Origin of the sequence: Fumia xinanensis, from assembly GCF_014384905.1 — a bacterium.
Classification (GTDB): domain Bacteria; phylum Bacillota; class Clostridia; order Oscillospirales; family Ruminococcaceae; genus Fumia; species Fumia xinanensis.
Window position 1 is genome coordinate 114,298 of sequence record NZ_JACRSV010000002.1, and the last position, 56,477, is coordinate 170,774.

A 56,477-nucleotide genomic window follows, 5' to 3' on the forward strand; every position below is an offset into this window, starting at 1 on the left:
TAAAATATTTCCTATGGAAATTTGACTTCTCAAAATCGGCGCAACCATAACCTCTTTCATATAACCGCTTGAAATGTCGGCTAAAATATCCGAAGAATTATTTACACTCGTTTGAAAAACGCTCATAATAATCACTCCTGAAATCAAATAATTCATTGGCGCGTTGACGCTGCTCATAGAAGACTTCATCAAAAATGAAAACATCACGAGCATAAACATTGACATAAACAGGCTGCCGAAAACGCGGCCTTTGCTCCTCACATAATTCAATAAATTTCTTTGTACTATTGCTGTAATCGGGTTCATTATTCTCTAATCTCCTTTCCTGTAATCGCAAGGAACACATCATTCAGCGTTCCCTTTTTCACCTCAAAATCAATGATTTTCTCTTTGCACTCCGATAAAATTTCCAATACTTCGGACGGCTGTTTTGTTTGAAAAATTATCGTGTTTTCGTTTGTATGATACGGTACGCTTCTGTTTATCAATTCGTTTTGAAGCATTTCCGATTCAGAGCAAACCGCCGTTACTTCAATACTTGTGTATTGTTTTTTCAGATTTTCGGGCGTATCGTGCGCGATGATTTTACCGTGATCCATGACAACGATTTTTGAGCAGACTTCCGCTTCGTCCATATAGTGCGTTGTCAAAAAAATTGTAATGTTTTTCTGCTTTTGCAGTTTTCGAATATACGCCCAAACATTTGCACGCGTTTGCGGGTCAAGCCCCGTTGTCGGCTCGTCTAAAAACAGCACTTTCGGATAATGTACAAGACCGCGCGCAATTTCAACGCGGCGTTTCATTCCGCCCGACAGACTACCTACAACCGCTCTTTTCCAATCCTCCAGCTCCACCAAATCAAGTGCGAAATCGATACGGTTTGCCACCTCGTTTTTCGGTACCTTGTAAAACGCACAGTGGTATTTTAAGTTTTCCTCCACCGTCATTTTCGCATCAAGCGTTGAGTCCTGAAACACAATACCGATATCCTTTCTGACTAACGCTTTTTCTTTCGCAACATCGTGTCCGTTGATTTTAATGTCGCCCTCTGTTTTGTCTAAAATTGTGCATAATGTACTGATGGTAGTTGTTTTTCCCGCACCGTTCGGCCCGAGAAACGCAAAAATGCTTCCCTCGTCCACAGTAAACGAAATATCATCTACAGCGGTAAAACCACCGTACCTTTTCGTAAAATGTTTGACCTCAATAATTTTGTTCATATCTATTCTCCTTTCAAAAAAATAAGTCCTATGCGTTTTTTTCGCATAGGACTTATCTCCATAAAATATGGCGCCTTAAATTTTTGTTGTCGGTGTTATCTCCAAATATCTCCTGTTTCTATCAATTTTTTCTGTATCCGCACATACGCTTCTGCGTCCTCCTCGCCTAATGATTCCAGCATTTTTGCGACAGCTTTAATCATTGCGCCCCTGCGCTTTTCAACCACGTAAGCGCCCGCTTCCGTCAGTTCAACAATTACCTGACGGCTGTCGTTTGGGTCGGGCATTCGGGTAATCAGATTTTGTTTTTCGAGTGATTTCAGCATTGCCGCAATTCTTGCCGTTGTAAGCATAAGGGCTTTGCTCATATCCTTTGGATATACCTTGTTCCCGTTAGCGGCGATATAATTCAGCGCAAGAATTTCACCTCTTGCCATTTGGGACATAGCCCTTTCCATTTTGACTTGCGGCATACTTGCACGCATATTGACAAGCTGCTTGGCCAATTCATTATATTCCATAGCACATCTCTTTTCTAATAATAATACTAACTATATTAGTATTATATCTGAAAATTTTTTATTTGTCAAGCGTTTTTTCAATTATGTTGTGATTTTTTATCTTGGCAAAAATTATATCTTTTTCGTAATAGTAACAGAAAGAAATTTTATAACCTAAGCGCAGATGTCCCCTCGCCCCTTAGGCGGCGAGGTCCATTTCAGAATTTCAGTGGGAAGTTTAATCTCCCATTGAAATTCTGAGGAGCTATCGCTCCATGCGCAAGTTGCAATCTGTCGCAAGCTCTGCTCCTTGCGAGCAAAGCAGGAGCGTTGCTCCGATTTAAAAAACAGTTGTAATTTTCATCTTTCATTTGTTACTTAGATGAAAGAAAAAATTACGCAACAAAAACACAAATTTCATCTGGATAATGTATAGAGGAACATCAAAATTTTTATCAAAAAAGGGTTTGGGAATACCCAACAATCAAAATCAATTTTGTGCGAGTGTAGCCACACTCGCTTTGCTTGCTCCTCTATAAATTTAGTTTTTACGGGAAAGGACGGGATAAGATTGGATAAGAAAAATAAGGGAAACAGGTATGTTTCAATCTACAAAATCGGCGGCACAATTTACGAGGTTGAAACTGCATTTTCAGGTACGGAAACGCTGAACAATAAAATAATTCGTTTAATGCTATCTGAGAAAATAAAATCAAAAGGGGCTGACAATTCGGAAAAAGCGCGTTACAATAATAATACACACTCTGTTTTGTCGGGCAGCAAAAAGGAGGAATGTTAAATGAATAAGCCCGACACAATAACTGCTCTCTATTGCAGACTTTCGCAGGAGGACGCGCTGGACGGCGACAGTAACAGTATAATAAATCAAAAATCTATTTTAGGTAAATATGCAAATGATAATCAATATCCAAATCCGTAGTTTTATATTGACGACGGTTGGAGTGGGACGAATTTTGAAAGGCCTTCGTTTAAGGAAATGATAAAGGATATTGAGGGCGGAAATGTCAAAACGGTTATCGTAAAGGATATGTCAAGACTTGGGCGTGATTATCTGAAAGTAGGTTACTTTTCGGAAATCTTTTTTCCAGATAATGACGTCCGTTTAATCGCAATCAATGACGGTGTTGACAGCTTCAAGGGCGATAATGATTTTACCCCGTTTCGGAATTTGTTTAACGATTTTTACGCAAAGGACACGAGCAAGAAAATCCGTGCTGTGTTTAAGTCAAAGGGTATGTCAGGCGAACATCTTGGCGAACCGCCGTATGGATATATGAAAAATTCTGAAAATAAAAAGCAATGGATAATCGACGAGCCGGCGGCGGAGGTTGTGAGAAAAATCTATGATTTATGTATTGATGGAAAAGGGCAAACGCAGATAGCAAAAATTCTAAGAAAAGAAAAAGCGCTGACGGTAAAAGCATACTACGCACAAGCCAAAGGACTTCCGTTGCCTGATGAACCGTATCATTGGAATGAAAATTCAGTTGTCGGTATTTTAGAAAGAATGGACTACATAGGCTGTACCGTAAATTTCAAGACTTATACAAAGTCATATAAACTGAAAAAGCGTCTTGAAAATGCAAAAGAGAATTGGGCAATTTTTTATGATGCACAAGAGTCGATTATTCCAAAAGAACAGTGGGAACGAGTGCAGGAATTACGGAAAAACAAACGCCGGAATACGAAAACCAATAAGCAAGGTTTGTTTTCGGGACTGATATTCTGCGCCGATTGCGGAAGTAAACTTCATTTGGCAACCTGCAAGAGATTTGACAGCACACAAGACCATTACCGTTGTTCGCAGTACAGAGGTAATACAGGGAGTTGTACCGTTCACTTTATCCGTGAGGAAACATTAAAGAAAATTGTGTTAAATCAGATTTTCCAAATTACAGCTATGATGTATGATAACGCAGACGAATTTTTCAATCTTGTGGCAAAACAGCAGTTGGACGAGCAGGAAAAAGAGATACAGAAGAAGAAAAAACAAATGGCAAAAATCCAAAAACGCATAATAGAGCTTGATAAGATTTTTAAGCGCATTTATGAGGACGATATATCGGGAGCCACTTCACATGAACGGTTTTTGAAACTGTCTGCCGAATACGAAACCGAACAGAAAGACCTACAAAAACAGGCTGATGATTTTCAAAAGGAAACAGCGGATTTTGACAGACAGCAAACAGACTTTAACCAATTTAGAGAAATAGTCCGAAAGTATGTAGGCATAACGGAATTAACACCAATGATTGTAAATGAGTTCATTAAAAAGATTATCGTTCACGCTCCGGATAAATCAAGCGGACACAGGGTACAAAAGATACAGATTATTTTTAATTTTATCGGTGAATTTGTCCCACAAGACGAATTTATCCCAGATAAAAAGGAAATTCCGCAGGAATATCTATAATCCTGCGGATTTACTTCCTTATTAACCTCTGCCTTATGGCTGCGGGCTTTAATTTGGTGGAGACACAGGGGCTCGAACCCAGGACCTCTCGCATGTGAAGCGAACGCTCTAACCAGCTGAGCTATGCCTCCAGATAAAGGAAGCCCGCAGAGCCGCGCGGCCTGCAAGCTTCGGCAACTTTGGCTGGGGTGGAAGGATTTGAACCCTCGGAATGGCGGAACCAGAATCCGCTGCCTTACCACTTGGCGACACCCCAATAAAGAAACCGCTCGTAAAAACAAGCGGCTATATGGTCTGAGTGACAAGATTCGAACTTGCGGCCTCTACCACCCCAAGGTAGCGCGCTACCAATCTGCGCCACACCCAGACGACGTGTTATATTATAGCATAAGGATTTTAAAAATGCAAGAGCTTTTTTCATTTTTCTGACAGAAAATTCACCTTTTCTTTGACGAATCGGTGCGAAAAAGCTTGCAAAAACAGCTGTCTGCGAATCGAAAACGGCTTTAAACATCCCAATGTCAGCAAAAAAGCACAAGGCTCATTGCCCTGTGCTTTTCATTGTTCTGTATGATGACACCATTACACCGCTCTAGTTACTTTGTTCGAACGTAAGCAACGGGTGCAGGCGTGAACGCGGCACGGTTTACCGTTAACGATCGCTTTAACGCGCATCACGTTGGGTTTCCAGGTTCTGTTGGAACGTCTGTGTGAGTGGGACACCTTGATACCAAAAGAAACGCCTTTTCCGCAGAAATCACATTTCGCCATATTCTGCACCTCCTTTAGAATTACATAACGATAATATTCTATCAGACTCGGCAAAAAAAATCAAGAGGTTTTTCAAATAAAAATGGGAAAGCTCAAAATTTTATGAACGGAAGACCGTTTTTTCGATTTGTGGCCGAAGAAAGGTCACATTCTAAAAATTCCTTGAATTTCCTTGCGGCCTGCTTGTATTTTACAGCGGAAACCAGTATAATGAATACATTATCGATTGTTTGGGCGTTTTTCCCAACGGTATGGAAAGGAAAGTTAGAAAATATGCCTTTTTCAATGAGCTCTGAGAGACTGTTTACCATGTTTGTCAGCGTCATCGCCATGCTGACGGCGCTGCCATTTCACGAATACGCCCATGCCTGGGCGGCAAACAAGATGGGCGACCCCACTGCGAAGTATCAGGGGCGTCTCACACTCAATCCTTTCCGGCATTTGGATTTATTCGGTTCTATCTGCATGGTGCTGTTTGGGTTCGGGTGGGCAAAGCCGGTTCCCATCAATCCTTATAACTTCAAAAACCCCAAGACCGGGATGGCGCTTTCCGCACTGGCGGGACCTATGTCCAACGTGGTTTATGCCTTTGCCGCCATGATCCTCTATAAGATTCTCTGGTATCCGGCCATGATGGTGGATCAGTCTACCTTCTGGGGTTTCTTCCTTTATTATGTTGTCCAGATCCTCTGGATTATCGTAAGCCTCAATGTGGGCCTGGCGGTGTTCAATCTTTTGCCGGTGCCGCCTCTGGACGGTTCCCGTATCCTCAACATTATCCTGCCGGAGCGGATTTACTTTAAGGTCATGCAGTATGAGCGGGTCATCATGTTCGCCATCATCGCGCTGCTGTTTGTGGGGGTGCTGGACCGGCCGCTCATCTACCTCCGGGGGCTTTTGGTGAACGGGCTGGATTTCCTCACCGGATTTGTGGATATTATCGCCCGGGCCATTATGGGAGTGTAGCAAATGGCGGTGCAGCTGGAATTCAAAGTAGGGGATTTTGAGGGGCCGCTGGATTTACTCCTCTTTCTCATCTCGAAACATAAGCTCAACATCAACGACATCGAGATTTCTGAGCTTCTCGCCCAGTATTTAGACGCCATCGAGCAGATGCAGAGCGCCGATTTGGAGCTGAAGTCGGAATTTCTCGAGATGGCGGCAAGGCTTGTCTACATTAAAACGGTTTCTCTGCTGCCAAAGCACGAGGAAGCGACGGAACTGAAAAAAGAGCTGGAGGGGCAGCTTCTTGAATACCAGCTTTGCCGGGAAATGGCGGAAAAGCTGGCTCTCATGGGCAAAGAACATCATGTTTACGTGAGGCTTCCCATGAAAATCAAGCTGGATCCCACCTATCAAGGAAGCCACGCGCCGGACGAGCTCATGGCCGCCTACCTGATGGTGGTGGGCAAGGCGAAACGGCGTCTGCCGCCGCCCGCATCGGCGTTTTCTGACATCGTCAGCCGGCGGGTGGTTTCGGTCACTTCAAAAATCGTCTATGTGCTGAAAAAGCTTTACCGGACGGGGCAGATGTCTTATGAGGAATTTTTTACGGCGCCTGACCGGAGCGAATTGGTGGCCACCTTTCTCGCCATGCTGGAATTGATGAAGTCCCACCGCATCACGGTGAGCGAGGATAACAGGACCGTTTATTTCCGCCGGGACAGACGCCCGAAACCAGAGCCTGCGCAAGCGCAGCCAATTTAAAGGAAAAATCAGGGGGAAGTTTATGGGCGAAAACCAGTATTTCGGCGCTCTGGAGGCCATCTTATTTGCCTGCGGGGAGCCGGTGGAAATCGAGCGGCTGGCAGAGGGCCTGCACATCGACAAGGCGGCCGTGCGGCAGCAGCTTTTAGAGTACCAGCAGGCGCTCAGCTCATCCGAGCGGGGCATCGAACTGCTCTTTTTAGACGACAAGGTACAGCTTTGCAGTAAACCCCAGTATGAGCAGGTCATCGTCTCGGTGGCGGCCATGAAGAAAAACGCACCGCTTTCAAACGCCGCCATGGAGGTGCTGGCGGTTGTCGCTTACAACCAGCCGGTAACAAAAAGCTTTGTGGAGCAGGTTCGCGGTGTAGAAAGCGGGCAAGTGGTCAATAATCTGGTGGAGAAGGGCCTGGTGGAGGAAGCCGGGCGGCTCAACGTCCCCGGGCGGCCGCTGACCTATCGGACGACGGCTAATTTTCTCCGGTGCTTTGGCCTCACCAGTTTGGGAGACCTTCCCAATCTCCCCTCCGGAGACGAAGAGGATGAGGGGGAGCAACTTTTGATGGAGACCGAGCCGCTGGCGGAAACCGGGGAAAATGCTGGCGCGCCTGAAGAGGCGTCAGCCGAATAACCGACATCCGGTAATACGGGAAGGGGGGATGGCATGGTCGGATGGATCATCTTCGGTTCGATTTTGCTGCTGCTGGGCATATTGCTGTCCCTGAGCATCACTTTCCGGGTACAGTATGACGATGACTTGACCATCACGGTTGGCGTGGGAAAATTCCGCTATACCCTGGTTCCTGTCTCTCAGAAAGAGGAAACGGACGTCAAAAAGGACAGCAAAAAGGTCAAAAAAGGAATCCAAAAAGAGCAGAAGAAGGTAAATCCCAAGGCGAAAAAGAAAGTGGAGAAGGGCGACGTGAAGGAAATGGTTTTTCTCGCCCTGGACATGTTAAAATCCGTTTTGCTGCCCATGCGGAAGCTTTTGAGCCGGGTGAGAATCACCGCCCTTTCCGTCGACATCACAGTGGGCGGGGAAGACGCCGCCGAAACAGCGGTCCTTTATGGGAAAATTTCCGCTTTGGTCTACGGGGGGCTGGCCACTCTTCGAAATCTGATGACCGTCAAGGTGGAGCGGGTGGCAATTAATTGCAACTTTTTGCAGGATCACATCGATCAAAAGGTGTTTTTCAAGATAAAAGTACGCGTTTTATTCGCAGTTTGGGCCGTCCTGCGCATGGCCTGCCGGTTATTGGTCCATACTTTTCGAAGAGCGAAAAAAAATGCGGCAGATAAAAAAGAAGAATCACAAAATGGTCCGGAGAATGTTCCTGCTAAGCGGGAATCGACCGGAGATAACAGGAGGAAATGATTATGGCAGAACATCCGATTCAAGGCTTGATGGGCGTCACCATGCAGAAAATCAAGGAAATGGTGGACGTGAACACCATCGTCGGCACCCCCATTACCACGCCAGACGGCACTACCATCATCCCGGTGTCCAAGGTGACTTTCGGCTTTGCGTCCGGCGGTTCCGATCTGCCCACCAAGGATCCGAAAGAGACTTTTGGCGGCGGAAGCGGCGCCGGCGTCACTTTGCAGCCTCTGGGTTTTTTGGTGGTGAAAGACGGCGACGTGAAGCTTTTGCAGCTTGCCACCTCGTCCAACACGGCCGACAAAATCGTCAACTCGGTGCCTGACATCATCGACAAGGTGTCCGACGCTTTTAGCAAGAACAAAGACGAAAAAGCGGCCAAAAACAGCAAGAAATCCGCCGCGGATGCCGGCAAACCTTCCGAAAAAGCAGAATAATTCACATGAACGGCCTGCCCTTCGCATATGATGAAGTGGCAGGTGGTTTCATGAATAAGAAAGTATTGTGTTTTGTCCTGTCGCTCTGCATTGGAGCGGCAGCCTGCTTCCCCGCAGGCGTATTCGCTGAGAAAGAACAGGGGGAAGCAGTCCAGACGGCCCAGTCGGACGCTTTGGGGGTTTCCGCTCAGTCGGCGGCTCTCATCGAAGCGGACAGCGGCCGTGTTATCTTTGTCAAAAACGGGGAGGAACGCCTTCCCATCGCCAGCACTACGAAAATCATGACGGCGTTGCTGACGCTGGAAGCATCCAACCTGGACACCTATTTTACAGTGGACCCAAACGCCATTAAGGTAGAGGGCACTTCCATGGGACTCCAGGAAGGGGATCAGGTGACGCTGCGAATTTTAGCGGCGGGAATGCTTTTGGCTTCCGGCAATGACGCTGCAAACTCGGCGGCCTTAAAGGTAGGCGGTTCCCTGGACGAATTCGCCATCATGATGAACAAACGGGCCGCTCAGATCGGCATGAAGGACTCAAACTTTGTCACTCCGTCGGGCCTGGATGCCCAGAATCATTACTCCACGGCGCTTGACATGGCAAAGCTTGCCCGGGCGGCGCTCCAGAACCCGGATTTCAGCGCGATTTGCTCTCAGAAGAGCATGAAGCTCTCCTACGGGAATCCCCCCTACGACCGGTGGCTTTCTAATCACAACAAGCTTTTGAAAAGCTACCCTGACTGCATCGGGGTCAAAACCGGTTTTACCAAAAAAGCGGGGAGGTGCCTCGTGTCGGCGGCGGAGCGGGACGGGGTCACCCTTATCTGCGTCACCATCAAAGCGCCCAGCGATTGGGACGACCACCGCAAAATGCTGGACTATGGGTTTTCCCAGGTTCAGGCGGTGGAACTGAGCGGCGAAGTACCTGGGACGATTCCGGTGGTGGGCGGCGTTTCCGATCAGGTGACGCCCATGGTTCAGGTGGCGCCGAAAGCCTCGGTGTCGTCGGAGGACGCTGGAAAAATTGAGATGAAAATCGTGTCCCAGCCGTTTTTGTATGCTCCGGTAAAACAGGGCGACTGCATCGGCGAGATGAGGTACTACTTAAATGGCGAACTTTTAAAATCCGCGCCATTGACCGCAAAAGAGACGGTGGCGGCGGACGAACGGGTCCCGGAAACGAGTTTTTGGGACAAAATCAAAAGCTGGTTTGCGGGATGGGGAAAGTAGTTCCCCAAAAAACGGACAGAACCCCCTAACAGAAAGGAAATCAAAAGATGGATGGAATCAGGCTGCAAAAAGTCATCGCGGAAAGCGGACTTTGCTCCCGGAGAAAAGCAGAAGAGTTAATTGAAGAGGGAAGAGTAAAGGTCAACGGCCATAAAGCGATCCTCGGCCAGAAGATTAACCCCCAAAAGGATATCGTTCTGGTGGACGGCGAGCGGTTAAAATCTCGCAACCGCCGCCAGAACGTATATATCATGCTCAACAAGCCCCGCGGATATCTGACGGCCATGTCGGATGGGCGGGGCCGTAAGTGCGTTTCAGAGCTTGTGGAAGATGCCCCTGACCGGGTTTACCCGGTGGGACGGCTCGATTTAAACTCTGAGGGGCTTTTGCTCTTCACAAACGACGGTGAATTTGCCAACACCATGATGCACCCCGCCTACCAGGTGCCTAAATGCTATCGGGTCACCGTGCGGGAGCCGGTGTCGGACGAGCAGATGATCCGCCTGAGCGAGGGTGTGGAGATAGACGGCCGGATGACGAATCCGGCAGACGTCCGCATCGTCACCGAGGAGGAAAAACGCTCTGTTATGCTCATCACCATCACCGAAGGCCGGAACCGCCAGATCCGTAAAATGTGCGAGGCGGTGAACCTGACGGTGGCGCGGCTCAAACGGATGTCGGTGGGACCGGTAAAGCTCGGTATGCTCAAACCTGGCGCTTGGCGGGAGCTTTCAAAGGACGAGGTGGACATGCTTCTCGAAAGTGCGGGACGGGCCGCGCAAAAATCAAACAAAGGAGAGGAAAAACGTGCTGCATTTAAGGCCGTTAAACGACGGAGATAATTTTCCGGAACTCCAGGGCGGGATGTATTATATCGCCCTTGATGGAGCAGAGCTATTGGGTTACTGCAAATACCATAAGGACCACGACTGCGTCATCATCGAGGAGCTGAAGGACGGAGGCAGTGTCGACCTGTTCGACGGGCTGCTGCGGGCAGTGTTTTCTTATGTGATGGAAGCAAACGTCAACCGGGCTAAGCTGTCGGAAGGCATCAACAAAGAGATATTAAAGACCCTGATGGTGCCGGTGGACGGACAAAATTGCGTAAATTCACTAAAGGACTTTTTATATAATTGTAAGAAATGTAAAATGTCCTAAGAAATACCAAAAAAGATATTGTTATTTTTTTCACGTTGTAGTATAATACAATGGGTGAATTTGAGGATTGTGGAAGAAGTCCCTTGGGACAGGCTCCATTTTCTTCAATTTCTGTATTCAAAGAAGGCTGAAACCGCCGTTTCGGCCGAGCACATAGAAATGGGGGCAATATAATGAACTTACAAGCCAAGCTTAATAAGCTTGAGGAAATGAAAGCTGCCTGCAAAAAGACGTCTCCTGCCCGCGAAAGACTGGAGTCGCTTTTTGACGAAAACACCTTCGTTGAGCTGGACGGATTTGTTGCTAATGGCAGTGAAGGCGTCGGCGTTGTAACCGGTTACGGCATGGTGGAGGGAAGCGTCGTGTACGCGTTTTCCCAGGACGTTACCGTCATGGGTGGCGCGATTTCCAGACTTCACGCCGAGAAAATCGCCAAAATCTATGAGCTGGCTGTAAAAAACGGCTCTCCGGTTGTGGCAATTTACGATTCCAACGGGGCAAAGCTCTCCGAAGGATCTGAGATTTTGAGCGCTTACAGTAAAATCCTTTCCATGGAGAACAATCTTTCCGGCGTCGTCCCCCAGATTTCGGTGGTGGCGGGAAGCTGCACCGGCATCAGCGCCATGATGGCGGCTTCTGCTGACATTGTAGTCATGGCCGAGGACGCAGCGCTCTATCTGTCTGACGCCGATGGAGACGTTTCTGCAGAGGCTGCCGCAAAAGTTGGCGCCGCCCACATTGTCGAAAAAGACGCAAAATCCGCTGTGCTGAGAGCACGGGACGTAGTTTCGATGCTGCCCCTCAACAACATTTCCATTGCGCCCATCGCCGAAGGTTCTGTGAACCCCAATGCCGTTTCCATTGACGACGGTAAGACGATGAATGAAATGGCTGAACTGATTTGCGATTTGGGTTCTGTCACCGAGCTCAAAGCGGATTATGGCAAAGCCGCCTATACCGCTCTCGCTTCCATCGGCGGAAATACTGTGGGCCTTGTAGCCGTTAAAGGAAAGCTGGGCTCCAAATCCAGCGGGAAAGTCGCTTCCTTCGTCCGCTTCTGCGACTGTTTTAACATGCCTGTCGTGTCTTTGGTGGATACCGAGGGTTACTGTTGCTGCGATGAGCTGAAAGCCCAGGGCGTCGCCGAGGCCGCGAAGCTCGCTCACGCTTACGCCGATGCAACCACCGCCAAAGTCACTGTTTACGTTGGCAGCGCAATCGGCGCCGCAGGCGTTGCTTTCAGCAGTGCTGACATCCGTCTCGCCTGGCCAACCGCTGTCATCTCCGCGTTGGAGCCCCACACCGCTGTGGAGTTTTTCTGGCATGACAAGCTCAAAGGCGCAGAGGATCTGCCGAAACGCCGCGATGAGCTGGCTGAGGAGTATATCGACACTATGGCGAGCCCCTATGAAGCGGCGAAAGCTTCCCTCATCGAAGACGTGGTCGCTCCTGCCGACACCAGGGACGCGGTCATCACCGCCCTCGACATGCTGGCAAGCAAACGTGTTTCCAAACTTCCCAAGAAACACTCCAACTGAGGAGTTATTTGATAGAAACCGAAAATTTTTGAAAGAAAGGTTTTGTGAATCATGAGAAGATTTAATATAACTGTCAATGGAAAAGGTTACGACGTGGCTGTTGAGGAAGTAAACGGTGCAGCCCCCGCTGCTGCTCCCGTCGCCGCACCTGCCACTGCCCCCGCCGCTCCGGCTCCGGCAACAGCTCCTGCTGCCCCCGCTGCCGCTGCTCCCGCAGGCGGAACCGACGTCAAAGCCCCCATGCCTGGAACCATCATGGACGTCAAAGTGGGCGTAGGCGACATCGTCGAAAGAGGCCAGGTTGTCATTGTGTTGGAAGCGATGAAGATGGAAAACGACATCGTAGCTCCCGTGGCAGGTAAAATTGCCGCTGTCACCGCGAAAAAAGGTGACTCCGTAAACGCCAACGACGCGCTGATCGTCATTGCATAATTAGAGGCTGGAATGCCGCAGCGGACAGCTTTTTGTTGTTCGACAATTCAAATGAGGAGGACCAGAGATGGCTAAAGTAAAAGTTACAGAAACCGTCCTTCGAGACGCGCACCAGTCCCTGATTGCAACCAGAATGACCACGGATGAAATGCGTCCGATTTTGGGCGAAATGGATAAAGTAGGGTACTACTCCGCCGAAGTTTGGGGCGGCGCTACCTTCGACGCATGCCTGCGCTTTTTGGACGAGGACCCTTGGGAAAGATTGCGCATTATCCGCAAGGAGATGCCTAACACAAAATTGCAGATGCTTTTCCGCGGACAGAATATGCTGGGTTACCGTCACTATGCCGACGACGTTTTGGAGTATTTTGTCCAGAAATCCGTTGCCAACGGCATCGATATCATCCGCATTTTTGACGCATTGAACGATATCCGCAACCTGGATACCGCCATCAAAGCAGCCAAAAAAGAGGGCGCTCACGCCCAGGTGGCGATTTCCTATACAACCGGCGACATTTTTACTACCGATTATTATGTGGATTACGCCAAACAGATCGAGTCCCAGGGCGCGGATTCCATCTGCATCAAAGATATGGCGGCTCTGCTGACTCCTTATAAGACAGCTGAGCTGACTAAGGCGCTGAAAGCGGCCGTTAAAATCCCGATTCAGCTCCACACCCACTACACTTCGGGCTTGGCTTCCATGTGCCTCCTAAAAGGCATCGAAAATGGCGCCGATATCATCGATACTGCAATGTCTCCTCTGGCGCTGGGTACTTCCCACGCTCCCACCGAGGCAATGGTCGCTGCTTTGCAGGGCACCGAGTACGATACCGGCCTTGACTTGAAACAGCTGACTGTTATCCGTGACTATTTTATGAAGCTCCGTAAAAAATACATCGATTCTGGCCTTCTGGATCCCAAAATGCTGGCTACCGATGCCAACGCCCTGATTTATCAGGTTCCCGGCGGTATGTTGTCGAACCTTCTGTCCCAGCTGAAACAGGCGGGCAAGGAAGACCAGCTAGAAGAGGTTATGAAGGAAGTTCCGAGAGTGCGGAAAGACGCGGGCTATCCTCCGCTTGTCACCCCCACCTCACAGATCGTTGGAACCCAGGCTGTTTTCAACGTTATCACCGGCGAGCGGTATAAAATGGTCACCAAGGAGTTTAAAGGTCTCGTCAAAGGCGAGTACGGCAAAACTCCGGCTCCCATTTCCGATGAATTCCGCAAGAAAATCATCGGCGACGAAGAACCCATTACCTGCCGTCCAGCTGATTTGCTGGCTCCCGAACTGGATAAACTCCGCATGGAGTGCGCCGAGTGGGTTGAGCAGGATGAAGATGTGCTGAGCTACGCCCAGTTTGGTCAGGTTGCGCTGAAGTTCTTTGAAAAACGCCGCAACAAGAAGTACCATATTGACGGCGAGCGTGCTGACTTCGAAAACCAGGTTCATCCGGTGTAATTTACATTTTGAAAGAAAAGAGCGGCGGTTTATCCGCCGCTTTTTGTATTGGTCACAAAAATTAAAAAATCTGTTGACAAAATTCCATAAATGGTTTATAGTAATAACAATATAAGAAACGAAAGTTCTTTGCTGAGCTTACTGCTGGAGGATTTTGTCTATGACGCCGTTTGTTGTGCCGCCCAAAGGCCCGAAAGGGAGAATGTTGCTCAAAGTCAGTGGGATTTTAACCATTATTCTTTCAGGCATCTTTCTGTTGATGCAGCTTGTTAATTTCGCGACGCTATTTATGTTTTCTATCGATTTTAGCCATCCCAATACCATTTCAATGTTTACAATATTTGGAATTATATTCCTTTGGCTGGGATGGAATATTACTGCGGGGGTTTTAGGAATCTCTGCCGGAACCAATCCAGAAAAATCTAACGCTTGTTTTATTATCGGGAATATACAACTGGCGATTATCATTGTAGCGGTAACAGCCTTTGGATTCCTCACTAGATCGGAACCGTACATTGGCATCACGATTGCAGTCATGCTTTTGCTACCGTTTGCCCTGTCTCTGCTCTACACCACCGGCGCTTACCGGTACCAGAAACACTATCGGGAATTTTTGCAATCCCAGCGGAAAGGAGCAGAACCAAATGAAGAATAGAATAGGGCCCATTGATACTTCTGCTGAATCCCGGGCGATTCCTCCAGAGTTTTTAGGGCCGATCGTCAAAGGGAGGAATACCCTCAAAGTTGCGTCTGTGCTTGTCATTATATTCTACAGCATCGGTATTTTGCTGTTTGGCTTGTATGCTGTTTTGCTGCTCTTTCTGTGGGGAGAGGGGGTCGGCAAGGCTGTCTTACTCCTCTTGCCGTTCGGACTGGTTTGCGGTGTCGGCCTGACAGCGGGCATTTTGGGGATTCAGGCGAGCCGTAATCCGAAAAAAACAACAGTATGCCTGGTTTTTGGAGGTGTTTTGTTAATTTACTACGGATTCTCTTTCATATGGGGAATGGCAAACCTGATGTCCGGGAAAGCTTTTTCTATTTTGCTTTTTGTCCCGGCGCTGATTCTTTCTGCAGTTTATTTTGATGGCGCTTACCGGTATGACAGGTACTACCGAGATTATTTGATACAGACACAAAGTGAAGAAGAGGCTTTTTAGCCTCTTCTTTTTTGATTGGTACTATTTGGGCTGAACTTTTCATAAAATACGGATACTGGCGTGCATCTGTCGAGATTTGACGGGACTTGTCCCAAAAAGGACGTCCCGAAACGCATCAAGCCGCAGCCGCCGGATTCTATTTTGCGAGGTATCGGTCATGCAAAAGACTCTGTTACGATGGGAACTCATCGGCTTTTTGTTTGTTTTGATTTTTGGTTCGATTTTGCACTTTGTTTACGGCTGGTCGGGGAAAAGTCCCTCGGTAGCGCTGATTGCACCTGTCAATGAAAGTATTTGGGAACATCTCAAGCTGCTCTTTGTCCCGGGACTGCTCTATGGAATTGTCGAATACTTCGCTGTTGGACGCAAAATAGGCGGATTTGTGTTCACGAAATTTGTGGCGATGCTGCTGGGCCTTGCAGCAATTGTAATCCTTTTTTACACCTATACCGGTATTGTCGGAACGCATTTTCTCTGGGCAGATATTGGAACGTTTATCATAGGATCCGCTGTCGCATTTGCTTTCACTGTGAAAAAAATGCCTCTGTCGTCCGATGCTCGCACCGATTTGATAGGATTGTTTCTCTTTTTTGTCCTTATTGTCGTTTTTATTCTGTTTACCTTTTTTCCGCCTCACCTAGCATTGTTTTTAGATCCCGTTACCCATACCTATGGCATATGACGGAAAAAGCATTTAGGTTGGGCAACTTTGTAAATTTCCCTTGCAGTTTCCCTCCTTTTCGTATAAAATAGAATAGCTACATCACAAAGGAGGAACTTTCCTTGGTTTATGACAATATTCTGGAAGCTATCGGGCATACCCCGCTGATCCGGCTGAACCATATGACGGGATCTGAGGATGCCCAAATTCTTGTGAAATACGAGGCCGTCAACATTGGAGGCTCCATTAAAACCCGCACAGCTTTTAATATGTTAAGCGAGGCGGAGAAAAAAGGTCTCATAGGCCCCAATACCCTGATTGTGGAGCCCACCAGCGGTAACCAAGGTATTGGCATCGCCCTGGTAGGAGCGGTGAGAGGCTACCGCGTCTGTATCATTATGCCGGATTCGGTCAGCGAGGAGCGGCGGAAACTGGTGAGCCAATACGGGGCTCAGGTGGTGCTGATTCACGACGATGGTGACATCGGGGCCTGTATCGAGGAATGCATGAATACAGCGCTGCGGATGGCTGAAGAAGACCCCAATGTGTTTATCCCCCAGCAGTTCACCAATCCCGACAATCCTGCGGTTCACCGCAACCACACGGCACAGGAAATATTAGAGGATTTTGGCGGGAGTATCGATGGGTTCTGTTCTGGAGTCGGTACGGGCGGAACCATATCAGGTATCGGGGAAACGCTGCAGCAGCGATTCCCTTCTATCGAGATTTGGGCGGTGGAACCAGAAAACGCGGCGATTCTGTCCGGCGGAAGTATCGGTACCCATTTGCAGATGGGCATCGGCGACGGACTCATTCCGGAGAACCTCAACACCCATATCTACAGCGATGTCTGTATCATCACTGATGAAGAAGCGCTGGGCACCGCAAAAGAATTGGCCGCCAAAGAGGGACTTCTCTGCGGCATTTCCAGCGGTTCCAATGTTGCTGCTGCCATGAAGTTGGCGCGGAAACTGGGTCCGGGAAAGACTGTTGTCACCGTCCTGCCTGACACAGGAGAACGGTATTTCAGCACCCCTCTTTTTCAAGAATAAAAATAACCGCCGCAAACGGTACTTGCGGCGGTTATTTTATGTTTGCCCCAAAAAGCCTCATAACGTCCAATCTTTTGGAAATACTAAAGGCAAATTCTGAAAAAGGGGAATCAGTTATGAGAGAACCGAAATTTTTAAAGAGCAAACGGTGCGAAAATACTGTGGAAGTGATCAGCTTTGACAGGGAAGACGCCATCACCTGCTGCGGCGAGCCAATGGTGGAAATGAAGCCTAACACTTCAGAGGGCGCGGCGGAGAAGCATCTTCCGGTCATCGAAGTCAATGGAAATACCGTAACCGTCAAGGTGGGAAGCGTTTTCCATCCAATGACCGAAGAACACAGCATTACCTGGGTCTATTTGGAGACAAAGGAAGGCTGTCAGCGAAAGAACCTGCCCTATACTGGTGAGCCGGTAGCGGTTTTTGCTTTGACTGACAGCGACAAGCCTGTAGCGGCCTACGCCTACTGTAACCTCCACGGGTTCTGGAAAACGGAGTACAAGGGGTAGGGAGGCGCAACCATGGGAACTTTTTATGAAAATAACCCGGAACTGCGGGATTATTTTGAATCCCTTCCAATTGCCGTAAAAAATCGGATTTTGGAGGCCCGGATTCCGATTTATACGGTGGAGCAACTGCAAAAAGCCGCTGAATCCATGCAGTCGCCGTCCGGTGAAAATCAGTATTTTTAAAAAAATCCGCTTGAAACGGCATCCGCTGATTTCAGGCGGATTTTTTTAATTGAGGTTGAAGAAGTAGTTGATTTTATAGTATAATAAATTAAAATAATAAAACGGAGCAATTAAAATGAAAAAATTTACTAAAATTCTGCTTCCTCTTGTCATAATCTGCGCACAGCTTACCTCATGTTCCAGTTCGGAAGAAGTGCTGCGGGGAGTCAGCATGGGGATGACATCCTCCCAGGTGTACGCGGTAGAAGATAAACGGGAGGAGAAGGGCAAAGCAGTTGTCGCCTACAACGCTCGGCTTTATTTTGACGTGACGGTTTTCAATCTGCCGTGCCAATATATTACTTACTTTTTTGGAGTGGAAAATAATCTCCAAGAAATATACTGCGTTTTCGACGACGCTACCGAAGAATACTATGACAGTTTAGTGGAAGTCCTGACCGAGAAGTACGGGGAAAGAGAAGAATTGCCCAGCCTTTTTGGACGTCTCTGCCAGTGGAGGGAGGAGGATCTGCTTGTACAGCTGACTTATCTTCACGGTAAGGAGAACGTCGGCGACAAGCTTACGCTCACCTATTCCGTCCCCGCTAAGGACGGTTCTTTTCCGGAATAAGACGTGAATAAAAAGTAGCCGCCGGAGGTCCGACGGCTGTGTTTATCGAAGACCCGCTACAAAATCCTGCATTTCCTCAAAAGAGCCGATATCTTCTTGTATGATTTTCTGCTGGATTTCCCTAGGCAGGGAATGGAAATATTCGTAACTGGTCAAATCCTGATCCAACAGGTCGGTCAGGCAGAGATGCTGATCCAAAGTACCTCTCATGATGTTTCTCCTCTTCGAGTATGAATTTGCGTTGATAACGCAGTCTTAGTGTCTGCAATAATAACGCAGGCCGGCCTGTCAGATTCAGGAAAGTATTTTTTAGGATAGCAATCAAATAAAAAACCGGAACAGGCATTCCTGCTCCGGTTTTTTGTTTGATTAGAATCTTCTGGTGCGGCGTTTTCTGCGGCGTTTGCGTTTGTTGTACATGACAGTGTAGGCGATATACAAGGCGATAAGAATGATAATAATTACAATCGCCAGCTTGAACCAAATAGATGTAAAGATTTTTTTAATACAGTCGAGGATAAAGAGCCAGACGCTTCTGTCCAAATCCTCACCGGCAACTAAGTTGACGGTGGCCAGCGTTTCATCGGCGAGCTTAACTTCCATGGATCCCAAGATGTCACCTTTTTGGACGGGGGCATCGACCGACTCCTTGAGAGTTTTGATTTTTTGCAGGGAAGAGATGTCGATATCTTTCCGCAGAAGCTTCTGTATCTCCTTTTCCGGGAAAACCTGCACTACGTCTTTGTCTTTGGCCAGGCGGACCTTGACTTCGCCCTCCGGGCTGGTGGGCTTGACTACCGGCTGGATAGACCATTTATCGAAGGCCCACTGGTAAAGCTGCTTGGCATCGATAAAGGAAAGGTTATCTGAAATGGTGTCTCCGTTATCGTAATACATGGGGGCGCCCATGGTGACCAAAACATAAGTATAGGCATCTTGAGAGGCCATGGAAACCAGGTTTCGGCCGCTTTCGTCGGTGGTGCCGGTCTTAATGCCCTTGATGGGGGCGTAATAGTATTTTCCTGCCCGGCGCTCGTCCATCATGGTGTTGGTATGGTAGATGGTACGCTCGGCGGAATGTTTGTTGGTGGCCGGCATGACATAACTGTTGGAGCAGGCGATTTCCTTGAAAATGGGAAGGTTGTCCAACGCGTATTTCGTAATTTTATACATGTCTGCCGCCGTCGTGTGCTGGTTTTCGTCATGAAGGCCGTGAGGATTTGTAAAATAGGTATTGGTGCAGCCCAATTCCTGGGCCTTTTGATTCATCATTTCAACGAACTTGTCAATACTGCCGCCGCCCACATAATCGGCGATGATGCTGGCGCCTTCACAGGCGGAGCGGAGCATCAGAGCGTAGAGCAGGTCGATCATCCGGATTTGCTCTCCGTGGCGAATGTCGGCATTGGAGACGTTGAGCTTAAACAGGTCGTCGAAAATATAGCTGGGAGCCGTCACCACCGTTTCCAGGTCGGAGCAGTTTTCGATGGCGACGATAGCCGTCATGATTTTCGTCAGGGATGCGGGATACATCTTTTTGTCGGCATTTTTCTGGTAGAGGACGGTGCCGGAATCGTAACTGACGAGATAGACCGCCTCGCTGTTGACTTCAAAGCCCAGATCCGGGGAAGAGGGCAAAGTGTTCTGTTCGCTGGAAGCGGGGTTTTCTGTACTCGAATCAGAGCTGGGTTCAGCAAAAACGCTGGATGCAAATGAACACGCAAACATCACCGTAGCGGTGAGCAGAGCGGCTAATTTCTTCATAAACGGACCTCCTGTTGCTTTTCACATATCTTTATCATGGATTCAAAATCCTTGTCATATTCATCTGGTATCATATCTATTATAGGCATCCAAAAGTGCCTTGTATTGCCTGATAAGAAAAGTTTTGTGAATGGTTATCCCTATAACAAAAACCTTGGGAAAGAGAATTCGGTTTCAGCTGTGCGGACCCATATATTTATAATATACCATACTGATATTCAATAAAGAAATCCGGTTTTGACCGTCTTTCGGCGGGCAAAATTGAGGATGGAATCCTCAAAGGAGTTCTTCAGTGATAAACGCAGTTTTACTGCGTTTATTATACCATAAAAGATCGAAAACGCAAAGTATAAATTTTCATTTCTATCGTATATAACGCATATAAGCTGGGAAAAACTGCATTTTTAAAAAAGTCTTGTCTTTTATGATAAATTATGTTAAAATAGATAAGCATTAATTGAACAATGAAACAGGAGCGTGCCATTGGACATACGGAGAAGCGGGTCCTGCGCGATGAAGCACCGTGAACCATGTCAGGCGGGGAACCGAGCAGCATTAAGCGGACCGTTTTATGTGCCGCAGCAAAGCCTTCTTTTCCGTATGTCCAACCGCACGGTCCGGGTGATACCTCCGGCCTGCTGCTGGAGGTATTTTTTCGAAACGACAACATGCTAGGGGAGGGGAAAACCATGTATCTTGCGCTCTATCGTAAGTGGCGGCCTCAGGTCTTTTCCGACGTGGTGAGCCAGGAACACATTACGACCACGCTTCAAAATCAGGTGCGGTTTCAAAAAACCTCTCACGCATATCTTTTTACAGGCCCCCGGGGCACCGGCAAAACCACCTGCTCCAAAATCCTCGCCAAAGCGGTCAACTGTCTGCACCCCGTGGACGGAAACCCCTGCCTTGAATGCGAAATTTGCAAAGGCATCGAAGAGGGCTCCATCATGGACGTGGTGGAGATGGATGCCGCCAGCAACAACGGTGTAGACGATATCCGCGATCTGCGAAACGAAGCGAATTTTTCTCCCGCTGTCTGCAAATACCGGGTCTACATCATCGACGAGGTGCATATGCTCAGTGTCAGCGCCTTCAACGCGCTGCTGAAAATCATGGAGGAACCGCCCCCGCACATCTTGTTTATTTTGGCGACAACCGAGGTGCACAAGGTGCCTCAGACCATCGTTTCACGCTGCCAGCAGTACGATTTCAGGCGCATTCGCCCTCAGGACATCGCCGACCGGATGCTCCGGATCAGCGAGCAGGAAACGTTCACCCTCACCGAAGATGCCGCCATGCTGATTGCAAGGCTCTCGGACGGCGGCATGCGGGACGCGCTGTCTCTTCTTGACCAGTGTGTGGCCTTTTCCCAGACGGTCAACCTTGATACCGTCACTTCCACGGCGGGAATCGCCGGTTCGGAGCACCTTTTTGCCCTCTCCGCAGCCATGGTCAAAAAAGATACGGCGGAGTGTATCCGTCTCGTCAATGAGCTTTATGACAACGCCAAGGGTATCGAGCGGCTTATTTCAGAGTTGATTTCCCATTTTAGAAATGTTATGATAGTCAAGTCGGTGGCGAATCCAGAAGAATTGGTGGTTTGCCTTCCCGATGAGATGGAACGGTTTAGAGAGCTTGCCAAAGGGCTTCCTTTAGGGGATATTCTGCGGATTTTGTCCATTCTGCAGCAGTGCCTCGACCACCTGTCCAGGAGCGGCAACAAAAAAGTGGAGATGGAAATGACCATGATTCGCCTGTGCAGCGCCGAGGAGGCAGATGCTCCGACGGCTTCCGGCAATAGCGACTTGGCCCTCCGGATCAGTCGTCTGGAACAGGCGCTCGCCCAGGGAACAGCTGCGGCCGCTCCCAAAGAGCCGGTGAAAAGGTCTTCTGTCGGGAAAGAACAAACGGCACCTGTTCCGGTTCCTGCTCCGTCGGCACCGGCGGTTGCCCCCACTGGCGAGGTAGGGCCGATGGGCCCTATGCCGGGCTGGGAAGACCTTTTGCGGGAACTTTCACAAACGGAACCGCCCCTTTACGTCATGCTCAAAGACGCCAAAGCCTTTGTGGGCGGAAACGTGGTCACCATCGACTCCCCGAACCCCATGCTCAAAAGCCTTTTGATGACCGACAACATCGGCGCAAAATTGGCTGATGAAGTGGAGCGGGTTCTTGGAAAGCGGCATCGTCTGCGGATTGCCAAGGTGGAGCGTCCGGCGGAGCAAAAGGCTCCCGACGCGCTCAACGATATTATTAAAAAGGCGGAAAGCCAGGAAATAGAGGTCCACGTCAAGGAATAACCGGCGGGACCCAACAGAAAGGATGTTATTGACAAGATGAAAGCAAGATTGCCTGAAGGGTTCGGCGGAAAAGCCCAGAATATGAACAGCATGATCAAACAGGCCCAGAAAATGCAGGAAGAGATGGAAAAGGCTCAGGAAGAGATCAAGCAGAAGGAATATACTACCACTGTGGGCGGCGGTGCTGTCGAAATCATGATGACTGGCGACAAGGTGCTCAAATCCATCAAGCTGAAGCCTGAGATCGTCGATCCCGAGGACATCGAGATGCTGGAAGACCTTATCGTCAGCGGGGTCAACGAAGTGCTCCGCACCGTTGAAGCCGAGACCGAACAGAAGATGAACGAGATTTCCGGCGGAATTAATATCCCCGGCCTGCTGTAAGCTATGAGCGGGCTACCTCTGCCGCTTCGAAAGCTGACGGAGCATTTCGCCTCCCTGCCGGGCATCGGCAAAAAGACGGCTCAGAGGCTGGCTTTTTATCTTCTTGACATGCCGGAGGAGCAGGCCAAAAGCTTTGCTGATTCGATTCTGGAGGCGAAAAAGGCCATCCACAACTGCAAGGTGTGCCAGAATTTTACCGACAAGGAAATTTGCGACATCTGTGCTTCACCCGACCGCACCGATAAAATCATCTGCGTGGTGGAGGATCCCAAGGATGTGCAGGCTTTTGAACGTTTGCAGGAATACAAAGGGCAGTACCATGTGCTTCATGGGCTTATATCGCCGTTGGACGGTGTGGGGCCGGAGCATATCAAAATCAAGGAGCTTCTTCAGCGGTTACAGACAACCGAGGTCGATGAAGTCATTATGGCGACCAATCCCACCATCGAGGGGGAGGCCACTGCTATGTATATTTCGCGGCTTCTAAAGCCGCTGCAAATCAGGGTCTCTCGGCTCGCTTTCGGTATCCCCGTAGGGGGAGAGCTGGAGTACGCCGACAATGTGACCCTCAATAAAGCGTTGGAAAACCGTATGACTATGTGAGATGCGGGCAATACTCTGTGAGAAAGGATGGTGAACCGAAGTGGCCGCTGGAAACATCATTGCCGTCAACCGCAAGGCCCGGCACGAGTATTTTGTGCTGGAAACCTTTGAGGCCGGGATCGAGCTGGTGGGCACCGAGGTCAAATCCATCCGGCAGGGCGGCGTCAATTTAAAGGACAGCTGGTGCGGCGTGGACGACGGGGAGCTCTACATCAAAGGAATGCATATCAGTCCCTACGACAAGGGCAATATCTTTAACAAAGACCCTTTTCGCGTCCGCAAGCTCCTGATGCATAAGCGGGAAATTATGCGGCTTTACGGGAAAATTAAGCAAGACGGACTGACGTTGATCCCATTGTCTTTGTATTTTAAAAACAGCAACGTCAAAGTGGAATTAGGGCTCTGTAAAGGGAAACAGCTCCACGATAAACGGGACGACATGGCCAAACGGGACGCTAAACGGGAAATGGATCGGGCGATGAAACAACGGTTGAAAGGATAACTGGCCTTAGAGGAGACAGAATAATATGTTTATTCAAAATATCGACCTCGATGTGGATTACGAGTCAATGGGACTCAAGCAGCCGGAAAAGGAACCGGAGCTTACCGGGTACATCCTGAAAAATTACGACGAATACTGCAAAGGGCGAAAACGTCCGGCGGTAATCATCTGCCCCGGTGGCGGATACATGTATTGTTCGCAACGGGAGGCGACTCCTATCGCGATGGAATACTTGGCTGGCGGCATCGATGCCTTTATCCTCCGGTATAGCTGCAAACCGGCTGTTTTTCCCACCGCGCTGGTACAGCTGGCGACAGCGGTGCAATTGGTGCGGGAGCATGCGGAGGAGTGGAATATCGACTCTGATAAAATAATCCTGGTCGGATTTTCTGCTGGCGGACATTTAGCGGCTTCGTTGGGAGTTTTCTGGAACAGCGGCTTGCTTCGAACTCTCGGGTTCTCAGGCGATTCTCACCGGCCAAACGGCATGGTCCTTTCCTATCCGGTCATATCCGCCGTTTCCTATCCCAATACCAGGTCATTTCAAAATCTGTTCGGCGTGGAAGAGCCTTCCCGCCGACAATTGAGCGAGGTGTCCCTGGAGCATTTTGTGACGAAGGATACGCCTCCTGCTTTTTTGTGGCATACGGCAACCGATGAAGGGGTGCCCCCACAAAACAGTTTGATGTTTGCATTGGCCATGCTCGCACATCACCGTCCGTTGGAACTGCACCTTTATCCCACTGGCCCCCACGGCCTGAGCCTTGCCAATGAACTGGTCAATGATGCGGAAAATGTCAATTTGAAAACGGCAACTTGGATAAAATTTGCCATCGATTGGGTCAAGAAACTTTAACCTAAAAAATATGACGGCAATTTAATGACAGGAGTGGGCATTGTGTTTATAGAAGAACTTCACCTAGGTGTGGACTATGAAAAGTGTGGGCTGAAAAGCCCCGAAAAGGCCCCTGTTTTTACCGGGTATATTCTCAAAAACTATGACGAATACTGTAAAAACAGGCTTCGTCCAGCGGTAATCATTTGCCCCGGCGGCGGGTATTTTTACACTTCCGACCGAGAGGCGACCCCGATGGCCACAGAATTCCTGGCGGCGGGGATGAACGCATTCGTCCTTCGGTACAGCTGTGCACCAAGCCGATTTCCGACGGCCCTCGTCGAGTTGGCCACAGCGGTAAAGCTGGTTCGACAACATGCAAAAGAATGGAATATTGACCCTGACAAAATCATTGTTCAGGGGGGGTCCGCCGGTGGGCATCTGGCAGCGTCTTTAGGGGTTTTCTGGGACGACGACGTTCTCCGTTCTCGGGGATTTCAGGGAAAGGAGCACAAACCGAACGCGCTCATTTTGGCCTATCCGGTTATATCCGGAACTTCTCATCCTCATATGGATTCCTTTAAAAATCTGCTGGGGGACGATTTGACCAACGAGATGCTGGAGTTTTTGTCTCTGGAGAAGCGTGTTTCAAAGAATACACCTCCTACCTTTCTTTGGCATACTCTGGAAGATGAAGTAGCCTATCCTCAAAACTCTATGCTGTTTGCCAGCGCCTTGATGGAGTGCGGTGTTCCGTTGGAACTGCACATCTTCCCAGAAGGGTCTCACTCGTTGGTAAACGGCAACGAAATTGCAAACGTGCCGGAGCGTATCCGGCCGAAGGTCCGGGCTTGGATTCCCATGGTAATGGACTGGATCAAAAAACTGTAATAATCCGCGGCGCCATGCCGCGCCCATACGGGGGCGTAAAGGTTTCGACGGGGATTTAGAAATTCAGTAAGCGGGTAGAGCGGGCGAAAGCTCTTTAATCGTCGCACCTAAATATAAACGCTAATTCTAACAACAGAACTTTAGCTTACGCTGCTTAATTAAGCGGCTAGCCTGCCAGAAAAGCACCACGGTTTCTGCCCGGCTTCTAATTTAGTGGTCAACGTCATGGGAGAGGTTCCCGGCTCTTGTGACGTATTAGGGAATACCTTTCGGCAGAGCCTGTTTATCGGCGCTGCGGGAAGGGAATTTTAATAGATAAACTTCACCCGGAGAAAGCTGAATGGAAGGATTTTCGGACGCGGGTTCGACTCCCGCCGCCTCCACCAAAATTATCACTGCACGAACCCCTAAAAGGAAAATTACTGTTTTTCCGCGGGGGTTCGTGTTGTGTGTAGAATGGAAGTAAACCTGTTAGAATCCAACGGTTTGACCAGCGCGGGCTAGCCTCCACCAGCAGGCAAAGCCTGCAGTAAATTCGCGCACCTCGCGTTTGTGAGGCGCGTTTTATTTTTTGCCCGTCTCGGTATGGAATTTGTTTTGTGAACCAACCCCAATTTTATCAATAAATGACCCCGTAAGGCAGTTTTATATTACCTTACGGGGCCATTTTTGTTATGACTCTACCTGGAATTTTTAAAAATAGATATTGTATGAGTCTCCAATATTTTTAAGGCCGCTTTGGGTCTATACGATTGCAATAGGGAATCAATAAACAGAATGATTCAGTTCTAGCAACTTTTGTACATAAAAGATAAAAAATGATACAAATAGTAAGAAAATAGAATAAATAGTCGAATACAATTAGTGAATATATAATTTTTGTGTTTATATGGTATAATTGTACATATAGCATAGTTTTATATAAAATCAATTTATAACAAAATATACAAATTGCACAACAAATAATAGCAAATGCTTTTAATTTATAATGAAGTAGGTGGATTAGGTGATTTTTTATGCCCGTTCGGCCAATTCTTCCGGGTTAAAAGAAACCGTATGCCATCATTTGCAGCGTACCATGGAATTGTGTGCCCAATACGCTGAAGTGTTTGGATGTTCGGATGCAGGAGCGTGGCTGGGGCTTTTCCACGATTTCGGAAAATACAGTCAAGCCTTTCAGGAGGTGCTGCGGGGAGAAAGGCATCATGTGGATCACGCCCTTCCCGGCGCAGCTTTCCTGATGGCGCAATTGTGTGGAAGGGCGGGAAGAAACAGCCCTTACTGGCCGATGGTAGCATCCGTTCGTGCGCACCACGGACAGCTGCGGGACTGCAAAAGCGAGCTGGACGCCTGGCTGAAGGGAGAAACCCTCAGTGCGGAGGGAAATACATATTCGCTTTCAAAGAGTGAAGTCAAGGAGGCGGTAAACCGGTTTTTGCTGGAAAATACCCTTCCGCCTTCGCGGCCCTGTCTGCCGGATTTCCCAGCGGTGTCACCGGGGTTAGCGGAAAACCATCAAAGGATGCTGTTTACACGCCTGCTGTTTTCCGCTCTCACCGATGCCGATTACAGCGCGTCGGCTGAACATTTCAATCCCGGATATTTAAAAAGCAGCGCTTTGACTGATGTGGATCCTGTTGAGGCGTGGGTGGCTTTGGAGAGGTACCGGGAGGACATCCGGCAAAAAAACGGCGGAGACCCTGCTATGAACGGGATGCGAAACTGTCTCTTTGACATCTGCCGTCAGGCGGGGTCAGAGGTATCATCCGGCGTTTATACCCTGACCGCGCCCACCGGGGCGGGAAAAACGCTGGCGATGCTGGCGTTCGGGCTTCAGCAGATGTTACAGCAGGGCAAAAGACGAATCATTTTGGTGCTTCCATACCTGTCAATTATTGAGCAGAACGCGGCGGTTTATCGAAAAATCGTTCCGGAGATTCTGGAAGACCATAGCGGTGCGGAGCGAGGGGCTGACGAACAGACAGCGAGGGAGCTTTCCCAGAGGTGGGACGCCTCCTTTATCATCACCACCTCGGTGAAGTTTTTTGAGAGCCTGTTTGCCTGCACAGGGCCCGCCTGCCGCAAGCTCCACCGGCTGGCGGACAGCGTGATTTTGTTTGACGAGGCCCAGAGCCTGCCCTGCCATCTGGCGGGCGCGAGCCTCTCGGCTTTGCGGGAGCTGGCGGAGACTTACCGCTCCACCGTCGTGTTTTCCACGGCGACCCAGCCAGATTTTGACCAGCTGCCCGACATTACCTGGCGACCGGAAGAAATCGTTCCCGATTCCCAGGAGATGTTCGCCCAATCGAAAAGAGTGCTGGCAGAATGGCGGGTTGACGGAAAAACTCCTCTGGACGAAATCGCCCGGGAGGCGGCAGAGGAAAAAAACGCCTGCCTCATCGTCAACCTGCGCAGCCACGCCCAGACGTTATATAAGCAGCTTTCGGACATCTGCGGGGAGGAGCGGACTTTTCTTCTGACGACGGACCTCTGTCCGGCCCATCGGACGAAGATTTTGGAACAGGTGCGCGCCCTGCTGCGGGAGGGAAGGCCCTGTTTTTTGGTGGCGACCCAGTGCATCGAGGCCGGGGTGGACGTGAGCTTTGATGCGATGTACCGGGCTTTGGCCCCTTTGGAGAGTATCATACAGGCGGCGGGCCGATGCAACCGCAGCGACACCAGAAAGCGGGGAAAAATGATTATTTTCATCCCCGATGAAGAAAAGCTCTACCCGGACGATTTTTACCGGCAGTCCGCCAACGCGGTTTTAACGCTGGCGGCGCGGCATCCAATCGATTTGGACTCTTTGGCGGACATCCGGGAGTATTACGGCATCCTGTTCGGCAGCGGACAGGTGCGGGACAAGCGGCAGCTCACCGAGGCCATAGAAGCCATGGACTTTCCGGCGGTGGCAAAGGCTTACCGTCTCATTGAAAGCACCCAGGTGCAGATCGTTGTGCCCTACGCGGGGGAGGAGTCGCTGTTTTTAGAGCTTGCGGAGGAGGGACGCCGGGGAATCACCAGCGCCTGGATGCGGAAAGCGGCCCCACTGACGGTACACAGCTTTGGATTCCAACAGGCGGCGGATATTTGTGAGCCGTTGTTCGTCTACCGGGGAAAGGAACGGATTCGGGAGGAAACCGGCTGGTACCTCCTTTCCAATCGCAGATATTATGACAGCGAACGAAGGGGACTACAGCTGTCGGTTCCCTTCGATGGAATTACGTAAAAGGACAAGGAGTGATGAAATGAACGAAATTGTTGTGGATGTTTGGGGGGATTTCGCCTGCTTCAGCCGGCCGGAGTCAAAAGTGGAACGATTGACCTACCCGGTGCCGACGCCTTCTGCCATGCGGGGAGTACTCAGCGCCATTTACTGCAAGCCCAACGAGTTTTTTTGGCAGGTGACGAAAATCGAGGTGCTTCGGAAGCCGTCCTATGTGAGCTTCAAGCGCAACGAAGTAAAGGAAAAAATTCCGGAAAAGCCCAAGGAGCCGGTGCGGGTGGATTTGACCGGAGCCGACAAAAAGGGCCGGACCCAGCGGCAGACGGTGGCGCTCAAAGACGTGCGCTACCGGGTCCACGCGCAAATCCGCAAACGGCCTTCTTTTGGCGGAAGCGAAAAACAGCTGTATGAGCAGGCGCTCCGCAGAATCCGCCGGGGGCAGTGCTACTACCAGCCGTCACTGGGGCTGCGGGAGTTTGTGGCGTACTTCGAGGAGGGCACAGGGGAGGCTAGGCCCATCGAGCTGGATTTGGACCTGGGGTACATGGTCTACGACGTTTTTGATCTGCACCGGTTTGAAGTGACCCCGAAAGCTGAGCCTTATGTCACCCTGTTCCACGCCCAGCTAAATAACGGGATTTTAGAGGTGCCGGATTTTGACAGCGAGCAGGTCCTGCGTCCGGAGGTGAAGTAAATGCTTCAGGAATTATACGAATACGCCGTGAAAAATCAGCTTGCGGCCCAGCCGGGCTTCAAGCCAAAACGGATAAAAGCCTATGTCTGCCTGGGGAGGTACGGGGAATTTTTGGGAATCGACCCCGGGCCGCCAGAACCGGTAATCTGTCCCGATATGGGGTCCGCGGCTCAGGGGCCAGCCAAGTGCAACGTATTGGTGGAAAAACGAAACATCCCGCTAAGTGGAGAGAGGCCACTTAAACGCGTCTTTTTTCTCGAGGCGCTAGAGGATGGGGCGGAAAGCGTCCCTCAAATGGCGGTGCTGCGGGCGGTTTTGGACCGGGAAGAAACCGTTTCCGCCATCAATGAGGGTCTGGACCTTCAGAAGATCAAGCCCGGGGACGCCATCGGCTTTAAAGTGGATGGAGTGCCGTTGGAAAGCTTGGCGGGGGACTGGTGGCCCCGGTTCCGGAAAGCCCAAAGCGGCGGCGACAAGCAAAAAACAGCCGCCCGCCGCTGCCTCATTACCGGAGAGCTGGGGACGCCCATCGCCACGGCGGCCAAGGTGCCCGGGCTCATGGCGGTGGGCGGCCACAGCAGCGGGGACGCGGTGATCTGCTTCGATAAGGATGCATTTTGTTCCTACGGCCTCAAGCAGGCTGAAAACGCCTGCGTCAGTGAGGATGCCATGGCGGCCGTCAACGCGGCCTTGACGCGGCTCATCCAGAAGGCGCCTGTACTGGCCGGGGCAAAGTGGATCCACTGGTACAAGGAAGCTCTTCCTCCGGAAGGAGCAGATTTGTTGGCGCAGGCGTTCGGCACTGAAACGGAAGAGGGCGGCGAAAAGGACGACGTCCAGCCCGACGGCGCTTTGGAAGCCGCTGTGGCGGAAGCGGAGGCTACCCGGCTGGTAAAAAGTTACCGGGATGGGGAAAGAATTCGTCTGTCGGACAACATCTACTACCTGATGCCGGTTTCCGGCGCGGGAGGCCGCATCATGGTGCGGGGCTGGCAGCAGGGAAGCTACGAGGACTTGCAGAAAGCCATGAACGACTGGTGGGAGGATTTGTCCCTCGTTTACCGGGACGGGAAAAGCCTTTTAAAGCCGCCTCCCATCGGGAAAATCAACTACCGGCTGCTAAAGCCTCAAAAGGGCGGAAAATCCCTCAACACGCGGATGGAAAAAGAGCTTGCAGGGCTCGAACCCCGGCTGATTTTCGCCATCGTCAACAGGCAGCCCCTGCCGGACGCGGTGGCATCCAAGGCGCTTCAATACATCCGCTCCAAAATGCTGGACAGCGGAGACGACGTAAAGCGGGAGCCGATCCCCGACCCGCTGTGCTGCCAGATTCTAAAAGCGTGGCTGAACCGAAAAAATCGTTTTCATAAAGGAGGAACTGCTATGCAGTCGAAATGCAATCCTGATTGTCCCGAAACAGCTTATCAGTGCGGCCGGATGATGGCGGTGTATGCCGCCATCCAGACCCGCGCCATGGGAAAAAATCTAGGCGCCGGCGTCATCCAGCGATACTATACGTCGGCCAGCACCAGTCCGGCGCTGGTTTTCGGGCGGCTGAGCCAATTGGCCCAACATCATCTCACAAAAATTGAGAGCAAGGGGGCGGTGGTGTTCTACGAAAAGCTTTTGGCCGAGATTTCCGAAAAAATTGGGCGTCAGGTTCCCACCACTCTCACTTTACAACAGCAGGCGGAGTTCGCCTTGGGGTACTACCAGCAGAGAGCGGCAATGTTCGAGAAAAAGACAGACGATGAAACGACGGAGGAGGAATAATTATGGCGATCAAAAACCGGTATGAATTTGTTTACTATGTGCAGTGCATCAACGGGAACCCCAACGGGGACCCGGATATGGGCAATTCCCCCAGAGTGGACCCGGAGACCATGCAGGGCTACATTACCGACGTGGCGACAAAGCGCCGTATCCGCAACTACATCCAGGAAGCTTTCGCAGGACAGCCCGGCATGGAAATCATCATGCAGCAGGGCACCAATATCAACAAATTTATCGCGGAAGCCTGTGAAAAGGCGCCGTGTGATGAAGACGCCTGTGCCAAAACCAAAAATAAGGTCTACGCCGCCCGAGAGTGGTGCTGTGGAAAGTACTTCGACGTGCGCACCTTCGGCGCCGTTTTGACCACCGGGCCCAACGCGGGACAAGTGCGGGGCCCGGTGCAGATCGCCTTCGGCCGTTCTATCGACCCGGTGCTGCCCCAGGACATCTCCATCACCCGGATGTGCGTGGCTGATGGACCCGACAAGGCCAGCACCTATGCGGAATTTGACGAGTGGGAACAAAAACAGCCGGAAGACAAGCTTCGCACCATGGGCCGCAAGCAGTTCATCCCCTACGGCCTTTACGAAGTGCGGGGATTTATCAGCGGTAACCTGGCCAAGGAGACCGGATTTGACGAAAAGGACTTGAAGGCGCTCTTTGAAGCGATTCTCAATATGTACGAACACGACCACAGCGCCAGCAAGGGCGAGATGGAGGTGGTTTCTCCACTGATTCTCTTCAAGCACGTGGGCACCGACAGCGACGAGGAGCAAAGGGCGAGACAGGCGCTTTTGGGCTGTGCGCCGGCACACCGGCTGTTCGACCTGGTGCGGGTGGAGCGGAAGCCCGATTTGGAATGCGCCAGGGACTACCGGGATTATACCGCCAAAATCGACCTGAGCGGGGTTCCCGCCGGCGTGAAAGCGGGCTTTTTGCGGGACGCCTTTGGGGAAATCTGCTGGAACCGGATTCCCGACGGCGAAAGCTGGTTCACCGATGGAAAATGAGGAAGAGAAGCTTCCGCTGTCCTACATTTCCCAGTACGGGTACTGTCCCCGCCGGGCGGCGCTTCTGATGAACCAGCAGCTGTGGCAGGAAAACGAGTATACCGCGGAGGGCCGCGCCCAGCATCAGCGTGTTCACGACGGAAGGGTGGAGCATCGGGGAGATCAGCTCAAATTGTACGAGTTTTCAGTTTGGTCGAATGAATTGATGCTCTCCGGCAAATGCGACTGCGTCGAGGCGGTCAAACAGCCGGACGGCGCGTCCCTCCCAGAACAGGAGGGGCGTTTCCGCCTCTTTCCCATCGAATACAAGCACGGGCGTATGCGCCATGAGCCGGAGTATGAGATGCAGCTTTGCGCCCAAGCCATCTGCCTGGAAGAAATGTACGGGGTCTCTATCCCTGAGGGGGCGCTTTTCTTCATTGACGTCCACCAGCGGCTTGCGGTGTCGTTTTCCGAGGATTTGCGCCGCCGGACCCGGCAAACGGCGGAGGCGCTTTGGTTGTGCTTCCGGGAAAAGGCGCTGCCTCCGGCGAAGGAAAGCCCCAAGTGTAAAAAATGCTCCCTGCGGGAGCCCTGTATGCCCGGCCTGAGCCGCTCCGCCCGGGAGTATTGCAGGGGGCTGCTGGACGAGCTAAAGGAAGGTGCGCCATGAAATCGCTGCAAAACACCTTGTACGTGACGACAAAGGACAGCTACCTCTTTTGGGAAAACGAGTGCATTGCCGTCAGGATCGGGGGAGAGGATAAGGTTCGGATTCCATCTCACACGCTGGACTCAATTTTATGTTTTGGGAATACCACGGTGTCCACGCCGCTGATTCGGTATTGCGGCGAGAGGGGGATTGGGCTTAGCTTTCTTTCGGAAAACGGAGCGTTTTATGGGAGAATCCAAGGGCCGGTCAGCGGAAATGTATTGCTGCGCCAGCGGCAGTTCATCTCCTGTTCGGATCCTGTGTTCGCGGCCCGGATGTCGGCGGATTTTCTGTGCGGCAAACTGCTCAACGAGAAAAACATGCTGCTGCGTGCCGCACGGGAGGCAAAGGATGCGGATATCGCCAGCAAGCTGCGCCTAAAGGCAGACGAGATCGCGGCCATCGCCCGGGAACTTAAGGAGCCTGCCGGATTGGACTCCCTGCGCGGACTGGAGGGGAGCGCCGCCAGCGTTTATTTTTCCTGTTTTGACGATATGCTTCATGCTCAGGACAGGGGGCTGAAGTTCGAGACCAGATCCCGCCGGCCGCCGAGGAATGAAGTCAACGCGGTACTTTCTTTTGTCTACATGCTGCTGAAAAACGATTTGCAGTCCGCGCTGGAAGCGGTTGGATTGGACCCGGCCTGCGGCTATTTGCATACGCTTCGCCCCGGAAGGCCGGCGCTGGCGCTGGATCTGATGGAGGAGCTGCGGGCGCCGCTTTGCGACAGGCTGGTTCTCACGCTGTTCAACCGGGGACAGCTGAAAAAGAAGGATTTTACCTCGGAGTTGGGCCAATTTACCATAGAGGAGAAGGGGCGAAAAACGATTTTATCCGCCTGGCAGGAACGGAAAAGGGAAAATATCCAGCACCCGTTTCTAAAAGAAAAAATCGAGATCGGGCTGATTCCTTTTGTGCAGGCCCAATTGCTGGCGAGAGTGCTGCGGGGGGATTTGGACGAATACCCGCCCTTTATTTGGAGGTAGTCATGTTGATTGTCGCTACATACGATGTGGACGTGACCTCGCCTTCCGGCGCAAAGCGACTGCGCAGAGTAGCGCGCATCTGCGAGAAGTGGGGGATAAGAGTCCAGAACTCAGTTTTTGAGCTGCTCGTGGACCAGGCGCAGTTTGTGACAATACGGGCTGCTTTGGAAAAGGTTATCGACCCGGAAAAGACAGTATCCGTTTTTACCGTTTGGGGAAACATTATGAATCGAAGATTTCTTTCCTGGGGAAGCCGCTGTTGATTGAGCAGGATAAGGATTTGATTCTATGAGCGATGTCAGCGCGAACCGGGCCCGTACAGAAAACGCCGGACCTTTCGCGCAGAATAATTTGATGTTTTAAGGCTGTTATAGGAAGATTGGTTTGTTTAAATTGGCTGCTAAAAATAATTTTTATGAAAAGCAAGTAAAATTTTTTATATTTTGTGCAATTTTCCGATATATTCAATAGGAATTTGTACAAATTTGCTGTCACCCCTCACGTAGGGGTGTGAATTGAAACATGTCCCGGATTTAGAGACCGGAGAAGCTGTTCCAGGTCACCCCTCACGTAGGGGTGTGAATTGAAACGGGACTATGGGCTGAATGCGATTTATTCGGGAAAGGTCACCCCTCACGTAGGGGTGTGAATTGAAACGTGATAGTTTAACTTGCTGGTAACTTGCTGGTAAGGTCACCCCTCACGTAGGGGTGTGAATTGAAACAAGACAGAGGTTACGGATGAACGGGCGATCGTAAGTCACCCCTCACGTAGGGGTGTGAATTGAAACAAATCGCCTATGGGCATGTTCGAAACAGACGAAAGTCACCCCTCACGTAGGGGTGTGAATTGAAACAAACTTAGATGCCTTAACAGCTACTACCATTTTAGGTCACCCCTCACGTAGGGGTGTGAATTGAAACAGAATCTTACCCTGAGCAAGACATATACAAGCTTCGTCACCCCTCACGTAGGGGTGTGAATTGAAACATGGCACAAATCAATTGCTTTATCGAAAAAAGAGGTCACCCCTCACGTAGGGGTGTGAATTGAAACTTACCCGGAACCTACATAGAAGTACGGGCAGGGGAGTCACCCCTCACGTAGGGGTGTGAATTGAAACTTGCTACGGTATCTTTTCGCAGATCTGTGATTTGTCACCCCTCACGTAGGGGTGTGAATTGAAACATATTACAGGTGTCGCGTATCGTGCGAATTAGATGTCACCCCTCACGTAGGGGTGTGAATTGAAACCCTTGCGGGACTTCCTCACTGTAAATCCGGTATCGTCACCCCTCACGTAGGGGTGTGAATTGAAACTTTTAAAGCAAGTTCTCTCATAACTGACTGGTTAAGTCACCCCTCACGTAGGGGTGTGAATTGAAACAGGGACACAAGAGATTTACCGGTGAACTGAAACGGTCACCCCTCACGTAGGGGTGTGAATTGAAACTTTTATGGCTTGCGAAGCCGCTGCTCTTGCGGAAGTCACCCCTCACGTAGGGGTGTGAATTGAAACTTCAGCATCTGGCACTCTTTGATATCATGATATGTCACCCCTCACGTAGGGGTGTGAATTGAAACCTGCTTTTCATCCGCGTCGCAGTCTGACAACAGCGTCACCCCTCACGTAGGGGTGTGAATTGAAACTCAAAAATATATTTTCCTTCTTTGCATTTGGCAAGTCACCCCTCACGTAGGGGTGTGAATTGAAACGATTTCGGCAGCATCCGCCTCGGTGAGCATCCCTGTCACCCCTCACGTAGGGGTGTGAATTGAAACAAAAAGAGATAAGCATAGTTTTTTTCCGACTTCGTCACCCCTCACGTAGGGGTGTGAATTGAAACCTTGTGATGCTTGAGCTATTGGGCTGGGCGGTGTGTCACCCCTCACGTAGGGGTGTGAATTGAAACATTCTCCTTCATTCTGTCTTTCGCAGCTTGTTTCAGTCACCCCTCACGTAGGGGTGTGAATTGAAACATCAACCAAAAAACCAGGACGTTAACGGAAAACCGTCACCCCTCACGTAGGGGTGTGAATTGAAACATAGTTTGTGTATAATCAACAAATAAGCTGAAAGGGTCACCCCTCACGTAGGGGTGTGAATTGAAACAATATCCCTCTGAGTGATTCTAGTCGCCCTGGAAGGTCACCCCTCACGTAGGGGTGTGAATTGAAACTGAAGACTTAAAGGGATATTAGAAGAAGAAGCAGTCACCCCTCACGTAGGGGTGTGAATTGAAACCAAAAGCTCGGTGAATACCGCCGGCAAAAATAAGCGTCACCCCTCACGTAGGGGTGTGAATTGAAACAATAACAGCTCTCATTGCTTACAGGCTGGCTAAAGTCACCCCTCACGTAGGGGTGTGAATTGAAACCGGGAAAAAAACCTGATATCCGAACTAGGCCTAAGTCACCCCTCACGTAGGGGTGTGAATTGAAACTCAGCCAAATAGTCATCAACTATAGGAGAGCCACAGTCACCCCTCACGTAGGGGTGTGAATTGAAACTTCAGCTGCGAGGGCATCACAAATTTAGATCGCGTCACCCCTCACGTAGGGGTGTGAATTGAAACAAGGCCGAAGAGGCAAAAGTAAAGAATGAGGCGGCAGTCACCCCTCACGTAGGGGTGTGAATTGAAACACTATTGAGGACAATACCGGCAGTTTTACCATTAGTCACCCCTCACGTAGGGGTGTGAATTGAAACAACAGCGCGGCCTCCTCGTCGGATAGGCTGTATGTCACCCCTCACGTAGGGGTGTGAATTGAAACTGTAATCTCTATTGCTAATTCTCCGTTTGCGTTGTGTCACCCCTCACGTAGGGGTGTGAATTGAAACGCAAGCTCCCCGGGCGCGGCGGATAATGTGGCTTGTCACCCCTCACGTAGGGGTGTGAATTGAAACGCAAGCTCCCCGGGCACGGCGGATAATGTGGCTTGTCACCCCTCACGTAGGGGTGTGAATTGAAACAGCTTTTTGAGCTTGGCGCTGGTGGCGGCCACTTGTCACCCCTCACGTAGGGAGACGCAGGATGGGTCTTGCGTCTTTTTTCTGTTTTGTTGAACCGTGCCAATTGCCGTTCTCCCTGTGCGTACCGCGAATTAAATCACTATCTCCAGCTAGGAAAGTCCTTGCAGCCCTTGGAGAGATCTACAGGTGAATGGCGCAGTTCCAGCGCGGTTCTGCCAATAGAAGTTGTAAAATAAACCTTTTAAACAGCAAAGAGACGCCGTTAAATGGCAGTAGCCCATAAGGAAACATTACAAAACTTATGACTTACGCCAGGTAAACGGAAAAATAAAAAACTCTATGTGATTGAAAAATCTTTCGCATAGAGTTTTTGTTTATTCAAACGTCTATCATGGTATTTGGATATTAATCCTTGTTCTTTAAAAACGCAAATCGTTCCTAATAAATAATAAATTGTTCTTGATTTATTAAATTTCGTTCTTTACATTTCACATTCGTTCCAGTATAATAATAGGGGAGGTGCGAAATGAAATATTCAATTGAAATAGGAAAAATCATAGAGGGCTCATTAAAACATGATCAAACCAAAGTTATTAACTATACAAACCAATTGATTTCTAAACTTGAAACAGATGGTGAAACACGAGCAGTCGCTAAATTCAAAAAATTATTGTCGGCACAAACAGAAATGTCTTTGACTGCCATGGGAAACAACGCAAAGAGTTTATCGATTCCTGTTGATACAGAATCCAGAACTACGCTTGCTGATATTATTTATCCAGATGAGAATAATATCGAGGTGATATTATCCAAAAGAAATGCTGATAAATTGGACTCATTTATTTTGAGCTATAAAAATGCCGATAAACTAAATGACTTAGGTATAGGGGTATCTAATACGTTGCTGCTATATGGTCCACCTGGATGCGGAAAAACAAAATGTGCTTATTTAATTGCAAAACAACTAAATCTACCACTGGTTATTGCTCGACTTGATAGCCTTATCTCATCTTACCTAGGCACAACGGCCAAAAATATTCGTAATTTATTCGAATTTGCTCAAAAAATCCCATGTGTTCTGTTTTTAGATGAATTTGATGCAATAGCAAAGGCGAGAGACGATAATAATGAATTAGGTGAGCTGAAACGTGTGGTTAATAGTTTATTACAAAATGTGGATTCCATGAGTAAAGATAGTCTGCTTTTAGCCGCAACAAATCATCAACAACTATTAGATTCTGCAGTATGGAGAAGATTTGATTATAAGTTAGAAATTGAGTTACCTGATAAAGAAGCAATCAGTAAACTAATATATTTGTTTACCGGTCACATGGGAACTCTTAGCGAAAAAGATGTTACTGAACTTTCAACATTATTTTTTGGACTGAGTGGTGCAGAAATTGAGGAGCTGATTACAAAATCAATAAGAAATGCTGTTATTCACAACCACTCTTTTGATAAAAAAAATATTTATGAGGAATATTTTATTCTTCAAAATATATTACCTCAAAATTGTAACGACACTCGAAAACTACTTCAAATCAAAGCAAAATATTTAAGGAAATGTAACGAGAAAATATTCAGCCTACAAGTTATTGCTGACGTTTTAGGAAGTTCCAAAACAACTATACAAAAAATTATAAAGGAGGCTGATATACATGAGTAAAAACAATCTACCAATAAAAATAATTCTTCAAAAGACAGATGATATCTTTAGTAATTCCGGTGGTGGAAAAACCAAATTTTTCAGTGAGGTAACACCACAATTACAAATAGACATTTCTAATAAATTTGAATCTTTATTGGAATATTATAATGATGTTTTTGAAGAAAATGAAAATATTCCCGCTATCGGTAAGGTGATAGTTAAGCCTGAAGCAATTGCCAAGTCACATAAACCGGATGATTTATGTAGAAACTGTCCTATTATAGGAACTGAAGATTTAAATGAAATCTATATTAAGGTGAAGAAAAAATCTATACAAGAAACGGTTAAATTGGTTATGAATCCACCGTCAATAAAGTTTAAAGCCAATATGACCGCAGTTTCAGATATCCAACCTATTAAAGCTGATGAAAAAATAACTTCATCACTTGCATTAGCTGCGCAAAGTGATTTCTCTTCAATTAAAAATAACATCAAAGTGAAAATCTTTGATTTTGATGATGATTTTGACAATGCTCAGATTTGGGACTATATAAATAGAAAAATAACATTATTAGGATTACATGATAATTGTGAACTTATCACCTATGGAGAGCATATAAAATTTCTTAAAATTGGAATTAATTCCTATGAAGATATTATAAATATAGCATCTATCAATGGTGTTAAATCTGTTGATTTTTTTCAAGAATACTCTCTTCCAAAAGATGATTTTTCATCAACCGACTTAAAAATGCTTTTGGAACATGAGTATACTGATAGTGAAGTCTCTATCGGCATTATTGATGGCGGCATTAGTGCTGACAATCCTTATTTAAAACCATATATAATTGCCAGGGAAGAATATGTTAGCGAAGTATATCAAAATCCTCATCATGCAACTTTTATTGCTTCAACGATTCAGTATGGAAATTTATTAAATGGCATTAGCAGTCCGACTTGCCATCGTTTTAAATTTGTGGACATTATTGCAATGCCAAACAGTGATAAAAAATTTGGACCTACCGATTCAATATCCGAATATGATTTAATGGAAATTATTGAAGAAGTTATGGAAAAATATTCACACTCGACAAAGATATGGAATATCTCATTAGGCATCGAAAATAAACCATGCAGTGGAACAATGTCTGATTTGGGTGTATTTTTAGATTATATTCAAGACAAATATCATGTTCAAATGTTTGTTTCTAGCGGAAATATCAACGATTTACCACTGCGAACCTGGCCTCCTCAGAGTGGTCTTGGCGAACATGATCGTTTGATATCACCGGCTGACTCTGTAAGAGCTATAACTGTTGGTTCCGTTGCATTGTTTGAATCTGATGATTCCATTGTTAAATTTAATGAACCATCTCCGTTTAGCCGGAGAGGTCCTGGTGCTAATTATGTGGTAAAGCCTGATATTGTAGATTATGGAGGAAACCTCTCTACCACTTATTGCATTGATGGTCTTGGTGTAAAGGGTCTTGATCCAGAAGGTAATATAATTGAGGGTAATGGCACAAGTTATTCAAATCCTAGGGCTTTGCAAAAATTTGCATCTATTTACGAAGAGATGCTAGATCCTAATCTTCTTCTTGCAAAAGCCATGCTTGTTCATTCAGCCAGAATGAATTCGCGTGAATTATTAGATGAAAAGCCTGATAATATTAAGTATTACGGATTTGGAATCCCATCGCCGAATGTCCAAGAAATCCTTCAGTGTAGCGAAGATGAGGTGACCCTTGTGTTTATGCAAAAAATATCCCAAGGTTCACACCTTGAAATGTATGATTTTCCTTACCCAAAATCACTCATTAAAAACGGTAAGTATATCGGAGAAATTGGTATGACGCTTGCCTATTTACCACCTCTTGATGAGCGATACGGACGTGAATATTGCCGAACTAATATTGATGTAAGTTTTGGTACATATTCTTATTCGCAAAATGGGGAAGTTGATTATAAGGGTCAAGTACCTCTTGAAACAAAATGGGATGAAAAATTTGAAGCTGCAAGGGTTGAACATGGATTTAAGTGGAGTCCAATCAAATCCTATTACAGAAAGTTGAAAAAAGGTATCCAACTTGCTGACGGATGGAAACTCCGTATTGATATGACAGCTCGAAATGGTATTTATATTCCTTCCCAAGAATTTGTCCTAATTGTAACAATTAAGGATCCAAATGGCAATGATATTTATTCAGAAATTGCAACAGGACTAAGAGAACGAGGATATATTACAAATAATCTTGAAAGAAGATATCAGGCTCGACAAAGACAATAAAACATCTGAATAAAACTCCCCGCGGCAAGCCCGTATCGCCTAACCCGTGCGATGCGCCACTCCGTGGGCGGGGTATCAGCCCCAGCCTCACTCCGTTCGGCATTAGCAAGCACGCGGCAAGCCGCGGGGAATGTACCCTCCTATGATTCAAAGAAAATTAGTTGCCAAACGAATCCAAATATTATATTTTATATAAGGTAAACGAAAACTCTATGTGATTGAAAAATCTTTCGCATAGAGTTTTTTTCTGTTTTGATACGGTTTGTTTATTCTTTTTTTCAGTGTTCGCAGAACGCGCAGCCATCACCGCAGGTGATGATCTCAGGGGTTTGGGGATATGTCACCAACAAGCATTTTGGCAGGAATACCGGAAACGGATTCCTGCCAAAATACGCAATCTTACGGAAGATTGCATTGCTTGCCATTTTGTGGTGACTAGGAAAAAGTTCTCATACCATGAACAGCATTGATAGACTGAACGAAAGACGGTACAATAGGATGTAGCAAGTAACATATAAAGCTGTGATGAGATAAAAGTACAAATATAGTTAGAGTAGGTGGTGAAACGATGTTTAGAATAGGAGAATTTTCAAAGCTGACGCAGGTATCTATTCGTATGCTCCGCTATTATGATGAGGCGGGCATTCTGACGCCAGCAGAGGTTGACAAGTGGACGGGTCACCGGCTGTATTCGGTGGAGCAAATACCGCGTCTAAATAAAATCCTGTATTTGCGGGATAGTGGGCTGAATGTTTCAGAAATCGCGCTTGCCCTGACGCTGGATGAGCAATCACTCCTTGCGCAGCTTGACAAAAAGCGCATAGAGATAGAAAATGCAATACAGGCCGAACGAGAAAAACTGCGGAAGATTGAACTTGCAAAAAGTGAAATACAGGGTGGTAAAGGAGAACCGCGTTATAACATCTCCGTTAAGTCGATCCCTGCGTATCAGGTGCTATCCCTGCGGAAAGTTGTACCAAACTACTATTCCGAGGGCGACTTATGGGAAGAACTTTCTGCTTTTACAGGTGCGCAAAAAATAGAAATAACGGGCAATACATTTTCCATTTATCACGATACAGAATTTCGGGAGACAGATGTTGATATTGAGCTATGCGCTCCGGTAAAGAAAATGGGAACGGCAAAAGATCCATTTTGTTTTCGTATGACAGAACCGGTCCCGTATATGGCTTGCACAATGGTCTACGGTGATTTTGCGAATATAAAAGGAGCCTACCTTGCCTTTGCCGAATGGCTGCAGAAAAACAGCGAATACAAAATGTCTAACCCGATGCGTCAAATCGTGCATAGGGGCCCGTGGAATGAAAGTAATCCTGAAAAATATTTGATTGAGCTTCAAATACCGCTGAAACAAACATGATTGTACAGACTTTGAAATGTCCTGTGAAAAATGCAGGGCATTTTTTATTTTTCCCTGTTGCATCTCACATGATGTGAGGTCTTATACTGGTTTTACCAACATAGCAAGGAGGGAAAATATGACTTATCAATTAAAAGCCATTGGCAAAGTAAAGAATGATGAAACCGGCACATTTATTCAGTTAGAACCGGAGTACATTCCTGGACTGCAAGCCTTAGAGGGCTTCAGCCACATCAATGTCCTCTGGTGGTTCAGCGATTGCGACAACGATGCAGACCGAAATGAATTACAGACAGAACAGCCCTATGAAGGCGCACCCGAAGTCATGGGTGTATTTGCAACACGATCTCCTGCACGTCCGAACCCTATTGCATTAACAGCGTCCGAAATTATCAACATTGATTTCACCAACGGCATGATTCGTGTTACATTCATTGACGCAAACGACAATACACCCGTACTTGACATCAAGCCCTACACGCCGAGTTTTGACAGGGTAGAAACGCCCGGTGTTCCCGTATGGTGCAGCGAATGGCCGAAAAGTACAGAAGCGTCCGGCTGTTTCGATTGGGGACAGGTGTTCAACTTTTAAGGGGGCGCTTATGAAATTACAGGATTTTGTTCAGGATAAACCTATTCTTGAAACGGAGCAACTTATCCTGCGCCCTCTGCGAAAAGAAGATGTTGCGGATTTGAAAGAATGGCTGGGAGACAGTTCCGTTTACCGGTATTGGGGCAAACGTCCCGGAAAAAGCGACTTAAATCCAGAATTACTTTTCCAAAAGCCAGAGAAACCTACGAAAAGTTTTCATTGGGGTGTTGTACACAAACAGGATAATAAAGTTATTGGCGATATGTGGGTATATCTCATTGAGAATGACCGCATGGCAAAAGTGGCATTTCGCCTTTCACCTGCCTATCAAGGTAATAGACTTATGACAGAAGCACTGGCGAGAGCAGCTATCTTCTGCTTTGAAGAAACGGAATTACAGCGTTTATGGGCGGATGTTCATGTACAAAATATTGCATCGTATAAAACTTTGGAAAAAGCAGGCTTCAAGCGCGAGGGCCTTATCCGTGAGGGTAAGATGGTAAACACATACTGCGATTACTATTTGTACGGTATGACTAAAGCTGATTATATTGAAATCACCGATAAGGGGCTACCCCCTTATTGGCACTGCGAACGCTTTTTCCGAAAGAATTAAATCCATATAGCCCCTGCCGGACGACGGCAAAAGAAAAAAGCCGCTGTCCGGCAGCTTTTATCCCATGTTCTGATTTTTACGGCGGTTTTGAACAAATCAAGACCGCCGTAAAGTGAAAATAGCTATTGTCTGAATCGCATTAGCCGCACTTATATTATTGACATGAATAGAGCATATATCCACAAAGAGTTTTCTATAATCTCTGCAAAGGACTTGACAGGCGAACAAAAAGTAGCTAAAATAGAAAGAGAACAAACGGTAGCCAAACAGAAAGGAGTTTAAGACTATGTTAAAACTGTACTTTGGGAACAGCGTTGCAATTATCAGTACGCTTTTGCTGGGGGCAAATCTCGGCTATATAATATGGGGATATTTAAACCGAGCGGCAATCCAAAAATGGGGTATGATTATTCTACTCTTTATCCTGCTTCACGGTACGTTGTGGTATTTTACGAACGTCCGCGATCTGTATTCCAACTCTATTATCTATGCTACTGATGGCAGTGTAGGAATGGAGCTGTTTTCCGTTAGCAGCATTCAATCCATTGTCTTTTGGGTGGCAAGTGTGATTATATGGGTGCTTGGGATAATATCAATCTTCAAACCGGTATACAGGCAAAATATTTTTTTCATTATTGCTGTTGTGAGTATTGTTCAAATTGCATTTATTGAGGGTTCTCGTATATGGCTTTACAATTCTGTTCCTACTCGTTTTGATTATATGTAAGTGAGGTATTGGCATGGCGAAAAGAAATACGAAAGAAACCATTTTATTTGAATCACTAAAGCTGTTTGCTGATAAAGGCTATGACGGTGTAACAGTGCGTGACATTGCGGCAGAAGTCGGAATTAAGCAAAGCTCTTTATACAAGCATTACAAAAGCAAGCAAGAAATCTTTGATACGTTGGTAGACACAATGCAATCACGTTTTAGGGATGCGGCTACTTCTTTTCAGCTTCCAAATGGCGAATTGCGAGAAATGGCAAGGGAATACGCAACAGGTGGCAACGAGGTTTTGAAAAAAATTAGTAGTGATATTTTTTGTTTTTACTTGAAAGATCCCTATGCCTCACAGTTTCGTAAAATGCTTTCCATTGAGAAATACAAAAATGAGGAAATAGACCGCATATATCGAGAAGTTTATATTGATACTGCTATTTCGTATCAAGCTAGACTATTTGAAGAAATGATAAAACAAGGCTTCATGCGGCAAGCCAGTCCCGAAGTCATGGCTTTACAATTCTTTTCGCCGATTTTTCTTTTGCTAAATAAATATGACGGCATTGCTGAAAAGGAAAAAGAGGCAAAAGAAATATTGGGAAAACATATAGAACAGTTTGACATGATTTACCGTAAGGAGGCAATTTAATGAAAACTGCAATCGTGTACGCCACAAAATACGGCTGTACAAAAGAATGCGCAGAAATCCTAAAGACTTATCTTCATGGTGAAGTAAACATACTTTCAGCAAAAGCAGATAAAATCAATCTGTCTCAATATGACGCTGTTTTTATTGGCGGTTCTGTGTATATGGGTAAAATCCAAAAAGAAATTAGGCAATTTTGTAAACGCAATCTAAAACAGCTATTACACATGAAGATTGGATTGTTCGTTTGTTGCTATACCCCGAAAGATACAGAGGGATTTTTTGAAACACTTTACCCAATAGAGCTAATAAACCATGCTTCCTATGTAACCTCAGTCGGCGGCAAGATGGACTACGAAAAAATGAATGTTCTATATAGAAAATTGTTTCATTCTCTGAAAAAGATTGACGGCTTTAATGAGGGATTTACTGAACCAGAAATAAACGAGAGTGAAATAAAAAAATTAGCAGAAACAGTTAATAAGTAACACACATTATTTCTTTACGAATTGAGGTGGTTTAAGGTTTCTATTTTACAAAGTGCATTTTCCTAATCAAAAAGCGCATTGCGTGAAAAGCCCGGCAAAAAATAAAATGATATAATTTGAACATCAAATATAGGAGGTGCCGCAATGCACGCATATGAAGCAATCGAACAATCCTTGACTTATATCGAGGAACACCTGACAAAAGAAATTTCAACGGAAGAACTGGCAAATACTGTAGGTCTGTCCCCCTTTTATTTTCAGCGCTTGTTCAAGCGGCTGGTAAATAAACCGGTTCAGGAATATGTGAAGCTCCGCCGTCTGGCAAAGGTTATTGAAAATCTGAAAAGTACCGAACAGAGGATTCTTGACGTTGCCCTGGACTATGGCTTTTCAAGCCATGCGAATTTTACACGGGCTTTCAAGGAAACGTATGGGATTACGCCTGAAAGCTACAGGAGGGATTTACCAATGCTCAATACATTTGACAAGCCGGAAGTTTCCATGAATTATGTTTTAGTAGACGAAGGGGTTCCGCTGGTGGTAGGAGATATCGTCCTGGAGATCCAGAGAAAGACATTGGAAAAACCGGAAATTTATTTCGGTCTGGAAACGGAAGTTCGCATTTCTGAACAAATACCGGTTGGTGAAAGCACAGGTGTAGATGTGCCAGGACAGCTTTGGAAGCGTTATCACATGGAGAAGGCTTCAATCGAAGCCAATCTAAATACTACTGTAGAAATGGGAATGTCCCATACGGAAGGTACTGCACAAAACCTTTTCACTTATTTTGCAGGTGGCCTTGTTCAAAATATTCCGGATCGGCTGCAGGATGGGTTTGTTGAGAGAGAACTCTCGGCAGGAGAATACATCGTTTGCAGAGTCGAAGCAGAAAATTTTGAGGATTTGGTAACGGTCGCTTTAGATCAGGCCAGCAAATACCTTTTTGGTATATGGCTGCCCCGCCACAATTTAACCACGGAGCCTTTCTCGGCAGAAAAGTATTACCGTGACTTGGAGGGTATGGCTTGTATGGGAATTTGGGTTAAGCCTCTGCCGCTGGAAAATAAATGCTAAGGGAGAATTTATAATGGATTGGAATGTGCTATATTCAAATGAAAAATCTCCATCGCTGGAGCAAGTCACAGAATACATTAACAATCCGTTATGGATAGATTTTAATAACCGTATCCAGTCCGCCTATCGGATTGAACCCTGCGTGGAACACAGTTGTTGTTCCATGCAGGCAGGCTGGAATATTAAGTATAAAAAAGGTGGAAAGTCTCTTTGTACGCTCTATCCAATGCAAGGCTATTTTATCGCTCTCGTGGTTGTAGGAAGTCATGAACTTACGGAGGCAGAGTTTCTTATGCCGCAATGTTCCGACTATGTGCAGACAGTATTCAAAAACACGAAAACCGGTAATGGACAGAAATGGTTGATGCTGGATGTACGGGATAGAGGAATTATGGATGATGTATTTAGACTCATCAATCTCAGGAAGCGTATACCGTCATAACAGGAAATATTATGGATTAACCTGCCATACACTTGTCAAGTTTTTTGCGTTATAATAAAGACGGAGGTGTACGGTATGCAGATGAAAAGGCTGTTTCAAATTGTTTACTATTTATTGGAAAACGGAAAATCCTCGGCTCCTGAACTGGCAAACAAATTCGAGGTTTCTACTCGGACCATTTACAGAGATTTAGATAGCATTAGTGCGGCAGGAATCCCAATTTATGCTACACAGGGAAAAGGCGGCGGTATCTCTTTGGAAGAATCATTACCTTTTCTTATTTGGGCAGTAACGGCCAGTATTTATCTCGCTCTGTGAAGCCGCTTAAATTGATCTTCAGGGTAAAATGGTAAACACATACTGCGATTACTATTTGTACGGTATGATTAAAGCTGATGATATTGAAATCACCGATAAGGGGCTGCCTCCTTACGAGCACTGTGAACGCTTTTTCCGAAAGAGCTAAATCCATATAGCCCAATCTGCAACGGCTGAAGAATACCGGCAGAGTGAACGCCTTGTTCAAAGATAATATGCTGCTCTGGCGACAGGCACAGGGGGATAAACAGATCATTGTCACCTGTCCCGGAGTAGATGTTCCTGGGCATATGATATATGAAAAGACAGCAAGAATAATGAAAAGCGGCATGATTCGCTTTGTTATAATGAAAGCAGAAAGGAGGGAAACCATGAACAGCTATAAAGTTGAGAATATAGCGGCAGTGATTTCTTACATTGAAGCGCATCTCAATGAAAAATTAGATTTAGACACTGTTGCAAATGCGGTTTGCTATTCCAAGTACCATCTGCACCGAATGTTCACAGATACAGTTGGGATCACACTTCACGACTATATCCAGCGCAGGCAGCTGACCGAGGCGGCAAAGCTATTGGTGTTTTCTAAAAAGCCGATTATCGAAATTGCGCTGATTGCTGGCTATGGGAGTCAACAGGCATTTACTTCCATCTTCAAATCCATGTATAAGCAAACGCCGCTGGAATATAGACAAAACGAAGTCTTTTATCCTTTGCAACTGGAATTTACATTGAACAAAAATCCAACTGTTCCTGATACGATCATGCAAGAGATTTCTTATGCTACGCTGGCAGATATTCCCGACTGGATGAATTTTATTAAACTTGTCATTGACGGTTTTCCCTGCCTTGACGAAAGTTCCCATCTGGAACAAGTCAGGCAATATGTCGGACAGCGGCAAGCCCTTATTATGCGGGATGGCTCAACCATAATTGGAGCCGCTGCATTTTCCCATCAGACCGGAAGCATCGACTTTCTGGCTGTACATCCGCAATACCGGCATTATGGAGTGGCAAAGGCTTTCCTTGACTTTATGATGTGCAATATATTTGTAGGTCATGAAATCAGTATTACTACTTTCCGCGAGGGAGATAAAGCTGATACGGGACAGAGAGAGGACTATAAACGTCTGGGTTTTGCCGAGTCAGAGCTTCTCACTGAATTTGGCTATCCCACCCAGCGGCTCATTCTACCACCAAAACAGGAGAAAGGCGACGATGAACGATAACATTTTAGATCAAAAATGGAGTGCGGCATCGCTTCTGCGATTTGCATTTCCTACCATCGTAATGATGATTTTTATGGGACTATACACCATTGTAGATACGATCTTTGTGGCACAGTTTGTGAATACGGATGCGCTTTCTTCTATCAATATCGTGTGCCCCATTATCAACATCACGGTGGGACTGGCTACCATGATTGCAACGGGCGGAAACGCGATTGTTTCCCGAAAAATGGGGGCAGGTAAAAATCAGGAGGCAAAGGAAGATTTCACCTTGCTTATTATCACAGGTGCGGTGATTGGGTTTCTCATTCTTTTGGGTGGGACGATCTGGATTGACAACATTATTTATGCTCTTGGTGCCAGTAATCTGCTCTTTCCCTATTGCAAAGATTATCTCATGGTGCTGTTTCTATTCATTCCAGCCAATATACTGCAAACGCTGTTTTCAAACCTGTTTGTGACGGCTGGAAAACCGGGCCTTGGTTTTGGGCTGTCTGTCCTGGCGGGCGTGGCAAATATAATTTTGGATTATATCTTCATTGTCCCCTGTGGTCTGGGTATCCAAGGCGCAGCTTTGGGGACAGGCTTTGGTTATCTGATTCCCACAGTCACTGGGCTGGCATATTTTGCTCGGAACAAAGGAACGCTGTCTTTCACAAGGCCAAAATTGAAATTGGCAGTCATCGGAGAAAGCTGTTTTAACGGCTCCTCTGAAATGGTAGGCCAGTTGGCAACAGCCGTCACAACATTTTTGTTCAACCGCACTATGATGAACCTGCTGGGAGAGGATGGCGTTGCGGCAATCACGATTATTATTTACTCTCAATTCCTGCTGAACACGCTGTATATCGGCTACTCTATGGGAATAGCACCTATCATCGGATTTAACTATGGAAACAGGAATGAGGTTCAGCAAAAAAAGGTTTTCTCTATCAGTATGCGGTTTATTGCGGCGGCATCGGTGCTGATATTTGCGGTTTCCATGTTTGGAGGCTCCTATATTGTACGGCTGTTTGCGGATGATACATCGGAAGTCTATCAAATTGCGGCGAATGGTTTCACTATTTTTTCATATAGCTTTCTATTCTGCGGTTTGAATAATTTTACATCCGCAATGTTTACAGCATTGTCAAACGGAAAAGTATCTGCAGTTCTTTCCTTTTTGCGGACATTCGGCCTGCTAGCTGGGGGTATCTTGCTGCTGCCTCACATTTGGGGAATAACAGGAGTATGGCTGGCTGTACCTGTCGCAGAGGGAATTATGTTTGTCGTATCTGCCATCTGCCTGATACATTACAGGAAAAAATATTCTTATTAAACAAGAAACTGTTTCCGTATTATAAGGGGATATGTTTTTATATAGTCAAGCTAACAGTGACGAATGACAACTTTATTCAGTCGAAATGAAAGCACAAATACCTACACTGATGGAGGTGACGACATGGGAAATTAGCTGTATTTGATATATCAGAACCGGGCGGCATAATTGCAGAAAAGCTGCTCATGTTGTTAAGCACCCGTCAGCGTCAGGAATTGGTAAACTATCTTCTCGATTCCCAGAAACAACAAAATAATCTTGCTGACAGCCAATGTATCATTTCCGAAACTTATAAGTTGCAGACAGTCATTGATGAACCGTTTATAGAGATTCGCATAGGTGATTTATACTTCTGCCAGGAACAACGGCTTGTATGTATTGGCGAGCAGATAATTGAATTAACCGCTAAGGAATTTGACATCCTTGCTTTGTTAATCGCTCACCCGAAGCGTGTATTTACTTATGAGTTGATTATGGAATTGGTCTGGAATGAGGATTATTCGCTCTATTCCCGAAAAGCAGTCAATAACCATGTGAGTAATCTGCAGAGAAAACTGAAAGTTACACAGGATTCTCCAGGCTACATCAAAAGTGTTGTCAGCGTTGGTTATAAATTTGAAGTGCCGTAATATAGACCACAATGTAAGATTTTGCTTGCCCTGTGGCCTTTATTAGATATGGTAGGTGGTGAAGGAACATTAGGGAGACTTTACAGCTTGTGCTGCAAGGGAAAATTATCCCGAACATTTCTTTCAAAAATGCCTCTGTCGCTGGCTTTCTATGATGTATTCGGGATAATCAGACTTTCGGGATAACCATTTTTGTTCCGCTTTTCGTATGCCTTTACAATGGACGCACAAATTTACCGACAAGTAACCTTGACATTATGCTGTCAAGGTTCAAGAAAGGCAATCCATAACCATGTGAGTAAACTTTGGAAGAAACTAAGGTTTGAGCCTGATCTGCCAAATTACGTCGAGAGCGTTGCCGGAATCGGTTATAAATTTGAATATCTGTCTGCTCCATAAAATCCGTCGTAGGAACAACTGCGGCGAATTTTTTTGCAAATTTTTATTCAGACGGCAACTTTCCCCTAAAAAATGTACAGATATATGAGGGGATTATTTTATAACAACTTACCTGTACACGGCAATTATGAATTTTTTGTGAAATTTGCAAAATGCCCCCGTAATTTCGTCTCAAAAATGAATTGAACAATAGAAAGATATTTTTTGTGCAAAATTGACCGTCCTATTTCCCCTCAAAAATGAAATGTATAGTAGAGGGACATTTTTTTACGGTAAGAAGGAGGTGTTTTTATCCACAATCAGATTCCGGTGATGAATTATCCGCAGTACCGCCGGATGCGTAAACTGGTACACGAGTGCTGCAACTACGATAACGGAAACTGTATTCTTCTGGACGACGGGGAGGAATGTGTCTGTGTCCAGAGTATTTCCTATTCGCTTCTCTGCAAATGGTTCCGCTGCGCTGTCCTGCCGCTGGACAGGCCATTGGAAACGGCGTTGCTGTTCCAGGAGGAATTAAAACGCTGCGTGGTCTGCGGCCAATCATTCCTTCCCGGTTCCAACCGGGCGAAATACTGTAAGCTCTGTGCAAAGAAAATCCACCGCGGACAGAAAACAGCCAGCGACAGGAAAAGGCGGCTCCTATGCGGACAATTAGAAGCAAAAAAGCCTTGAGATTATTGGCGTTTCAGGCTGCGGTCAACGGGTATGAGGGATATATCCCCTGCTCCCCTCTAAAACCTGTTTTTAACTGTCCGCAGGACGATTTTGACCTAAACGGGATTTTCCCATTCAGGTGTTGATTTCTACTTTGCCAATTTACCGCTTTTGCCATTTCCTCCTATATGGGATTCTCCAATACTGGATTCTCAGAGACTGGAAAACCTGACGCTCCGGACAGCCCTGTTCCTCTCTTTCCGGCGATGGATTTCCAGATAGTCTTGACGACCCATATTTAGATGGAAATTAAAGAGAAGAAGTTAATAACAAGATAGTCAATATCAATCCAATCAATCAGGGATGGATTGATGGAAAGGAGTATATGATGCAAAATGATTTTTTGACGCCTTACAAAGAGGACAGCGGCGTACCGCCCTATCTGCCATTTCCCCGTTTTCTGGTGCCGATGGACTTATCCAACGACGCAAAGGTACTGTATGCCCTGCTCTTAGACCGGGCGGGTATTTCCAGAGAAAACGGATACATAGAACCGGACGGGCGGATTCGTCTCTACTTTACGCTGGAAGAAGCAAAAGGAAAGCTGCATAGGAGCAGGCAGGTGGCGACCAGGGCATTTCAGGAATTAGAACGCTGTGGCCTGATTCTCCGCAGAAAGCAGGGGCTTGGCCGTCCGGCGGTCATTACGCTGAATATTTTACCTGCAAGGAAGGAGCGTGATGGGATTGCGTAAACCTGCAGATTTCAGTGAACTTCCCAAAAATCTGAAACCGGAAATTGCCGAGCGTGTGGCAGAGCATTTCAAAGACGGCGTTTTCGAGTTTGATTTCAGCACAGAAGAAATGATTGCCGTTGAAGGGAATACGGTCTATCATGTCATCCCCCATTATGCGGAGGGAGAGGCGGAAAGCGTACTGGACAAGCTGCGCCGTATCATGGCGGGAAATTTGGAGGCAACAGAATGAAAGTTGCTGAAAAAAGAGGAACGGCGCGTTATAATATAGGCAACCGTTTACCTGGCTGTTATCCCGATACACGGGAGGAAAGGAGCTACTATGAACCAGCAGCCAGATAAGATCACAGCGTTATATTGCCGTTTGAGCCAAGATGACGCACTCGACGGGGAGAGCAATTCCATTACCAACCAAGAGTTAATATGTAAAGGGTGGTTTCTGCCATCTAATACATATGACTGCGGCTCATTTGTGGTAAATTGAAAAGCAGTTGTAAGAAAGGAGTCAAAAAGACTTATAACCGCTGGAAATCAACACAAAAGGAGCTGAATTTTATGAAAACTATCTTTGAAGAAATGGGCGGTACATACCGTCAAGTGGGCGATTATTTCATTCCCAACATTACTTTACCGGATGACGGCGAATATCAGATAGGCAAATACGGGCGTATGCGCCGCAGCTATCTGAAAGAGCATCGCCCTGTCCTCTATGCAAATTTTCTTACAAGTGGAACGCTGCACCGGCACCTTGCCGAGATCGACCAAACCTGCAATGAGCGAATGGAAATCATCGTTTCTGCTATGGCGAAGCAAGAGGGTGCAACCGAAGCCCTGAAAGCTGCTGACCAGATGGAATGGGTGCGCCGGATGAACAGCATCCGCAGCCGTGCAGAGGAAATTGTTTTAACCGAGCTTGTATATGAATGACAAATGCCCGTTATTGGCTGTATGGCCGATAACGGGCATTTTCCCCAATTGGGCTTTATCTTCAAATAGGTTGCATCATTTCAAGTACAATCCCATCGGGATCTCTGAAATAAAAAGCCCTGCTTTCTCCTAATTCGTTTGCCCGGAAATCGAAATACTGCGGTTCAGATAAGCATTCTACATGATTTTCGATAAGACTATTATAAACACGCTCAATATCATCCGTATAGAAACATACTTCTGAGATAGATGTTGTAAATAGATTCCCCTTCACTTTTTTTACTTTATTGTCCACAAACTGAATCAGTTCGATTGGTGGCGCTTCAATAGCTTTAGAGCCGTTCAGATAAGCTACTCTCGCTTTTGTATCTTTCATTCGAAACAACCTGTCTGTTTCTTCGCCAGCCATGAATATTTCTCCTTGGAATTCAAGGCCAAGGATGTCTCTGTAAAAAGCAATGGAGCGATCTAAATCAGATACAGTTAATCCAACGTGATAAATTCTCTCGACCATTTTCTAAAAACCTCGCTTGATGAAATACTCCCGTTCGTATATTCCGCTTGATATGATACCGTCCTACACTTACAAATACTTGCCGTATATCAAGTGATCGGTATGCCGATCACCCAAATGTACGATTTGCGGAAGCCGACCCCATTCCACATAACCATACTTCTCCAATAAGCCAACGCTTGGCCGATTGCTGCCAACGAGAATTGCAATCAGAACTTTAAGTCCTTGCTTCTTTGCCTGTTGCTCTAATGCGGCAAGCAGATGAGTGCCGATATGGCGCCCGTGTGCCGAGAAGTCCAAATAATAGCTGACCTCCGCCACATGATTAACAGCTTCACGACCCTGTCGGTAAGCTGTTAAATAGCCATAGCCCACAGGTATCCCATTCTCAAGACATAAATACACCGGATAACCATCGGCAGCGTGCTGACAAATCCATTTTTCACGCATTTCGGAAGTGACTGTTTTTGTATCACAAGTGCAGTTTCCCGCAAGAATTGCCTGATTGTAGATCGCAGCTATAAACGGTGCATCTTCCTTAGTTGCCTCGCAAAGAGATATTGTGTTGCTGCAATTTCCTGACGTGTCTGAAAATGCCCAAAGTGCTTTATCTGTCATTTTATTCGTCCTTTCACCGTCGCAGATATATCAGAGGGGGCAGAATTGCAGCCGGAATCAAAACCAATGATTTTCTTCTGCAACAATTCGATGAACCGTCCGACATGGTATCCATCACAAACTGCGTGATGAACCTGAATTGCTAATGGAAGCATCTTCTTCGTTCCTGCATCAAAAGCCTTTCCCATTGTAAAAATCGGAAGCAGATAGCTTCCGTCACCGAAAACTTGTAGATTAAATGCTGTGAATGAAAACCATGGAATCATGGATACATCAAATGAATTGACGGGCCTTTCGGGTTTCGGGGCATATTTTTCAGATGAGGAATATTTCGCAACATCAGCCTCGTAACTGCTCAGAAAAGCAGTATAATTTGATTTGTACGCTGTCCATATCCCAGAAAACGTCTCTTGCTCCTGATTGAAAATAGTGTATGCAGGGTGCATCTCACTAAAATAGCCAAGTCCTTTTTCTGTAAGAGCGGTGCGAAACTCTGGCATTTCATTGACGGTCTGCGTCAACAGCCAAAGCATTGCCGGATATAGCCGTTGCCCGTTCAGATTTGATATGTCGATATTGACGCACGTAGAATAGGAGCAGCGCACATCATTGTAAAAATGCAGATAATGTTCCTTGCGCTCCCAGTTTTCAAAGTCTATCAAAGTAAACATACAACATCTCCTGTGATTGTTCTATCAATCTTCTTCGCTGGTTTTCTTCCCCCGGCTCTTATAGACATTATACTGATTCTTGCACCGGGGACTGCAAAAAGCGGAATTGGAGCGGCTGCTCAGGAATACCTTCTGGCAGTGCTTGCACAGCCGCAGGGGCTTTTCTCCGTCCACCAGCAGGAAGCTGAACATCATCTGAATGCCCAGCAGCAACGAATGGAAGTCCCAATAGATGGTCGGCTTGTCCAGCAGCTCAATATGATAGCTGGGTGCAATGCCGCCGAAGGCGGCCATACCCATACGGTACAGATTTCTTGTATCCTTGTCGATCAGATCATAATCGTTGTAATACAAAATGGATGTGGTCAGGGTAAAGGCCCAGTCCTTAAACTGCTGCGCCACCCAATCGTAAGGCTCAGCATACTCTCGCTGGAAGCTCATGGTTTTCGCCATAGGCTCGTTTATGAAGGTCATGGTCAGCGCCACCATCATGTTGTCGCCGGACACGCTCCATCTGGACTCAATGCCCTTCTTGACCAGATCCAGCTGGTCAAAGGGATAGAACAGCGCCAAATAGTCCTCGGTTTCCATGGATTCTGCCTTGATGAAGTGATTTTTCGGCAGATACACCGCCTCATAGTCCATGAAGGAGGTTGTGGTGGGCAGCGCCGTCATCAGACCCAGCAGGCCGTAATGGGTTACAAACTCCAGAATGGCCTTCTGCACCTCGTCCTCCGGACTGCGGTTCATCATCAGCATACCCACATTCAGCGCATCCAGCACGATTCCCGGCGCTTCCTTCAGAGGATTATAGATGTCGGGCTTGGTATTCTTCCCCGGCGTGATATACCGCTTTCCGTCTGCGGCAGTTTTCAGTTCATAGCGGTCATACCGCACCCAATGGGAACGGGACTGCTCAAAGAGATTCTTCATGGTACTGTTCCTCTCTGCTCGTAATCCAACTATATATTAACCATATTACTATTGTATCAACCGTCCTTGGCTCCGTCAAGGACGGTTTTCTTTTTTTCTCGGTTTGGTTTTGTTTTCCCGGCGGATCACGGCATCCTTGCCCATGGTTTGCAGCAGTGCTTCATATTCCTCTACGAACTCACGCTCCCGCAGAGTAATGCTGTAGTCCTTTTCCAGCTTTTCGCTCAGATGCTCATACATCCGCCTTTGCAGCTTTTTCTGAATGGTCATACGCAGCTTTCGGATATTCCGGTCGGACTGCCCACGGATGGCAGCAAGCCTTGTGGTGCTGTATTGCTTGACGAACAGGTAATACAGTACCTCCTTCTGTTCATCACTGAGCGTGAAAAAGAGCTTGGAGAGAAAGCAATTTGCGGTCAGCTCGTGCAGTTCATAGGGGCAGGAGAAGATGATGTCGAGAAAATTTCCCTGACAGAGCTGGCGGAACCTTGGCAGATTCATCCAGAGGGGAGCAATTCTCGGTTCTGGCACAGCCCGAAACTCC

At 47.3% G+C, this 56,477-nt stretch carries 62 protein-coding genes, 3 tRNA genes, 2 other RNA genes and 1 CRISPR repeat array (2 of these 68 only partly in view); of the genes, 53 read left to right on the plus strand and 14 right to left on the minus strand.

The annotated features are described in order from the left end of the window. The 3 genes from H8710_RS07145 to H8710_RS07155 all read right to left on the minus strand — a co-directional run. A protein-coding gene (locus H8710_RS07145; RefSeq protein WP_249294822.1) for an ABC transporter permease crosses the window boundary here: on the minus strand, window positions 1-306 show its 5' end (the start). It extends 540 nt beyond the left edge of the window; 306 of the gene's 846 nt are visible here — the first part of the coding sequence; the start codon lies at window positions 304-306; the stop codon falls past the left edge of the window. Then, window positions 306-1,220 carry an ABC transporter ATP-binding protein gene (locus H8710_RS07150; protein WP_249294823.1) on the minus strand — a complete coding sequence of 305 codons (915 nt, stop codon included), beginning with the start codon at window positions 1,218-1,220 and terminating at the stop codon, window positions 306-308. The genes H8710_RS07145 and H8710_RS07150 overlap by 1 nt, the downstream gene beginning before the upstream one ends. Window positions 1,221-1,315: 95 nt before the next feature. Beyond that, entirely contained in the window at window positions 1,316-1,741 is a 426-nt protein-coding gene (locus H8710_RS07155; protein ID WP_249294824.1) for a MarR family winged helix-turn-helix transcriptional regulator, read from the minus strand. 550 nt (window positions 1,742-2,291) lie between these two features. On the opposite strand from H8710_RS07155, the gene H8710_RS07160 reads away from it, so the two are divergent. Both H8710_RS07160 and H8710_RS07165 read left to right on the plus strand, forming a co-directional pair. Beyond that, the gene (locus H8710_RS07160) at window positions 2,292-2,519 is read left to right on the plus strand and encodes a hypothetical protein (RefSeq protein ID WP_249294825.1); all 228 of its coding nucleotides are present in this window, start codon (window positions 2,292-2,294) and stop codon (window positions 2,517-2,519) included. A gap of 147 nt (window positions 2,520-2,666) precedes the next feature. Then, window positions 2,667-4,154, plus strand: coding sequence for a DUF4368 domain-containing protein (locus H8710_RS07165; protein WP_346727101.1), 1,488 nt, complete (start codon window positions 2,667-2,669; stop codon window positions 4,152-4,154). A gap of 54 nt (window positions 4,155-4,208) precedes the next feature. On the opposite strand, the gene H8710_RS07170 is transcribed toward H8710_RS07165, so the two are convergent. From H8710_RS07170 to rpmB, 4 genes are all read right to left on the minus strand, one after another. Beyond that, window positions 4,209-4,285 (minus strand) — tRNA-Val (locus tag H8710_RS07170). A 49-nt stretch (window positions 4,286-4,334) separates the two neighbouring features. After that, window positions 4,335-4,410, minus strand: a tRNA-Gln gene (locus H8710_RS07175). 34 nt (window positions 4,411-4,444) lie between these two features. Next, window positions 4,445-4,521: transfer RNA gene (locus tag H8710_RS07180), tRNA-Pro, on the minus strand. Window positions 4,522-4,736: 215 nt separating this feature from the next. After that, the gene (gene rpmB / locus H8710_RS07185) at window positions 4,737-4,925 is read right to left on the minus strand and encodes a 50S ribosomal protein L28 (protein WP_249294827.1); all 189 of its coding nucleotides are present in this window, start codon (window positions 4,923-4,925) and stop codon (window positions 4,737-4,739) included. A 273-nt stretch (window positions 4,926-5,198) separates the two neighbouring features. On the opposite strand from rpmB, the gene H8710_RS07190 reads away from it, so the two are divergent. From H8710_RS07190 to H8710_RS07275, 18 genes are all read left to right on the plus strand, one after another. After that, the gene (locus tag H8710_RS07190) at window positions 5,199-5,891 is read left to right on the plus strand and encodes a site-2 protease family protein (protein ID WP_249294828.1); all 693 of its coding nucleotides are present in this window, start codon (window positions 5,199-5,201) and stop codon (window positions 5,889-5,891) included. Window positions 5,892-5,894: 3 nt separating this feature from the next. Further along, window positions 5,895-6,632 (plus strand): segregation and condensation protein A, encoded by a 738-nt coding sequence (locus H8710_RS07195; protein WP_249294829.1) that lies wholly within the window; start codon window positions 5,895-5,897, stop codon window positions 6,630-6,632. 22 nt (window positions 6,633-6,654) lie between these two features. Continuing rightward, a complete protein-coding gene (gene scpB, locus H8710_RS07200) occupies window positions 6,655-7,263 on the plus strand; it encodes an SMC-Scp complex subunit ScpB (protein WP_249294830.1) in 609 nt (202 codons plus the stop codon). Window positions 7,264-7,296: 33 nt separating this feature from the next. Further along, complete coding sequence (locus H8710_RS07205) at window positions 7,297-8,007, plus strand: DUF2953 domain-containing protein (RefSeq protein WP_249294831.1); 711 nt, start codon at window positions 7,297-7,299, stop codon at window positions 8,005-8,007. Between the two features lie 2 nt (window positions 8,008-8,009). After that, window positions 8,010-8,447, plus strand: a complete 438-nt coding sequence (gene ytfJ / locus H8710_RS07210) for a GerW family sporulation protein (protein WP_249294832.1) — start codon at window positions 8,010-8,012, stop codon at window positions 8,445-8,447. A gap of 50 nt (window positions 8,448-8,497) precedes the next feature. Then, entirely contained in the window at window positions 8,498-9,676 is a 1,179-nt protein-coding gene (locus H8710_RS07215; RefSeq protein ID WP_249294833.1) for a D-alanyl-D-alanine carboxypeptidase family protein, read from the plus strand. Between the two features lie 47 nt (window positions 9,677-9,723). After that, a complete protein-coding gene (locus H8710_RS07220; RefSeq protein ID WP_249294834.1) occupies window positions 9,724-10,518 on the plus strand; it encodes a pseudouridine synthase in 795 nt (264 codons plus the stop codon). Next, window positions 10,484-10,834 carry a hypothetical protein gene (locus H8710_RS07225; RefSeq protein WP_249294835.1) on the plus strand — a complete coding sequence of 117 codons (351 nt, stop codon included), beginning with the start codon at window positions 10,484-10,486 and terminating at the stop codon, window positions 10,832-10,834. Before H8710_RS07220 ends, H8710_RS07225 begins: the two co-directional genes overlap by 35 nt. 173 nt (window positions 10,835-11,007) lie before the next feature. Next, window positions 11,008-12,372 (plus strand): carboxyl transferase domain-containing protein, encoded by a 1,365-nt coding sequence (locus tag H8710_RS07230; protein WP_249294836.1) that lies wholly within the window; start codon window positions 11,008-11,010, stop codon window positions 12,370-12,372. Window positions 12,373-12,423: 51 nt separating this feature from the next. Then, on the plus strand, window positions 12,424-12,804 hold the full coding sequence (locus H8710_RS07235; protein ID WP_249294837.1) for a biotin/lipoyl-containing protein: 381 nt from the start codon (window positions 12,424-12,426) through the stop codon (window positions 12,802-12,804). 67 nt (window positions 12,805-12,871) lie between these two features. Then, a complete protein-coding gene (locus tag H8710_RS07240; protein WP_249294838.1) occupies window positions 12,872-14,269 on the plus strand; it encodes an oxaloacetate decarboxylase subunit alpha in 1,398 nt (465 codons plus the stop codon). A 160-nt stretch (window positions 14,270-14,429) separates the two neighbouring features. Continuing rightward, window positions 14,430-14,924 (plus strand): hypothetical protein, encoded by a 495-nt coding sequence (locus tag H8710_RS07245; protein ID WP_249294839.1) that lies wholly within the window; start codon window positions 14,430-14,432, stop codon window positions 14,922-14,924. Next, window positions 14,914-15,426, plus strand: a complete 513-nt coding sequence (locus tag H8710_RS07250; RefSeq protein WP_249294840.1) for a hypothetical protein — start codon at window positions 14,914-14,916, stop codon at window positions 15,424-15,426. Before H8710_RS07245 ends, H8710_RS07250 begins: the two co-directional genes overlap by 11 nt. Window positions 15,427-15,583: 157 nt before the next feature. Beyond that, a complete protein-coding gene (locus tag H8710_RS07255) occupies window positions 15,584-16,108 on the plus strand; it encodes a DUF6512 family protein (protein ID WP_249294841.1) in 525 nt (174 codons plus the stop codon). A gap of 101 nt (window positions 16,109-16,209) precedes the next feature. Beyond that, complete coding sequence (gene cysK / locus H8710_RS07260) at window positions 16,210-17,139, plus strand: cysteine synthase A (RefSeq protein ID WP_249294842.1); 930 nt, start codon at window positions 16,210-16,212, stop codon at window positions 17,137-17,139. Between the two features lie 116 nt (window positions 17,140-17,255). Beyond that, window positions 17,256-17,648 carry a desulfoferrodoxin family protein gene (locus H8710_RS07265; protein ID WP_249294843.1) on the plus strand — a complete coding sequence of 131 codons (393 nt, stop codon included), beginning with the start codon at window positions 17,256-17,258 and terminating at the stop codon, window positions 17,646-17,648. A 12-nt stretch (window positions 17,649-17,660) separates the two neighbouring features. Further along, a complete protein-coding gene (locus H8710_RS07270; RefSeq protein ID WP_249294844.1) occupies window positions 17,661-17,831 on the plus strand; it encodes a hypothetical protein in 171 nt (56 codons plus the stop codon). Between the two features lie 115 nt (window positions 17,832-17,946). Next, entirely contained in the window at window positions 17,947-18,441 is a 495-nt protein-coding gene (locus H8710_RS07275) for a hypothetical protein (RefSeq protein WP_249294845.1), read from the plus strand. Between the two features lie 42 nt (window positions 18,442-18,483). Here the strand turns inward: H8710_RS07275 and H8710_RS07280 are convergent, their stop codons facing one another. Both H8710_RS07280 and H8710_RS07285 read right to left on the minus strand, forming a co-directional pair. Then, the gene (locus H8710_RS07280; RefSeq protein ID WP_249294846.1) at window positions 18,484-18,651 is read right to left on the minus strand and encodes a hypothetical protein; all 168 of its coding nucleotides are present in this window, start codon (window positions 18,649-18,651) and stop codon (window positions 18,484-18,486) included. Window positions 18,652-18,810: 159 nt separating this feature from the next. After that, the gene (locus H8710_RS07285; protein WP_249294847.1) at window positions 18,811-20,205 is read right to left on the minus strand and encodes a D-alanyl-D-alanine carboxypeptidase family protein; all 1,395 of its coding nucleotides are present in this window, start codon (window positions 20,203-20,205) and stop codon (window positions 18,811-18,813) included. A gap of 497 nt (window positions 20,206-20,702) precedes the next feature. Here H8710_RS07285 and ffs point away from each other — a divergent pair. From ffs to H8710_RS07450, 33 genes are all read left to right on the plus strand, one after another. Beyond that, an RNA gene (gene ffs, locus H8710_RS07290) (signal recognition particle sRNA small type) lies at window positions 20,703-20,801 on the plus strand. Window positions 20,802-20,894: 93 nt separating this feature from the next. Then, window positions 20,895-22,505 (plus strand): DNA polymerase III subunit gamma/tau, encoded by a 1,611-nt coding sequence (gene dnaX, locus H8710_RS07295; RefSeq protein WP_249294848.1) that lies wholly within the window; start codon window positions 20,895-20,897, stop codon window positions 22,503-22,505. 36 nt (window positions 22,506-22,541) lie between these two features. Continuing rightward, complete coding sequence (locus H8710_RS07300) at window positions 22,542-22,889, plus strand: YbaB/EbfC family nucleoid-associated protein (protein ID WP_249294849.1); 348 nt, start codon at window positions 22,542-22,544, stop codon at window positions 22,887-22,889. 3 nt (window positions 22,890-22,892) lie between these two features. After that, on the plus strand, window positions 22,893-23,492 hold the full coding sequence (recR, locus tag H8710_RS07305) for a recombination mediator RecR (protein WP_249294850.1): 600 nt from the start codon (window positions 22,893-22,895) through the stop codon (window positions 23,490-23,492). A 40-nt stretch (window positions 23,493-23,532) separates the two neighbouring features. Next, complete coding sequence (gene smpB, locus H8710_RS07310) at window positions 23,533-23,994, plus strand: SsrA-binding protein SmpB (RefSeq protein ID WP_249294851.1); 462 nt, start codon at window positions 23,533-23,535, stop codon at window positions 23,992-23,994. Window positions 23,995-24,019: 25 nt separating this feature from the next. Further along, window positions 24,020-24,850 (plus strand): alpha/beta hydrolase, encoded by an 831-nt coding sequence (locus H8710_RS07315; protein ID WP_249294852.1) that lies wholly within the window; start codon window positions 24,020-24,022, stop codon window positions 24,848-24,850. A 42-nt stretch (window positions 24,851-24,892) separates the two neighbouring features. Beyond that, complete coding sequence (locus H8710_RS07320; RefSeq protein WP_249294853.1) at window positions 24,893-25,720, plus strand: alpha/beta hydrolase; 828 nt, start codon at window positions 24,893-24,895, stop codon at window positions 25,718-25,720. 29 nt (window positions 25,721-25,749) lie between these two features. Next, window positions 25,750-26,106: a transfer-messenger RNA gene (gene ssrA / locus H8710_RS07325) on the plus strand. A gap of 620 nt (window positions 26,107-26,726) precedes the next feature. Then, window positions 26,727-28,949 carry a CRISPR-associated helicase Cas3' gene (gene cas3, locus H8710_RS07330; RefSeq protein ID WP_249294854.1) on the plus strand — a complete coding sequence of 741 codons (2,223 nt, stop codon included), beginning with the start codon at window positions 26,727-26,729 and terminating at the stop codon, window positions 28,947-28,949. Between the two features lie 19 nt (window positions 28,950-28,968). Next, window positions 28,969-29,640, plus strand: coding sequence for a type I-C CRISPR-associated protein Cas5c (gene cas5c / locus H8710_RS07335; protein ID WP_249294855.1), 672 nt, complete (start codon window positions 28,969-28,971; stop codon window positions 29,638-29,640). Beyond that, entirely contained in the window at window positions 29,641-31,413 is a 1,773-nt protein-coding gene (gene cas8c / locus H8710_RS07340; protein ID WP_249294856.1) for a type I-C CRISPR-associated protein Cas8c/Csd1, read from the plus strand. It begins immediately after the preceding gene. Between the two features lie 2 nt (window positions 31,414-31,415). After that, on the plus strand, window positions 31,416-32,423 hold the full coding sequence (gene cas7c / locus H8710_RS07345; RefSeq protein ID WP_283242815.1) for a type I-C CRISPR-associated protein Cas7/Csd2: 1,008 nt from the start codon (window positions 31,416-31,418) through the stop codon (window positions 32,421-32,423). Then, on the plus strand, window positions 32,413-33,075 hold the full coding sequence (cas4, locus tag H8710_RS07350) for a CRISPR-associated protein Cas4 (protein WP_249294857.1): 663 nt from the start codon (window positions 32,413-32,415) through the stop codon (window positions 33,073-33,075). The genes cas7c and cas4 overlap by 11 nt, the downstream gene beginning before the upstream one ends. Continuing rightward, window positions 33,072-34,100, plus strand: a complete 1,029-nt coding sequence (gene cas1c / locus H8710_RS07355; RefSeq protein WP_249294858.1) for a type I-C CRISPR-associated endonuclease Cas1c — start codon at window positions 33,072-33,074, stop codon at window positions 34,098-34,100. The genes cas4 and cas1c overlap by 4 nt, the downstream gene beginning before the upstream one ends. 2 nt (window positions 34,101-34,102) lie before the next feature. Continuing rightward, window positions 34,103-34,363 (plus strand): CRISPR-associated endonuclease Cas2, encoded by a 261-nt coding sequence (gene cas2, locus H8710_RS07360; protein WP_346727097.1) that lies wholly within the window; start codon window positions 34,103-34,105, stop codon window positions 34,361-34,363. 227 nt (window positions 34,364-34,590) lie between these two features. After that, window positions 34,591-37,074: direct repeats of the CRISPR family, unit length 32 nt; unit sequence GTCACCCCTCACGTAGGGGTGTGAATTGAAAC. 526 nt (window positions 37,075-37,600) lie between these two features. Next, window positions 37,601-38,740, plus strand: coding sequence for an anti-phage ATPase IteA (gene iteA, locus H8710_RS07365; protein ID WP_008689480.1), 1,140 nt, complete (start codon window positions 37,601-37,603; stop codon window positions 38,738-38,740). Beyond that, window positions 38,733-41,009, plus strand: coding sequence for a S8 family serine peptidase (locus tag H8710_RS07370; RefSeq protein WP_249294859.1), 2,277 nt, complete (start codon window positions 38,733-38,735; stop codon window positions 41,007-41,009). The genes iteA and H8710_RS07370 overlap by 8 nt, the downstream gene beginning before the upstream one ends. A gap of 568 nt (window positions 41,010-41,577) precedes the next feature. After that, window positions 41,578-42,390: a MerR family transcriptional regulator gene (locus H8710_RS07375; RefSeq protein ID WP_249294860.1), complete on the plus strand. Its 813-nt coding sequence runs from the start codon at window positions 41,578-41,580 to the stop codon at window positions 42,388-42,390. A 118-nt stretch (window positions 42,391-42,508) separates the two neighbouring features. Then, window positions 42,509-42,982, plus strand: a complete 474-nt coding sequence (gene tsaA / locus H8710_RS07380; RefSeq protein ID WP_249294861.1) for a tRNA (N6-threonylcarbamoyladenosine(37)-N6)-methyltransferase TrmO — start codon at window positions 42,509-42,511, stop codon at window positions 42,980-42,982. Window positions 42,983-42,992: 10 nt separating this feature from the next. Next, on the plus strand, window positions 42,993-43,598 hold the full coding sequence (locus H8710_RS07385; RefSeq protein ID WP_249294862.1) for a GNAT family N-acetyltransferase: 606 nt from the start codon (window positions 42,993-42,995) through the stop codon (window positions 43,596-43,598). Between the two features lie 286 nt (window positions 43,599-43,884). After that, the gene (locus tag H8710_RS07390) at window positions 43,885-44,325 is read left to right on the plus strand and encodes a hypothetical protein (RefSeq protein ID WP_249294863.1); all 441 of its coding nucleotides are present in this window, start codon (window positions 43,885-43,887) and stop codon (window positions 44,323-44,325) included. A 13-nt stretch (window positions 44,326-44,338) separates the two neighbouring features. Further along, window positions 44,339-44,968 carry a TetR/AcrR family transcriptional regulator gene (locus tag H8710_RS07395; RefSeq protein WP_008689492.1) on the plus strand — a complete coding sequence of 210 codons (630 nt, stop codon included), beginning with the start codon at window positions 44,339-44,341 and terminating at the stop codon, window positions 44,966-44,968. Next, a complete protein-coding gene (locus H8710_RS07400; protein ID WP_249294864.1) occupies window positions 44,968-45,453 on the plus strand; it encodes a flavodoxin domain-containing protein in 486 nt (161 codons plus the stop codon). Before H8710_RS07395 ends, H8710_RS07400 begins: the two co-directional genes overlap by 1 nt. Window positions 45,454-45,597: 144 nt before the next feature. Beyond that, window positions 45,598-46,527, plus strand: a complete 930-nt coding sequence (locus H8710_RS07405; protein WP_249294865.1) for an AraC family transcriptional regulator — start codon at window positions 45,598-45,600, stop codon at window positions 46,525-46,527. 13 nt (window positions 46,528-46,540) lie between these two features. Beyond that, window positions 46,541-46,969: a DUF3788 domain-containing protein gene (locus H8710_RS07410; protein ID WP_249294866.1), complete on the plus strand. Its 429-nt coding sequence runs from the start codon at window positions 46,541-46,543 to the stop codon at window positions 46,967-46,969. A gap of 75 nt (window positions 46,970-47,044) precedes the next feature. Next, window positions 47,045-47,287 carry a helix-turn-helix transcriptional regulator gene (locus H8710_RS07415; RefSeq protein ID WP_161874124.1) on the plus strand — a complete coding sequence of 81 codons (243 nt, stop codon included), beginning with the start codon at window positions 47,045-47,047 and terminating at the stop codon, window positions 47,285-47,287. Between the two features lie 200 nt (window positions 47,288-47,487). Then, window positions 47,488-48,513, plus strand: a complete 1,026-nt coding sequence (locus H8710_RS07420) for a GNAT family N-acetyltransferase (RefSeq protein WP_488154046.1) — start codon at window positions 47,488-47,490, stop codon at window positions 48,511-48,513. Then, window positions 48,503-49,831, plus strand: coding sequence for an MATE family efflux transporter (locus tag H8710_RS07425; RefSeq protein WP_161874125.1), 1,329 nt, complete (start codon window positions 48,503-48,505; stop codon window positions 49,829-49,831). Before H8710_RS07420 ends, H8710_RS07425 begins: the two co-directional genes overlap by 11 nt. 185 nt (window positions 49,832-50,016) lie before the next feature. Continuing rightward, a complete protein-coding gene (locus tag H8710_RS07430) occupies window positions 50,017-50,460 on the plus strand; it encodes a winged helix-turn-helix domain-containing protein (RefSeq protein ID WP_249294867.1) in 444 nt (147 codons plus the stop codon). Window positions 50,461-51,171: 711 nt separating this feature from the next. Then, on the plus strand, window positions 51,172-51,534 hold the full coding sequence (locus H8710_RS07435) for a cysteine-rich VLP domain-containing protein (RefSeq protein WP_117772514.1): 363 nt from the start codon (window positions 51,172-51,174) through the stop codon (window positions 51,532-51,534). A 367-nt stretch (window positions 51,535-51,901) separates the two neighbouring features. After that, entirely contained in the window at window positions 51,902-52,270 is a 369-nt protein-coding gene (locus H8710_RS07440) for a replication initiator protein A (RefSeq protein WP_230104801.1), read from the plus strand. Beyond that, window positions 52,257-52,502, plus strand: a complete 246-nt coding sequence (locus tag H8710_RS07445; protein ID WP_008689511.1) for a hypothetical protein — start codon at window positions 52,257-52,259, stop codon at window positions 52,500-52,502. Before H8710_RS07440 ends, H8710_RS07445 begins: the two co-directional genes overlap by 14 nt. Before the next feature lie 323 nt (window positions 52,503-52,825). Then, entirely contained in the window at window positions 52,826-53,197 is a 372-nt protein-coding gene (locus H8710_RS07450) for a TnpV protein (protein ID WP_249294868.1), read from the plus strand. Window positions 53,198-53,258: 61 nt separating this feature from the next. Here H8710_RS07450 and H8710_RS07455 read toward each other — a convergent pair whose 3' ends face one another. The 5 genes from H8710_RS07455 to H8710_RS07475 form a co-directional block, all read right to left on the minus strand. Next, a complete protein-coding gene (locus H8710_RS07455) occupies window positions 53,259-53,711 on the minus strand; it encodes a VOC family protein (RefSeq protein ID WP_249294869.1) in 453 nt (150 codons plus the stop codon). A gap of 69 nt (window positions 53,712-53,780) precedes the next feature. Next, window positions 53,781-54,329 carry a GNAT family N-acetyltransferase gene (locus H8710_RS07460; RefSeq protein WP_249294870.1) on the minus strand — a complete coding sequence of 183 codons (549 nt, stop codon included), beginning with the start codon at window positions 54,327-54,329 and terminating at the stop codon, window positions 53,781-53,783. Continuing rightward, a complete protein-coding gene (locus H8710_RS07465; protein WP_249294871.1) occupies window positions 54,326-55,000 on the minus strand; it encodes a CatA-like O-acetyltransferase in 675 nt (224 codons plus the stop codon). Before H8710_RS07465 ends, H8710_RS07460 begins: the two co-directional genes overlap by 4 nt. Before the next feature lie 24 nt (window positions 55,001-55,024). Further along, the gene (locus H8710_RS07470; protein ID WP_249294872.1) at window positions 55,025-55,933 is read right to left on the minus strand and encodes a recombination protein NinG; all 909 of its coding nucleotides are present in this window, start codon (window positions 55,931-55,933) and stop codon (window positions 55,025-55,027) included. 75 nt (window positions 55,934-56,008) lie between these two features. Beyond that, a protein-coding gene (locus tag H8710_RS07475) for a sigma-70 family RNA polymerase sigma factor (RefSeq protein ID WP_249294873.1) crosses the window boundary here: on the minus strand, window positions 56,009-56,477 show its 3' portion. The gene runs 446 nt beyond the window's last position; only the last 469 of its 915 coding nucleotides appear in the window; its start codon lies off the right edge, out of view; its stop codon occupies window positions 56,009-56,011.

Excerpts from the sequence above, each read along its gene's own strand:
- H8710_RS07150 (WP_249294823.1), bottom strand. The coding sequence starts at position 1,220 with ATGAACAAAATTATTGAGGTCAAACATTTTACGAAAAGGTACGGTGGT.
- H8710_RS07155 (WP_249294824.1), bottom strand. The coding sequence starts at position 1,741 with ATGGAATATAATGAATTGGCCAAGCAGCTTGTCAATATGCGTGCAAGT.
- rpmB (WP_249294827.1), bottom strand. The coding sequence starts at position 4,925 with ATGGCGAAATGTGATTTCTGCGGAAAAGGCGTTTCTTTTGGTATCAAG.
- H8710_RS07190 (WP_249294828.1), top strand. The coding sequence starts at position 5,199 with ATGCCTTTTTCAATGAGCTCTGAGAGACTGTTTACCATGTTTGTCAGC.
- H8710_RS07195 (WP_249294829.1), top strand. The coding sequence starts at position 5,895 with ATGGCGGTGCAGCTGGAATTCAAAGTAGGGGATTTTGAGGGGCCGCTG.
- scpB (WP_249294830.1), top strand. The coding sequence starts at position 6,655 with ATGGGCGAAAACCAGTATTTCGGCGCTCTGGAGGCCATCTTATTTGCC.
- H8710_RS07205 (WP_249294831.1), top strand. The coding sequence starts at position 7,297 with ATGGTCGGATGGATCATCTTCGGTTCGATTTTGCTGCTGCTGGGCATA.
- ytfJ (WP_249294832.1), top strand. The coding sequence starts at position 8,010 with ATGGCAGAACATCCGATTCAAGGCTTGATGGGCGTCACCATGCAGAAA.
- H8710_RS07215 (WP_249294833.1), top strand. The coding sequence starts at position 8,498 with ATGAATAAGAAAGTATTGTGTTTTGTCCTGTCGCTCTGCATTGGAGCG.
- H8710_RS07220 (WP_249294834.1), top strand. The coding sequence starts at position 9,724 with ATGGATGGAATCAGGCTGCAAAAAGTCATCGCGGAAAGCGGACTTTGC.
- H8710_RS07230 (WP_249294836.1), top strand. The coding sequence starts at position 11,008 with ATGAACTTACAAGCCAAGCTTAATAAGCTTGAGGAAATGAAAGCTGCC.
- H8710_RS07235 (WP_249294837.1), top strand. The coding sequence starts at position 12,424 with ATGAGAAGATTTAATATAACTGTCAATGGAAAAGGTTACGACGTGGCT.
- H8710_RS07240 (WP_249294838.1), top strand. The coding sequence starts at position 12,872 with ATGGCTAAAGTAAAAGTTACAGAAACCGTCCTTCGAGACGCGCACCAG.
- H8710_RS07245 (WP_249294839.1), top strand. The coding sequence starts at position 14,430 with ATGACGCCGTTTGTTGTGCCGCCCAAAGGCCCGAAAGGGAGAATGTTG.
- H8710_RS07250 (WP_249294840.1), top strand. The coding sequence starts at position 14,914 with ATGAAGAATAGAATAGGGCCCATTGATACTTCTGCTGAATCCCGGGCG.
- H8710_RS07255 (WP_249294841.1), top strand. The coding sequence starts at position 15,584 with ATGCAAAAGACTCTGTTACGATGGGAACTCATCGGCTTTTTGTTTGTT.
- H8710_RS07265 (WP_249294843.1), top strand. The coding sequence starts at position 17,256 with ATGAGAGAACCGAAATTTTTAAAGAGCAAACGGTGCGAAAATACTGTG.
- H8710_RS07270 (WP_249294844.1), top strand. The coding sequence starts at position 17,661 with ATGGGAACTTTTTATGAAAATAACCCGGAACTGCGGGATTATTTTGAA.
- H8710_RS07275 (WP_249294845.1), top strand. The coding sequence starts at position 17,947 with ATGAAAAAATTTACTAAAATTCTGCTTCCTCTTGTCATAATCTGCGCA.
- H8710_RS07280 (WP_249294846.1), bottom strand. The coding sequence starts at position 18,651 with ATGAGAGGTACTTTGGATCAGCATCTCTGCCTGACCGACCTGTTGGAT.
- H8710_RS07285 (WP_249294847.1), bottom strand. The coding sequence starts at position 20,205 with ATGAAGAAATTAGCCGCTCTGCTCACCGCTACGGTGATGTTTGCGTGT.
- dnaX (WP_249294848.1), top strand. The coding sequence starts at position 20,895 with ATGTATCTTGCGCTCTATCGTAAGTGGCGGCCTCAGGTCTTTTCCGAC.
- H8710_RS07300 (WP_249294849.1), top strand. The coding sequence starts at position 22,542 with ATGAAAGCAAGATTGCCTGAAGGGTTCGGCGGAAAAGCCCAGAATATG.
- recR (WP_249294850.1), top strand. The coding sequence starts at position 22,893 with ATGAGCGGGCTACCTCTGCCGCTTCGAAAGCTGACGGAGCATTTCGCC.
- H8710_RS07315 (WP_249294852.1), top strand. The coding sequence starts at position 24,020 with ATGTTTATTCAAAATATCGACCTCGATGTGGATTACGAGTCAATGGGA.
- cas5c (WP_249294855.1), top strand. The coding sequence starts at position 28,969 with ATGAACGAAATTGTTGTGGATGTTTGGGGGGATTTCGCCTGCTTCAGC.
- cas8c (WP_249294856.1), top strand. The coding sequence starts at position 29,641 with ATGCTTCAGGAATTATACGAATACGCCGTGAAAAATCAGCTTGCGGCC.
- cas7c (WP_283242815.1), top strand. The coding sequence starts at position 31,416 with ATGGCGATCAAAAACCGGTATGAATTTGTTTACTATGTGCAGTGCATC.
- cas4 (WP_249294857.1), top strand. The coding sequence starts at position 32,413 with ATGGAAAATGAGGAAGAGAAGCTTCCGCTGTCCTACATTTCCCAGTAC.
- cas1c (WP_249294858.1), top strand. The coding sequence starts at position 33,072 with ATGAAATCGCTGCAAAACACCTTGTACGTGACGACAAAGGACAGCTAC.
- cas2 (WP_346727097.1), top strand. The coding sequence starts at position 34,103 with ATGTTGATTGTCGCTACATACGATGTGGACGTGACCTCGCCTTCCGGC.
- iteA (WP_008689480.1), top strand. The coding sequence starts at position 37,601 with ATGAAATATTCAATTGAAATAGGAAAAATCATAGAGGGCTCATTAAAA.
- H8710_RS07370 (WP_249294859.1), top strand. The coding sequence starts at position 38,733 with ATGAGTAAAAACAATCTACCAATAAAAATAATTCTTCAAAAGACAGAT.
- H8710_RS07375 (WP_249294860.1), top strand. The coding sequence starts at position 41,578 with ATGTTTAGAATAGGAGAATTTTCAAAGCTGACGCAGGTATCTATTCGT.
- tsaA (WP_249294861.1), top strand. The coding sequence starts at position 42,509 with ATGACTTATCAATTAAAAGCCATTGGCAAAGTAAAGAATGATGAAACC.
- H8710_RS07385 (WP_249294862.1), top strand. The coding sequence starts at position 42,993 with ATGAAATTACAGGATTTTGTTCAGGATAAACCTATTCTTGAAACGGAG.
- H8710_RS07390 (WP_249294863.1), top strand. The coding sequence starts at position 43,885 with ATGTTAAAACTGTACTTTGGGAACAGCGTTGCAATTATCAGTACGCTT.
- H8710_RS07395 (WP_008689492.1), top strand. The coding sequence starts at position 44,339 with ATGGCGAAAAGAAATACGAAAGAAACCATTTTATTTGAATCACTAAAG.
- H8710_RS07400 (WP_249294864.1), top strand. The coding sequence starts at position 44,968 with ATGAAAACTGCAATCGTGTACGCCACAAAATACGGCTGTACAAAAGAA.
- H8710_RS07405 (WP_249294865.1), top strand. The coding sequence starts at position 45,598 with ATGCACGCATATGAAGCAATCGAACAATCCTTGACTTATATCGAGGAA.
- H8710_RS07410 (WP_249294866.1), top strand. The coding sequence starts at position 46,541 with ATGGATTGGAATGTGCTATATTCAAATGAAAAATCTCCATCGCTGGAG.
- H8710_RS07415 (WP_161874124.1), top strand. The coding sequence starts at position 47,045 with ATGCAGATGAAAAGGCTGTTTCAAATTGTTTACTATTTATTGGAAAAC.
- H8710_RS07425 (WP_161874125.1), top strand. The coding sequence starts at position 48,503 with ATGAACGATAACATTTTAGATCAAAAATGGAGTGCGGCATCGCTTCTG.
- H8710_RS07430 (WP_249294867.1), top strand. The coding sequence starts at position 50,017 with ATGTTGTTAAGCACCCGTCAGCGTCAGGAATTGGTAAACTATCTTCTC.
- H8710_RS07435 (WP_117772514.1), top strand. The coding sequence starts at position 51,172 with ATGAATTATCCGCAGTACCGCCGGATGCGTAAACTGGTACACGAGTGC.
- H8710_RS07440 (WP_230104801.1), top strand. The coding sequence starts at position 51,902 with ATGATGCAAAATGATTTTTTGACGCCTTACAAAGAGGACAGCGGCGTA.
- H8710_RS07445 (WP_008689511.1), top strand. The coding sequence starts at position 52,257 with ATGGGATTGCGTAAACCTGCAGATTTCAGTGAACTTCCCAAAAATCTG.
- H8710_RS07450 (WP_249294868.1), top strand. The coding sequence starts at position 52,826 with ATGAAAACTATCTTTGAAGAAATGGGCGGTACATACCGTCAAGTGGGC.
- H8710_RS07455 (WP_249294869.1), bottom strand. The coding sequence starts at position 53,711 with ATGGTCGAGAGAATTTATCACGTTGGATTAACTGTATCTGATTTAGAT.
- H8710_RS07460 (WP_249294870.1), bottom strand. The coding sequence starts at position 54,329 with ATGACAGATAAAGCACTTTGGGCATTTTCAGACACGTCAGGAAATTGC.
- H8710_RS07465 (WP_249294871.1), bottom strand. The coding sequence starts at position 55,000 with ATGTTTACTTTGATAGACTTTGAAAACTGGGAGCGCAAGGAACATTAT.
- H8710_RS07470 (WP_249294872.1), bottom strand. The coding sequence starts at position 55,933 with ATGAAGAATCTCTTTGAGCAGTCCCGTTCCCATTGGGTGCGGTATGAC.